Genomic DNA, 43,668 nt, shown 5'->3' on the forward strand with positions numbered 1-43,668 from the left:
ACAGCGCGGTGGTCCCACCTGATCCCATGCCGAACTCAGCAGTGAAACGCCGTAGCGCCGATGGTAGTGTGGGGTCTCCCCATGTGAGAGTAGGACACTGCCAGACATTCAATTAGTCAGAGAAGCCATCCGTCCCCGGATGGCTTTTTTGCGTTTAATTTTTTTATGATATTTGGTTATTTTTACGTGTATAAGCGGCCAATATCGCCCTTTCTGATAATTCCAGGTAATCTTTCATTGTCTTAGCTGCTTGTTCATTTTTCTCTGAATTGAGTAATTCCAGAATATGCGCGTTTTTATCGATATAAGGTGCATACAAAAGTTCAGGATCATTCAAAATACCAAAAGCCAAACGCAGTTCTGCGGAAATATTGTGATAGAAAGCGATTAACCTATCACTATCAGTTAATTCTACGATTGCGGCATGGAAGTGCATATTTTCTGTTCCGGCACCAATCCAATCTTGTTGTTTGCGACATTGTTGAGCGGCTTCAACGGCTTGTTTCATTTTGGCAACACTGGGATGCATTGGATAAGCCTGAGCAAGTGCCTGACATTCAATTAACTGCCGAACTCGATAGATATCAATAATAGATGCGATATCGGGAGTTGCAACAAACACGCCACGATTAGGTTCATGTTTCAGCAACCCTTCTTGCGTGAGAAGGCGGAACACTTCACGTAATGTATTTCGTGAAATTTCAAGCTGTTCACTCAACGCAGCTTCTGATAGTCGTTGTCCAGGTAATAACTCCCCAACAACCAGTTTATTTCTGATGGTTTCAGCGATTCTTTTGCTCAAAATTTGGGGAGAATGGTTTTTTTTCATAGTTATCCGTTAGATTTAATGGCTGATAACAAACACCTTCAAAGCGTATACGAAAGCGAATCTTCACATATTCCTCGATAACCAGCAAGTTACAACCATCGAACCTTTATAGGGCAATATCATTGCGTCTATTGCACTTAAATTGTGCATCCTGGCGATAAATCCAACGAAAAATGTTAATAAAGTGATCTCTATTGGATTTTGAAGATCGATAACACAAATTTGTTTGCTTATTTCCTCAGCAGATCTTATTTATTGTTCAACAATATATTCATTTTAATCAAACAATCTGCTTCTTTAGTTTCATAATGATACAGATATTTTTTAATAAACAATGAGTTATGTTTTGATGTGGCACATGAGTGCCATGTCTGACGGTTCAATTTTTGAGTTTTTGAAATCAGCTTAGGGAAATCATCATGATAAAAACGATCGATTTAAATAGTGATCTTGGTGAAAGTTTTGGTCAATGGCGGATGGGAAATGATGAAGAAATACTGGGTATCGTTAGTAGTGCTAACGTTGCCTGTGGTTTTCATGCGGGCGATCCTGTTGGAATTTTGCGAACATTGAAATCAGCGCAGAGAAATAATGTAGCAATAGGTGCCCATGTTTCTTATCCCGATTTGGTTGGCTTTGGGCGACGTAAAATGGATATAGCCAATCATGAACTTACCGCTGATGTTATATACCAGATTGGTGCCTTGCAAGGATTGGCTGCGGCGGCAGGTACTAAAGTGAGTTATGTTAAACCTCATGGCGCGCTTTATAACACGATCGCAAATGACGAATATCAGGCAATTGCTGTTATTGAAGGAATTCTGGCGATAGATCCTAACCTTGTGTTGGTCGGTCTGGCGGGATCAAACATTCTCAAATTAGCTCAGGAAAGCGGGTTGAGCACTATAGCAGAAGCGTTTGCTGATCGTGCTTATACCTTACAAGGAGAATTAGTTTCCCGTCGTGAAACGGGGTCTGTTTTGCATGATGCGGATCTCGTTGCTCAACGTATGTTGCGATTGGTGACAGAAGGGGGAGTTGAGTCAATTGATGGCAAATTTACCCCTATTCAGGCGGATTCAATTTGTGTACATGGTGATACTCCTGGCGCGGTAGCGATGGCAAAACAGGTTAAGACAGTTTTGCAGCAGGCAGGAATAACTATTCAGCCATTTATTCATTCATAAGTATGGATTGCATTGATATGGTTAATAATTTGTGGAGATAACCTTGCGTTTTTTACCTGTTAATAGTAATACCATCATGGTTGAATTGGGTGGATTAGCAGAAACATTGGCTCTGCTTGATTCACTGAATATGGCACCTATTTTGGGAATTGAAGAACTTATTCCGGCAGCGAGAACGCTGATGGTTTGTTTTCATCCGGCAAAAATATCAATCCAACAATTGGCGGCAGAAATCAGTAGCCGGGATTTGCAAGAGCGCAGTCATACAACGGGAAAAAGCATAGAAATTCCTGTGCATTACAACGGTGATGATCTCGCACTGGTTGCGGAAATATTGGGATGTACTGTCCAGGAGGTTATCCAGCAACATACCGAAAATGAATATACCGTCGCCTTCACTGGTTTTGCCCCTGGGTTTGCCTATATGGTATCGAATACCTCACAATGGAATATACCTCGCCGCAAAACCCCCCGAACGCGCATTCCGGCGGGTGCTGTTGCATTGGCAGGGGAATTCAGCAGCATTTATCCGCAGGTAAGCCCTGGAGGATGGCAGCTTATCGGTATTACGACCGAACGTATGTGGGATCTTTCCCGTCCATCTCCGGCCTTATTGCAACCGGGTTATCGTGTTAACTTTCGAGATGTTGGGCGTCACCCTGCAACAATCAGCTTACCTAAAACTGGTGCGACTGAAATTAATCAGCCTGAAATACCGGACAGTAACATGGCTCTAACTCCAGAGGCTTCCTGTCATCTGGAAATTTTGTCTGTGGGATTACTGACCTTATTGCAAGATCTGGGGCGGGTTGGACAGGCAAAATCGGGGATCTCAGCATCGGGTGCAATGGATAAAAGCGCCTTGCGCAGCGCAAACCGTATTGTTGGTAATCCCTCTGACTACGGTTGTCTGGAGATCGTTCAGGGCGGGTTTAAGGCGATCGCACATGGACAGATGCTGGGTGCAATTACGGGAGCACCATGTCCAATAGAGATCAAAACGCTATCGGGTGAAATATTCCAAGTGAATACTTACCAACCGATTGATTTAAACGATGGTGACGAAATTTACTTGGGTGTTCCTGTCGCTGGCATGCGTTCATATTTATCGGTACGTGGCGGCTTTACTGTTCCGGCCATTTTATCCAGTCATTCATTTGATACTCTGTCCAATATTGGGCCTGCTCCGTTGAGAATGAATGATAAATTAGTTGTCGGTGAAACATCTCACTGTGCAGCGATATCTATCTCTGAAACGCCGGCTTTTGACATGCCAAATAAAGATGAAATCGTCGTATTGGATATCTTATTTGGGCCTCGTACAGATTGGTTTACGCAAGAATCCATTGACTTATTGAGCAAGCAGATTTGGCAGGTAACACCTCAATCCAATCGGATTGGTTTGAGGCTAAATGGTGAATGCTCACTATCGCGAATTAAGTTACAAGAATTACCCAGCGAAGGAACATGTATGGGGGCGATACAAATTCCTGCCAGTGGGCAGCCGGTACTATTTTTGGCTGACCATCCATTGACCGGAGGATATCCAGTTATCGCTTCAGTCGCTGATTATCACCTCGATCTTGCTGGCCAGATCCCCGTTAATGCCAAAATTCGGTTCAATCCCATTAGCCAATTCCATGAAATTCAAGGGAGTAATGATTTGCTATGAACACCACTGTGAACCCTTTAAATAACAAAATTAATAAGAAAGTGCTGATTGCCAACCGTGGTGAAATTGCTGTTCGGATCATTCGAGCTTGCTGCGATTATGGAGTACAGACAGTCGCTGTCTATGCGGATGCCGATATCAACGCACAACACGTTCAACTGGCTGATGAGGCTTATTCTTTGGGAGGAAATAGCCCTACAGAAACTTACCTCAATATTCCTCGTTTGCTGGAGATAGCGAAGAGAGCTGGAGCAACCCTGGTGCATCCAGGTTACGGTTTTTTATCTGAGCGAGCGGAATTTGCCCGGGCAGTGATTGAGGCTGGCTTAACCTGGATTGGCCCTAACCCTGAAACGATTGATAAGCTGGGAGACAAGGTTAAGGCGCGTAAGATAGCCCAGAAAGTGGGAGCGCCGTTGGTGGTTGGGACATCCGAACCCGTTAAAAATGTACAGGAGGTTGTTGCTTTTGCGGAGCAACATGGCTTGCCGATTGCCATCAAAGCGGCTTTTGGTGGCGGTGGACGAGGCTTGAAAGTTGCCTGGCGCATGGATGAAGTGGCAGAACTTTATCACTCAGCGGTACGTGAGGCGACAGCGGCATTTGGCCGTGGTGAATGTTTTATTGAGCAATTTTTGGATAAACCACGCCATATAGAAGCACAGGTTATTGCCGATAAGCAGGGTAATGTTGTGGTACTTGGCACCCGTGACTGCTCTTTACAACGTCGTAACCAAAAATTAGTAGAAGAAGCACCCGCGCCATTTTTAACTCAGGAACAACGAGAACGTATTCATCAGTCAGCAAAAGCCATTTGTGAGGAAGCCAATTATGTGGGAGCGGGTACTGTCGAATTTTTACTGAGCACAGAGGGAACGCTTTCTTTCTTGGAAGTAAATACTCGCTTACAAGTGGAACATCCTGTGACAGAAGAGACAACAGGCATTGATCTGGTTATCGAGCAGTTGCGGGTAGCGGAAGGTCATCCATTAAGCATTCGGGAAACACCTATCCCAAGAGGGCACTCGTTTGAATTTCGTATTAATGCGGAAGATGCGGCGAAAGGTTTCCTGCCAACATCAGGCACAATCACCGAATTTATCTCGCCTGCTGGCCCTGGTATTCGTTTGGACTCTGGTGTGAATAATGGCTCTACAATTCCGGCCACCTTTGATTCACTAATGGCAAAATTAATTGTCACAGGTGCGACCCGAGAACAGGCTATTGTTCGGGCACGTCGGGCATTGAAAGAATTTAAGATCCGTGGCGTAGCCTCCGTTTTGCCTTTCCACCAAGCGGTAATGGCGCATCCTGATTTTATTTCTGGTGATAAATTCAATGTCCATACCCGCTGGATTGAAACAGATTTTGTGAATGAACTTGAGGCTTCATTACGTCAGTTTCCGCTTGAAGATAAAAATATTACCCGCACTTTTATTGAGATTGATGGCCGCAGGCATGAATTGGGATTGCCATTGGATTTATTGGCACATTTAGCCCCTGTGGGTGAACAGCAATTTTCGCCGTCTGTCATAAAGGAAAAACTGCCGGAAGATCTTCGTCAGGTAAAAGCCCCTATTTCCGGTATCCTGCATGCTTGGATGGTTAAAGAAGGTGAGCAAGTCAGTGAAGGTGATGTGATTGCAGTGATGGAAGCCATGAAAATGGAAGTACAAATCAATGCTCATCGTTCAGGAAAAATCACACTCTGTTCCCAGACAGGGAATTATCAGGATGCAGGAAGTGTTCTGGCTAACATAGGTGAGTAATTAATATACCTCATTCTCGTCTTTAAAGTTATTTACATTTCTCTTAGAAATGTAAATAATAATGCTTCTCAATAGTATTTTTGCCTGAAAATAAATGTCTAAAATTACCAAAATTTACGCTAGCCTGGCGAAAAGTGGCCTGTGTGTTCCTTTGATGTCCGCATCTATGCTGACAGTCGCTATCTCTACCAACGCATTTGCAAATGCTGAAAATACGACTAAGAAATCGACTAATACTAGCGATACATTGGTTGTTATTGCGGATAATAATGCCCAAGGTGCACCAGAAGATAGAAAAGTCAGCCGTAATGAAATCAGAGTTAAGCAAGCACAAAGTGTCGGTGAGATTTTAAAGAATGTACCGGGCGTACAAGCCGGTCACCCTAGCGCTTTAGGGCAACGCTTTAAAATCCGTGGCATGGATGATCAATTCATCAACGTGACGATTGATGGCGCAAGGCAAGAAGGATATCACTTCCACCATGCAGGAAATTACGGTATCGATCCTGAAATGTTGAAGCAAGTTGATATCAAGGTTGGTAGTAACAGTATTACCTACGATACCGGTGCTATTGGAGGTGCATTAAAATTTGAGACTGTTGATGCCGGTGATCTGTTAGAGCCAGGACAACTCTTTGGCGCTAAAGGAAAATTAAACTACTCAAGCAATGGTTCTGAATTCCAACAATCCTTGGCGACTTATGGCCGATTGGGTGCTGTTGATTTATTAGGTTACTTTACCCATCGCGATATGCACAACTCTAAATCTGGCAGGGATAGTAGCGGACGAGACTCAATTCCGACAGATGGAAAACTATACAATTACTTATTAAAAGCGAAATTTAATCTGACAGACGAGCAGTATATTAATGTATCAAAAGAAAATTATAAAAATGATGCAGCAACCAGCTTTAGATTAAATTTTGGACAGGATGTAAATAACGGGAAGAAAGCGAAGTATGCTATCGATCGCGACACCCATAATATCACTTATGGGTATACGCCAATCGATAATGACCTGATTGATTTAAAACTATCCGCTTACCATACTGAACAAACCTCTACCCATATGAAGCCTATAAATGGGGACGGGAATGGGTTCGACAGTATTGTTAGAACCCAAGGTATTAAGGTTCGTAATACCTCTAGTTTTGATACCCAGAAGTTAACTCATGCTTTAACCTATGGGTATGAATATTTTGATACCAGAATGAGGTTCACTGATGTAGATAAAAATATTCATAAAAAAGAAGTAGAAAAAGCAAACTCATCATCCGTTTACTTAGAGGATGACATTCAAATTGCCGATTTTCATGTTATACCGGGTATCAGGTGGGATCACTATAAATACCAGACGATTAATAAACAGCATGAATCGTTTGAGAAAACTTATACTCACTTCTCAAAAGCACTTGGCTTAAAATACGAGCTTGGCGCGTCCACAACATTATTTGCCAATTACACTGAACTCTTTAGGGGTCCATTGGGCAAAGAGTTGATGGGGATATCTAACCATAGCAATAACCTGAAAGCCACAACTGGTTATAACCTGGAAACAGGATTAGCAGGTACTTATCCTGGTGTTTTTGCTGACAATGATTCACTGGTTGTATTAGGTAAAGTGTTCCAAACAAACTTTAAAAACCTGTCTACAACTTTAGCCAAGAATGAGCTACATAATATCCCGAAAGCCAGACTGCAAGGGTTTGAATTAGCGACTGGCTATAAACTGGATAATTTGTCTTTAAAAGCCACTTATGCCAAAGTCAATAACAAAATTATTGAAGGTAATGGGCTGTTTGATAAGGCATTTACCAGAGGATTAGAGTTTGAGCCGTCAGTGGGTGACTCTATCACAGTAGGTGGTAGTTACCTATTTGACACAACTGACATTGAATTCGGCTGGAATACCCGCTTTGTTCTGTCAAAGAACTCAAAAGGTAAAGACACAAATGATAAGAAAGAAGTCATTATTGTCGATATACATAAACAGGGATATGGCGTAAGTAATATGTATGTCTCTTGGGCGCCAAAAACCGGAGCATTTAAAAATACCGAACTCCAGTTTGGTATTGATAATGTCTTCGACAAACGTCACAACGAACATTCTTATTATTTGAAGAGTTACCAAGGACAAGAAGAGAAAGGCCGCACATATAAAGCGACAATTTCTTATAAGTTCTAATCAACATATATTAAAGGTTTCAAATACCTTTCGTAACAAGTCTGCGGTTTATCCGCAGACTTTTTCCTAAGATTATTTTCCAATTCGCAATTACAGCGTAAAAATCCCAATTAAAGCGATAACAGTCAAAATCGCGGCTGCACCATAAAACACCCACTTACTGGCGGGAATAGGGATTTGTAGATCGTGCATACCATGATGCAAGCGGTGCAAACCGCACCATAAAGGCAGGCTAATCATCAACAGTAAAAAGATGCGGCCAATAAAGCTCTGGCAAAATGTCAGAATGCGTTCATAAGAAAGCGCTTCTGGTGCCAATCCCAGTGGCAGCAAGATACCCAGCAGCAGAATAATTGCTGGCCCAATAATAGCGCTCCACATACCGCCGGCACCAAACAGCCCCCAGAAAATCGGTTCATCGGAACGCTTAGGTACTTGATTCATCAGATCCTCCTTGGGGTTAGAAAAACAGGGCTACGCCGAGGATCACGACGGTAGCAATAATCGTAATTGCCCATAGCAACTTGATAATCGGCCCTGGTGGCATTTTCTCATTCTTAACGATAAGATTGAGTGCCTTGGGCGCCAGCTCAAACCAGGTTTTGGTATGCAGTAATGTAGCCAACAAGGTGATGATATTAATCAGCAACACCAAGGGATTTTGCAGAAAAGAGACAAACCCCGCCCAGCTTTCAGGGCCACCTTTCAGGGCAAACAGACCGTAAAGGACTAAGATACTGAACCAAACGGTGGGGATGGCTGTCCCTTCACGTAACATATAGAAGCGATAAAAACCCAGTTTACGCCACCAGTTAGATTCCATACCACGCACATAAGGCTTACGTTTTGTCGTCATTACTCTTTCCTCCCTTATTGTGGTTTCAGCATGGAGATAAGGAAATCTTTAGCACTTTCTGCTTTGCTCTGCTGAATCGCACCGGCTGGATCAACATGTTTCGGACATACTTCAGAGCAGTAACCGACAAAAGTACAAGACCAGACGCCATTATCGCTGTTGATTTGCGGCATACGTTCTTTCTTGCCGTGATCGCGGCTATCAAGGTTATAGCGATGTGCCAGCGTGACTGCGGCAGGCCCAATGAATTCAGGATTCAGGCCAAATTGAGGACAGGCGGCATAGCACAAGCCACAATTGATACAACCGGAAAATTGATGATATTTTGCCATCTGGGCAGGTGTTTGCACATTTGGGCCATCGGTGGGTCTGCGATCATTGCCAATGATATAAGGTTTGATAGCTTCCAGGCTCTCAATAAAGTGAGTCATATCCACAACCAGATCCCGCTCAATGGGGAAATTGCCTAGTGCTTCAACTTTCATCCCTTGAGCATAATCGCGCAGGAACGTTTTACAGGCCAGTTTTGGTACACGGTTTACCATCATGCCGCAGGAACCACAGATTGCCATGCGGCAGGACCAGCGGTAGGAGAGGTCAGGCGCCAGATTGTCCTTGATATAACCCAATGCATCCAGCAGTGAAGTTTGTTCATCGTAAGGCACTTCATAAGTGACGAAATAGGGTTCACTGTCAATTTCCGGGTTATAGCGCATGACTTCCATTTTCAGATTATTCATCTCAGCCATTCGCTTGCTCCTTCTGTTTTTTCTCTTGTGCAGCCGCTTCCCCCCCATAGACGCGTTTCGCTGGTTGAGATTTGGTGATCTTCACATCACTGTATTCCAGACGTGGGGCACCCTCTGGGTTATAGAACGCCAGTGTATGTTTCAGGAAGTTCTCATCATCACGTTCGGTACAGCCTTCATCAAGGCGCTGGTGGGCGCCGCGGGACTCTTTGCGATTTATGGCAGAATGCGCCATACATTCAGCAACATCCAAACTAAATCCTAATTCAATGGTGTAAAGCAGATCGGTATTGAAGACACTAGAACGGTCGCTAATTTCGATATGTTTGAAGCGTTCTTTCAGTTCGGCAATTTTGTCGATGGTTTTCTGCATTAGCTCTGGTGTACGATAAATTCCGCAGCCTTCTTCCATTGAAGTTCCCAGTTCATCGCGGATTTTTGCCCAGTTTTCGCCGCCTTTCTGATTCAGCAACTTCTTGTGTTTATCTTCAACATCACGAGATTGAGCATCTAATACGCTATTATTGGCGGGTTTCACTTCCTGGATATGTTTGACTGCTTCTTCACCGGCCAGGCGACCAAAGACAACTAATTCAGCCAGTGAGTTAGAGCCGAGACGGTTTGCACCATGCAAGCCAACAGAAGAGCATTCACCGATAGCGAACAATCCTTTGATGCGAGTTTCACCCTGTTGATTCGTTTCGATTCCACCCATAGTGTAATGTGCCGTTGGACGAACAGGGATTGGCTCTTTGACCGGATCAACGCCGACATAGGCTTTTGCCAGCTCACAGATAAATGGCAGGCGTTCGAGCAGCTTTTTCTCACCTAAATGACGCAGATCCAGATGCACGACATCGCCACGCGGCGTTGCGATGGTGCGGCCTGCTCGCCATTCATGCCAGAACGCCTGGGACACTTTGTCACGTGGGCCTAATTCCATATATTTGTTTTCGGGATGTCCAAGCGGCGTTTCTGGCCCTAAGCCATAATCCTGTAGATAACGATAACCCTCCTTGTTCACCAGAATCCCACCTTCACCACGGCAGCCTTCGGTCATCAAAATACCGGAACCGGGCAGGCCGGTGGGGTGATATTGCACAAATTCCATATCGCGCAATGGGATACCGTGACGGAACGCTATCCCCATGCCATCACCTGTGACAATACCGCCATTGGTGTTATAACGGTATACACGTCCGGCACCGCCAGTCGCCATAATGACTGCATTAGCGCGGAGCTGAACTTTTGTCCCTTCCATCATATTCAGCGCAATTAATCCGCGTGCTTGCCCTTCATCCACCAGAATATCGAGGACAAAATACTCATCAAAACGTTGGATTTGTGGGTATTTGAGTGAAGTCTGGAACAGCGTATGGAGCATATGGAAACCGGTCTTATCGGCGGCGAACCATGTGCGCTCAATTTTCATGCCGCCGAAACGACGCACGTTCACAGAGCCATCATCCTTGCGGCTCCACGGGCAGCCCCACTGCTCTAGTTGGATCATTTCTGTTGGGCAATGCTTGACGAAATACTCAACCACATCTTGTTCACACAGCCAGTCACCACCGGATACCGTATCATTGAAGTGAAAATCGTAGGAGTCGTGTGACTGAGTGACGGCGGCAGATCCGCCTTCTGCGGCCACAGTGTGGCTACGCATAGGATAAACTTTTGAGAGCAAGGCGATTTTGAGTTGAGGATTGGCTTCAGCAGCCGCGATGGCAGCCCGTAGCCCTGCACCACCGGCTCCGATAATCGCGAGGTCGACATTGAAGGTTTGCACTGCTCTTCTCCATTGTTCAAGTGAGAATCAATCTGCTACTTTTTATATGGCTTAATTATAGCGAAGAGTGTCGGAGGTAAATTTGATATGGATGTGGGTTTTGCGGGTTTTTGCCAGTAAAACGTGATCTAACGCATGTTTTTACTTATTTTAATGTTGCACGTTAATATAGGCTATAACTTCATTAATAGGGTTTATATATATGCGTTACCTTTCAAGTTGCTCATTATAAGACAACATAACTCTTTGTTTCTCCCCGCGAAGCGGGGAAAAACAATATGCATCTTGAAGTGAGATGGGTATAAAAGTAAATGATGAAATTAATGAGTTTGGATAACAAGATGGTTTTTATTGTAAATTTATAGAATGAACCCTTTTCATTGATGTGAAACATTAGGATTCAGATTTATCAGATAATAGACTAAAGATAATTTTAATTAATTTTTTATATTGATGTAATTGACCGATAATAGTGTTTTTTACTTTGTGATAACATTTGGTTTATACCAATCCAACTTCAAGATGCGTGTTATATTTCCCCGCGCAGCGGGGAAATATAAGGCCTCGCCTCGTCTTGCGGATTGCAATTTGAAATTTATTGAGTATAACCACAATTGACTATAGATGAACACTATATTCTAAATATAAATAAATGGATAACGAATATAGGTTAACAAGGTCGCAAATTAAAAAATTAAGTGTATAAAGAATAAGGGCATAAAAAAATTGAGGGTAATGAATTGTCTGGTAAGCTTGATGAAGGTAAACTGCACGTTTTGTTTTATTTTGGAGTCATAGAAATATGAACGAAAACGCGAATTGGCAGCCAAGTGCCCCTATCGCCAATTTATTGAAAAGGGCAAAGATCTTAGCAGAAATACGGCGCTTTTTCGCAGATCGTGGCGTGTTGGAAGTTGAAACGCCTGTCATGAGTCAGGCGACTGTCACCGACGTCCATCTGGTCCCTTTCCAGACACAGTTCGTGGGACCGGGAGTGGCAGATGGCTTGACTCTGTACCTGATGACTAGCCCTGAATACCACATGAAGCGTCTGTTGGCAGCCGGCAGTGGTTCCATTTATCAGATAGTGAAAAGTTTTCGCAATGAGGAAGCGGGTCGTCATCATAATCCAGAGTTCACCATGCTGGAATGGTATCGTCCGCACTACGACATGTATCGCTTAATGAATGAAGTGGATGATCTGTTGCAACAAATCCTGGATTGTGAAAGTGCTGAATCACTATCTTATCAACAGGCCTTCATACGATATCTGGATATTGATCCCCTTACCGCAAGCAAAGAAAAATTGCGTGAAGTTGCGGCGAAACTCGATCTCAGCAATATCGCTGATCAGGAAGAAGATCGGGATACCTTATTGCAGTTACTTTTTGTCATGGGGATAGAAACTCAGATCGGCATTGAAAAACCGACGTTTATCTATCACTTCCCGGCCTCCCAAGCGGCATTGGCAGAAATCAGCAAGGAAGATCACCGTGTGGCGGAGCGTTTTGAGGTCTATTTTAAAGGTATGGAGTTGGCGAACGGTTTTTGCGAACTGACCGATAGCAATGAACAACGTCTTCGTTTTGAACAAGATAACCGTAAGCGTGAAGAGATGGGGTTGTCGGTTCAGCCGATTGATGAATACCTGCTTGCTGCTCTTGCCCACGGAATGCCGGAATGTGCAGGCGTAGCATTAGGCATTGATCGCCTGATTATGCTGGCATTGGGTGCTGATCGGATTAGTGAGGTTATCGCTTTTCCTGTGGGGATCTCGTAGCACAATCATTTATGCCATTAACCAAGGTGCAGTCCAAGACTGCACCTTGGTTTTTCTACGTTATTTGCACTGATTATTTATGCTCGTGGTGTTGTCTCAGGAACTTCACTGCCAAATCAGGGAAATCTGTGAATGCCCCATCGACATTAGCCTTGTCGAAAACGATATCAAACAATTGGTTGCCGCTGGTGGCATATTTTGGCAATTGATCGATACGGATGGTATACGGGTGTACTGCCAGATGGCTGGCGTGAGCCTCTTTTACCATGCCAGTTAATTTAATGTGATTTGGCGTAGAGTCACTGGCGATAAGCATATGGTAATCAGGGCCAATTCCATCCGCATATTTTGCGATTTCCTTCATCGCGCCAGGTTTAAACATCCAGTCATAGCTATAATTCTGCCATGTACCATCTGCCTTCTGTTCGTAAGTTTCGTTCCAGTCAGTGTAAGCGATAAGCTGAATCAGTTTCAGATCCATCCCCAATTTTGGCTCTAGTTCATTTTTGATGCGTTTGAGTTCATTGGCATCAAAACATTGCAGATAAACTTTATCGCTCCTTTTGGTGTAACCATATTGTTTCAGAACTTCCAGCACCTTGCTGGTGATATCTTTGCCTTCCTGGCGATGGAACCACGGCGCCTTGATTTCAGGGTAGATGCCAATATCTTTCCCCGTGGATTTATTCAGGCCTTGAATAAACTCAAGCTCTTCCTGAAAGGTATGAATGTGGAAATCTGATTTACCCATCGGGAAACGTCCGGGATAGCTTTGGACTTTTTTGCCATCCTTGAGATCAAAACCTTCCGTAAATTTCAGTGACTTAATTTCTGGCAGGGTAAAATCGATGGCATAATAGCGACCGTCAGCACGGGCGCGGTTTGGAAAACGTTCTGCGACATCTGTTACGCGATCAAGATAGTGATCGTGTAGTACAATGAGCTGGTCATCTTTGGTCATAACCAGATCTTGCTCAAGATAATCCGCGCCTTGGGCATAGGCCATTGCTTTGGCGGGTAATGTGTGTTCAGGTAAATAACCACTAGCGCCACGATGGGCGATAACAATCTTATCTGCTGCATGTGCAATACCTGACATGGATGATGCTAACAGAATACCGGCCATAATCGCCTTAATAGGGGTCTGCATTGAGGTTCTCCATTTACTCTAATAAAAGTCTTAAACAAAAAATTAGATTACTTACTGTCTTACTGACTTTTCGTTAGCTGCCAAAAAATAGGATGATCATTCGAGCCGATTTTTATAGAAAATAACGACATAACACAATCCTGAATATTAGTTTTATCAGCAGTATGTCACAGTTTTATGACATAAAAATTTTCTCTAAGTTCTGTTTATATCCCGTTTTATTCTGGCTGTTATTAAATTAACAAAATTATAATATAGAATAGGTTTTTTTATTACCAATGAAGGGCTTAATGGAAAAGCATTGGCTTACACAATATGAGAATAAAACGTATGAAATATGGATTGCATAATGATATTAATATCCTGGTAATTCCTGCGATTAAGATTGAACATCTTGAAAGTGCTAAATCAAAAGACTGTTAAATGGGGTTTCATAATACTGAGAGTATCAGATGTTGGAGTTCCTTACCCCGCACGGCGCGCGGGGTAAGGAATACTCCTGCCATTTTGAAACGCTATTTAATACAGTATGGATATAAAAAAGATATTCATAAGTAAAAGTAAGCAATAGATTTGCCTATTTACAACATACTTCACTACCCTATAACTCATGAAATCGCAGTACAACTCTATTGTACTGCGATTGATATGGTTATTAATCAGTGTATTTCAGTTAATTCATTGACCTTGACGAGCAATTTCTTGCTTATGTTTGCTTTCGTTTAACATAACAAGCAACAGCAGAATAACCGAGAGGATGCTACCGCCGATCATGACCATAAAGCCGCCATCCCAACCGAAATAGTCAACGGTATAGCCAACAATGATACTGGCCGCAACTGAACCGCCCAGGTAGCCAAATAAACCGGTAAAGCCCGCGGCTGTTCCTGCCGCTTTTTTCGGCGCTAATTCCAGGGCATGCAGGCCGATTAGCATCACCGGGCCGTAAATCAAGAAGCCGATAACCAGCATACAGATCATATCGATATCAGGGTTACCTTCCGGGTTCAGCCAGAATACGATGGTGGCGATGGTGACAAGGGTCATGAAGAATACGCCCGTGGCACCACGGTTGCCTTTAAATACTTTATCCGACATCCAGCCACACAACAGCGTACCTGGAATACCCGCATACTCATACAGGAAGTAAGCCCAGGAAGATTTATCCATGGTAAAATCTTTCACTTCCTTCAAGTAAGTGGGTGACCAGTCAAGAATACCGTAGCGCAGTAAGTATACGAATACGTTGGCAACTGCGATCATCCACAGCAATTTGTTCGGCAAAACATATTGCATGAAAATTTCTTTTGCAGTCAGTTCCTTTTCGTTTTTTTCCGTATAGTCAGGTGGATAGTCGTTTTTATACTCTTCGATGGGGGGTAAGCCACAGGATTGTGGTGTATCGCGCATTAAAGCGAAAACGATTAATGCCACGATGATAGCCGCAAAGGCTGGCATGTAGAACGCAGCCTTCCAGTCATTGAACCAGGCCATCCCCAACATGAACAGTAATGGGGGGATGCCGCCGCCAACGTTATGCGCACAGTTCCAGACAGAAACAATTCCACCCCGCTCTTTCTGCGACCACCAGTGAACCATGGTACGTCCGCAAGGAGGCCAACCCATACCCTGGAACCAGCCGCAGAAGAACAGCAGGGTAAACATGATAGCAATGCTGGAAGTCGCCCATGGCACAAAGCCCATAATCAACATTACTACCGCCGCCAGTATCAAACCCGCAGGCAGGAAAACACGTGGATTCGAGCGGTCGGAAACGGAACCCATGATAAATTTTGAGAAGCCGTATGCAATTGAAATTCCTGACAATGCAAAGCCAAGATCACCCTTAGAAAAGCCTTGTTCGATCAAGGCAGGTATGGCGAGTGCAAAGTTTTTCCTTACCAGATAGTAGGCTGCATATCCGAAGAAGATCCCCATAAAAATTTGCCAGCGCAAGCGACGATAGAGAGGATCTATTTCCTGCGCAGGCAACCGAGCCTTATGAGGCGTCGGTTTGAAAATACTTAACATATTTTTTGTCTCCACGTGACTTTTGTATGAGCGAATCACCACCATCAAGCAGTGATGGCGTTAAACGAAAAATTTTAGCTATTTATTTTCTATATCGAAGCTAATATTAGCTGAAAACAACCTTATATGACTGTGAGGTATCGCTAACATATAGATATAATTTCGCAAAGTCGATAATTTTGAGTGATTTAGCGCTTTTTTTGAATACAATTTATTTATATTAGTGTGATGAACGTCACAATAAACGGACTTTTGGGCTATTTTTATTTTCGCACGTTTAAAGTTTGTATATTCTCGACCAAATAAAAGCTCATTATTATTAGGGAAATTTGTCTGATGTAGTAACTATAAAAAAGTCAGATAAATGTAACCCACACAAACGCTACTATTGTAAAAATTATTTAATAAATAACTGTTGGCGTTTTTCTGTCTGTTTTTTTAACAAGTGGTACTATTTTTCTGATGGTGTTACTTAATTAATATTCTCATTTTTCCATGTAATTTATTTTTATTTACATGCTTTGCGTTTTTTGTAACGCGGTTACAAATAAAATGTTTGAAATTAAAATCCAAAATAATGGATATTACTACAAATAGTTATTCATGTTGCAGATAGCAGTTTTCATGCAGGGTTGGATGACCATTTTATTATGTTAATTACAATAATATCAATAAGTTAATTGAAGTTGGTTACAGGTTGTATAGGCGTAATACACTCTGTTTTCCAAATAATAATGGGTTTTATATAAGTTGATTGTTTAATTAATAAAAGATTACAAATTAATACTAATTAATATATTTATTAAATTCGCAATAAATTTTTGAAATTTATTTTTTTGATCCAGTTAGCGTCAACATAAGGTATTTGAAAATACTGAATGTAGACAAAAATTGGGAGATAACGACTACCAGCATTGATGCCTCTACTCATCATGAAAAGTGATGAAATCAATGGGGCTCAGAATGAGAGCATCATTATGAATACTTACACACACAAGGCAATATTACACACAGCATTTACTACTGGGCAAAAAAATTATCCCGCTGTTGAGGCTGAATTTTATCGTAATATCAGTTACATGACAGCAGAGCTAGAACCGTGGTTTAAGAACGTTACTTCGGGGAGTCGTGATTTTTCCAGAATTCGAGTGCTTGCTACAGTATTACTGACGGGTGCGACCGGATATGTCCACCAAATATTACGCAATCTGATTGGTATTGGATTCTTACCGGCAACGCTTTCAAAAAGTTTCAATATGGAGGCTGTATCATGGAACGATTAGTCAGAAACGAAATCATGAATTGGATGATCGTTACCAATGGTAAACAACATTATTCGGTCTGGCCTGTTGAGTATGAAATACCGCAGGGATGGATGGTCATTGGCAGAACAGGGACGAAAGAAGAATGTTTGAGTTATATTGCTAAAATTTGGCAGGAGCCAACAAGATAGACATGGTTAACCGAGTTATGGGCATGTTCCTGCGGGTTCATGCCCGTTTTATTTCGCCAGTAAGTTTCGGTCAGTGAGTCAATTAAGTATGCTATTCGCCTCATTTTGTGAGGCGAATAGCGTTGTTATTTGCCTCATTCCATGAGTAGAATGATTAGACTATTGGCGTCATAAGGTGGAATTCAATGTGGATCTGGGAACAAAAAAATTGGCCTAATTTCCAATGGGATGAGCATGTACTGAATCCTATTTTGCGGGAAATTCACTTTAATCAGGGGGTGCTGTTAGGAAAATCTGACGTTGAAAGTACAGAGCAAGCAACACTGGATAATCTTCTTGCCAGTATCCTCTATTCCTGTGAAATAGAAGGTGAAAAGTTGAATGCAGCATCAGTACGCTCTTCATTGGCAAATCGATTCGGGATCAGTGAAGCTAAGCCTTATCCAACCAGTGGGCAGACCGATGGTATGGCAGAAATTGCCTTTGATGTGGTGGTGAGATATGACGAATCTCTGACGCTAAATCGCCTTTTGAAATGGCACGAATTGATGTTTCCCGTGGATTATACTTTGGTTAGTCCCATTAAAGGTGGCCAACTGCGGCACGGGGGGATGCAAGTCATCTCTGGTAGAATAGATAATCCTATTGTTCATTTTGAAGCGCCACCTGCCGAAAAATTGCAGGGAGAAATGACACAGTTTATTACCTGGTTTAATCAATCCCGTCATGAACTCTATCTTGATCCGATTTTGCGGGCAGCAATCGTACATTTATGGTTTGTCACGTTGCATCCAATGGAAGATGGTAATGGGCGCATTACCCGTTTTTTGACTGATTTAGTATTGGCGCAAGGTGAAAGCCGTTCGATTCGATTTTATGCCATGCCAGTAAGTATTTGTGAACGCCGTAAGCAATATTACGAAATACTGGGACAGACTCAGCGTGGTGATCTGGATATTACCGATTGGATGGTGTGGTTTCTGCAAACACTCAATAGCACTCTTATTGCTAAATTGAAGCAAATTGATGACCTAGTGAAAAAGACTCGATTCTGGCGTCGTGTTGATCAAAGCCAGCTCAGTCAGGAACAAATAAAAGTATTGAACAGAATGTTAGATGGTGATTTTCAACAAGGTATTAATAGCAGCCAATATCAAAAAGTGGCTAAAGTGAGTCGTGCAACCGCGACCCGACATTTAAATCATCTAACAGAACTCGGTTGTTTGGAAAAAACTGAGGCTGGGGGCCGTAGCACACGTTATATTATTCATCATATTTGAATCTATTTTGGTCAAACTCTTAGGGCGGGAATTCCCGCCCTAAGAGCAATCGAATTAATTTCGCAATCACTTAATACAACCAATCTTTACCCACTTGGTCTGCGGCCAAAATTGCGGCGTAAACGTGTTCTGGTGTCACAACAAATGGCATATTGTGAATGGTTTCACCCTCAGCACAACTTGCAATAGCGACTTGCATGATTTTTTGAGGCAGTTTCTCATTATCACGTAAGCCCAATTGCTCCAGTGTGACGGGTAGCCCGATCTGTACACAGAAATCGAGCACAGTTTCCAACTCCTCACTTGGGCTATTTTCTAAGATCAATTGTGTCAGAGTACCAAACGCAACTTTTTCGCCGTGATAGAGATGATGACACTCTTCCAGCACGGTAAAACCATTGTGGATGGCGTGAGCTGCTGCTAATCCTGCACTTTCAAAACCAATGCCACTCAAGTAGGTATTGGCTTCGACAATATTTTCAACGGCGGGTGTACTGACGCCTGCTTCTACCGCCAGTTTTGCTTTGTAACCTTCCGCCAGTAAGGTTTCATAACACAGTTTTGCCAATGCCAAACCTGTGGTAGATGTTGCACCGCCAGCCATGGTTGGTTTGTGGGCTGTACTGCTGGCGCGTGCCTCAAAATAGGTGGCGAGTGCATCCCCCATACCTGCGACAAGCAGGCGAACCGGTGCTTTAGCAATGATATTGGTATCCATTAGCACGATGTTTGGATTTTGTGGATAGAACAGGTAGCTGTCGAATTCACCGAGTTCAGTATAAAGAACAGAAAGGGCACTGGTCGGGGCATCTGTTGAAGCAAGAGTAGGAGAAATAATGACGGGTATTTTGGCTTCGTATGCAACCGCCTTGGCAGTATCAACCGTCTTTCCTCCCCCGATCCCGATGACAGCCTGACATTGTTGTTTCAACAAAATGGCAGATAAGCGATAGATCTCATTACGGCTGCACTCGCCATTGAAAAGTTCGAAATGGCTAGTCACTTCGTGTTCTTCTAGACTCTGGTTGGCGGTATCCCCAATAAGGCTCATCACGAAATTATCAGCAATCACGAAGACGTGGTCAGCAAGCATTTTGGTGTATCGACCAATATGAGATAACGCACCTGGCCCTTGGATATATTTGGATGGAGACTGGATCACTTTCAGCATAAGAAATATTCCTTCTTTACCGGAAACTAGGCATAGAGTGTCACAATACTGGCATAGGGCAAGTTACGAACTGCCCGTTCACACTATACGGCAAAATATGCAGAGAAGTTATGAGCAAAAGCAGGAAATGAGTGATGTGAGGAGAAACACTGGCGGAACGACTGTCCCCCTGATTGATTCAGGGGGGATGTTTTTAGTTGGCTTTGGCCAGGATTTTATCTTTCGTTTGCGCGAAAAAGTATTTCAGGATTAAGTTCAACAGAATGCCATAAGCGGGCAGGAAGAACAGCATGCAGATAAACAGCTTGAAGGCATAATCCACTAACGCAATTTCTACCCAGTGGGTTGCCATAAATGCATCCGTGCTGCGGTAAAACGCGATAAAGAAAAAGGCCAGTGTATCGAGCATATTACCGAAAAACATGGCGGCAGCTGGCGCTATCCACCAGCGGCTTTTTTGGCGAAGACGATTGAAAACCCCAACATCCAATATTTGGCCGAGTACATAGGCCATAAAGCTAGCTGCGGCAATGCGAGCGACAAACACGTTAAAGGTTCCCAATGTCCCGAATTCCTGCCAGGTTCCTTGAAAAAACAGAGCTGAAATTAGGTAAGAGATCAGCAACGCGGGTAGCATAACGGAAATAATGATCCGACGAGCCAATGGCGCACCATAAATACGCACAGTCAGGTCAGTCGCCAAAAAGATAAAGGGAAATGTAAATGCTCCCCAAGTGGTATGAAAACCAAAAATGGAGACGGGTAATTGCACCAGATAGTTACTGGAAGTAATGATCAAAATGTGAAAAAGCGACAGCCAGATCAATGCCGAAGCCCGCTGTTGCGCAGTTAATTGCAGCATATTGTACCTTTTTGGTGGATGGGGTGAGGGAACCCAACAAATTCAATCTACCTGAAGATCAGGCGGTGGGATCATACGTGTGTTGCGCAATAAAAGTAAAGTACGGCAGTTGACGATATTTTGTAATATAATCCACAGCCACACAGATTGTTTGAACCTACAGAGATTGTTATGTCCGATGTTTTTGCCAACCCTGACAAGACGCTTGATACGTTGGGATTACGTTGCCCGGAGCCAGTAATGATGGTGCGCAAAGCTGTCCGCCATATGATTGTCGGTCAGACGTTGTTGGTCATTGCGGATGATCCGGCAACAACCCGCGATATTCCGGGGTTCTGTCGCTTTATGGATCATGCGTTGATCGCCCAAGAGACAGAGCAAACTCCTTATCGATATCTGCTCAGAAAAAGCGAAAATTCTGTTTAATTGAGAAAAGTCCATATAATAACTGGCATAAAATAAGCACAAGTGCTAGGTTTTAAACATGGCATTTGGTCAACTATCACCTCGCTGGATGCCATATTTTCTTTTCCCTTAATAGCAACCTTTTGTAATTAATTATTTTGAAAAGGTGCATAGTAATAGTATTAACATGCACCTTTTCAATTTGTTATTTACCTTTGCCACTTTTCTATCCATCTGTTTGTGGCAATGTAGGTTGAATATTCCGTGTATTATTTCTGTGGTTTGCTCCTAAGTAGCCGAACAGCGTTTGCTGTTACCAAAGCCGTGGCTCCTGAATCGGCCAGAACGGCCATCCATAGTCCGGTAATACCCAATAGGCTCGTAATAAGAAATATCGCCTTTAATCCTAACGCAATGGTGATATTTTGACGGATGTTATAATGGGTTGTTCGGGACAAGGCGATAATTTCAGGTAAACCCGTCAACCGGTTATGTGTCAGGGCGGCATCAGCTGTTTCCAGTGCAACATCAGTACCGCTGCCCATAGCAACACCGATAGTGGCCGCTTTCATGGCTGGCGCATCGTTGATGCCATCACCAACCATCATGGTGCGGTGTTTTTGGTTCAATTCAATGACCGCTTTCACTTTATCTTCAGGCAACAACCCGGCGCGATAATCAATGCCCAGTCGATTCGCAATAGCTGCCGCGGCACGGGGATTATCTCCAGTCAGCATGACTGCATCGACACCTTGTTTTTTCAGAATACGGATAGTCTCTATGGCATCCTGACGCAAGGTGTCTTGCATTGCTATTAACCCCATAAGTTGCCCATTTTGAATGACAGCAACGGCTGTTTTTCCATCGTCTTCCAGCTCAGTGACTCTCTGTTTCCATTGTTCGGACAAGGTGTTTTCCGGCAATCTTCCGGGGGCTGCGACGAGAATTTTTTGCCCCGATAATTGCCCTTCAACCCCTATACCAGCCAGCGCCTTGCGCTGTTCTGCTTCAACAATTGCCACACCGCTGTTTTCTGCGGCATTCAGGATAGCTTTTGCCAGTGGGTGATGGGAGCCACTCTCTACAGCACCCGCCAGTGCCAGTAAGGTTTCTGCACTGATGTTTTCCACCGGTTCAATTTCAGTAACCTGGGGTTTGCCTTCGGTCAAGGTTCCGGTTTTATCCAGTGCGATGGTGCGCACTGAACCAAGTTGCTCCAAGGCCGCTCCACCTTTGATGAGGGAACCCCGACGGGTTGCTGCGGCCAGCGCGGAAGTAATGGCGGCGGGCGTCGAGATGACCAATGCGCAAGGGCAACCAATTAACAGCAGAGTCAGGCCTCGGTAGATCCAGGTTTCCCATGAGCCAGCAAAAAACAGGGGCGGGATTACTACCACCAGGGCTGAGAACAAGATAATCAGCGGGGTGTAGACACGACTGAAACGGTCGATAAAGCGCTCAATTGGCGCACGACGCTCTTCCGCTTCTTCAATCAGTTGCAGAATGCGGTCAATGGCGTTGTGACCAGGTTCAGAGATCACCTTCATCTGTACGGCACTATCAACAGAAAGGCAACCCGCGGCGACTTTTTCTCCTTGCTGCCGTTCAACCGGAACTGATTCACCGGTTAGGGCACTTTCATCGAAACTGGCAAAGGGACTGAGCAGTTCGGCATCGGTAGGTAAGCGCGCACCGGGGGCGATTTCGATGATATCCCCTGGACGCAGATCCGCCGCTGGCACGGTTTTCTTTTTTCCATCCTTAATAAGTAGGGCTTGTTCAGGAACTAATGCCATCAAGGCACTGACGCCACGACGTGCGCGTCCGGCGGCATAGGATTCCAGTATTTCCCCCAACTTGAACAGGAGAATAACCATTGCCGCTTCTGCGGTAGCATCAATAAACAAGGCACCGATGGCAGCGACACTCATCAACGTTTCAATGGCGAAAGGTGTGCCAGAACGGATCAGTTTGACGGCCTTAGTCGCTACCGGATATAACCCAATGAGTGTAGTGATGATGAAAGCAATCTGCCCTACGGGGGCATTCGCTTTTGATATTCCCCAACTGACGAACATCAAGGCGGCCAGAATCAAAATAGGGGAGAAAGTTTTCCAGTGACTGACTGCCGGAGGCAATTTAGATGCCGAATTTGCCTCTTTGATGGCAAAGCCGGCCTGTTTTACTGCTTGTTCAACGGCAGCACGGATATCAATATCAGCATCGACCACCAGTTTCTCTGTTGTAAACAGGACCTTGACCTGTCTGACTTCTGACAGTTTTTTGACCGCATTTTCGATCTTGCCTGCACAGCTTGGGCAATCCATGCCTTGGATAGTCCAATTAAAACGCTGTCTCGCGGTTAATTCGGCGAGAGCGTTATCCTGCATGGTATGTGCATGATCGTTTGAACAGTGTGCACCATTATGTTCATGGGAGTGCACTGCGCCAGTAGAACAAGAAGAAGAGTTATGGTTTGGCGTGGGAGAATGATGCAAATGTTCGTGGCTGTGATCGTGATGTGAATGCCCACTTACATTATTGGCGATATTCTGATGTTCATCTTTTTGCAAAGATAGAGAATTGTGCTGTGATTGCTTATGTTTTTTAGTCGTGGATAACATAGGCGACCTCTTAAATAGAGTTAATTTTAATCATTAGCATTAACTCTACACGTTGGAGTAAACTCCAGAGTCAAATCCAATAAGAGGAATTCTTTTGATGATTTGTGCTAATTAAAATAGGTTCTCACCATCAATGTCCTTCCTCTTGATGTTGTTAGCTTTTCGAACCCTTGGTTAGTAAGGGCAAACTATCATAGGTAGAGTGAACGAATAATCAAAAAATGCCCAATAAAACCACAGGTAGCAACCATCGCTTTTGACAATTTAAAAGGGAAGCGATACTGAGCAATGATATTGATACTGTGTGCGAGGAGTAGCAGGATAGCGCCAGCGACGACAGAAAATCGGCTATCATTGCTAAGCGAAAAATATTGTTCTCCGGCAATCCAAGCCATCAGTAGTGCCATAACGAAACTATCTACCACTCGCCAGCGCATATTATCCAGACGATTCCAGACTGTCAGCATGACCACAATACCAACGACTAGCAAGATCAAAGGCAGCGGGAAGAAGAGACTGAAATCCATATGTAAGGCAAAGCTGATGGTGTATAACAGGTAACTCAGGAACAGTGCGATGAATGAGAAGAGTAAATACTTACCAGGGAACATGCGAAGCGCATCAGAGAGCAAGGTAGTAAGAAGGCCCGCAATGATAAGGTAACCTGAAACCTCAAGATTGGGCGCCTGGCAGGCCCATAATAATAGAAGCAACATCGTGACGGGACGGAAAACCCATTGCTGCCAGTTGGTGCCACGATAGGCGGCATCAATATATAACCACCCGGAGAAAAACACAGCGAGAAATGGCCAACTCATATTTTTCCTTTCCTTAAAGTTCAACGCCTGTTTTGTCAGGCAATTTTATTTATGACGGGGTTGGTACGGAGAATATCTTGATTTATCGACATTGATTCGTTATTAACGAACGAGTAACGTTTTATTATCAAAAACAAAGAACGTCAATGAGTAATTACGCGAATTACTCATTGATGATATTTGCTTTGTTTCCAATCGGAAGAAAACAGGATGAACCACTGGATAGAGGAGGTTATTTTTTCTCCTGTTGTTTCTCTTTTAATTGTTTTTTCTGCCAGGCCAGTAATTCAAAGACGCCAAAAAAGAAGATCTTAGTCTGGAGAAAACTAGACAGCTTTTGATCTTTAGGCTGGGAGTTTTTCAGTAGCAGCAACTGAAAAGAGTGCATGATTACCGTAAATACCATTGCAATATCCATGAAATATCTCAATGGCTTAGGGAATGGGTGAAACAAATTGAAGATCATGATACCCCACACTAAGATCATGATCCCTCTTCCTAATTGAATAAACATCATTGACTCCAAAATCGTGTTTAGGGCGTGTTGACGTTTTGCGAGGGGTTATTAGACAGCATGATGATTTGGTATAATATTTTTGCCAAAAAACAACCAAGCTTCATCACCACACCGCGAACTATATTAACAGATCTCTACTGGAATAAGCTATCTGCATTAATGCTAATGCAACAGAGTCTTATTTTCTGCCAATTTGTCGGGCATCGTAGATAATCGACACTACCGATACTGTGACAATCGTGATTATCATCATAAATAACTTCGGACTAAACGGCGTACGCACATTAAACAGTTGGATCATAAACACGGCCAGCGGCGAAAGTGCCAGTACAGTGGAAACAGCCAATGGTGTTGCAAATTCAATTCCCTTTTGCAGAAAATAAATTGATGCACCCACACCTACCAATGCGATCAACAAGATTAAATAGATAATTTTGCTATTAACAACAACATTATTCTGTAGTAGCAATATTCCCAGACACACTATGATCAACAATGGAAAGCGTAGCGATAATAGTGCCGATGCGGGTACTTTGCTAACAGCGAAACGCTTAGAAATAATCACAGTAGCTGTAATGCTGATACTGCACAGAATGGCCATGGCAATTCCCATTATCATTTCACTGCGACTATAGAGTGTGTATACATCTCTGAACATCACTGTATACACGCACATGGCAGCTGCTGTTATAAAGATCATCAGATGACAGCAACGTGTAACAAGGCTGATGGATTGACGAGTCAACAACAGGTAAGCCGTCATGCTAACAGGACCTAATCCTTGTGTTAGCGTGACGGCGACAGAAGGTTCAAGGTACTTAACCGCCAGAAAATAAAACAGCCAATTGAACATCGAGACAATATTTAAGGCTATCAACATACGCCATTGCGAAAACAGCTCAGCATAAGCTTTCCGTTGACGGAAAAAGCCGATTGTGGCGAATAGCACAGTGACAACCATAAAACTCAGGCTAACGATCAAAAAGATATTAACGCCGAACAACCAGATGTTCAGTAAAACACTTTGTGTTGAGGCAATGAAAATATACAGTAATGTAAAAAATACACCGGATAAGTATCTACCTTGCTCTGTCATTCACTACTCCTGTCTATCAATAAACTGTTGGTGCCATTTTTCTAACATGTACATCGTCCACAATGCATAGCAGTTGTTGCCATCGAACTCTTTGACAAACTGACGCATCCGATCCGGATTAAAGTATCCACGTGATAATGCCTGCTCGCTGATCAGTGTATCGGCGATGGTTTTTTTCATTGACGATACCATCCATTGTTCAAGCGGTACTGCTAACTCCTGCTTTTTGCGATTAACAATATAATTGGGAAGATAGCGTTTCGCCAGACAGTGAAGAAGGTATTTTTCCTTGCCTAAATGGAGCTTAAAGCGTGTAGGCAAACGGCTAGCCAATGTCACCACTTGTTTGTCGAGGAAAGGAACTCGCACTTCAAGTGAATTGGCCATTGAAGCAATGTCAATCTTGACCAACTGCGCTTCCTGCATCCAATGGTTAAAGTCATACTCCATCGCTGCGGAGAGAGGATTTGCATGTCGTCTCAGCTCATCACCGTACCGATTGGCTTGTGCAGTACCGTTTTTTTCGAGCAAGTGTGACGCTATCTCATTACTGTATAGCTGCTGGCGCAGTTGACTGCTAACGCCATCAGTCAGTAGCGCCTGATAAAACTCAGGGAATGCCTCTTTCTGCCATACCTTGTTAAACAGATCGACCTTGCGGGGCAGATTGTACTCCGCCGGTAAGTTGGGGAAATTCGCTGCCAACGAATAACGGGCATACCCTCCGAACAGTTCATCCGCCCCATCGCCGCCCAGCACTACGGTTACATGACGACGCGCCATCTGATACATAAAGTGACTGGCAATCGAAGATGGAAAAGCAAAAGGCTCTCCGAAGTTTTTGTTCAGCGCGTGAGCTGCATCTAATGCAGCTTGTGGCGTAATAATGCAATCATGGTGATCTGTTCCAAGATCTTTAGCCAGACGCCGGGAGTAGTCCAACTCACTGAAAGCGGACTCATTGAAGCCGATAGCAAAAGTTTTCAGCGAGTGGTGTCCCTGTTTACATGCCATGGCAGTAATCAGGCTGGAATCCAGTCCGCCACTGAGCATCGTACCGATAGGAACTTCTGCCTTTAATCGTTTCTCGATAGCCTGATTCAGATACTCATCAATTTCATCAATCCACTGCTCCAGTGGTTTATCATCCTCTCTTGGCTGGTAGTCAACGTGCCAATAGTTTTTCCGGCTCTCCTTCCCTTGGATAAAGCTGACACTGCCACCAGGAGGCACTTTGCTGATACCCTGAAAAATACAACGATCGCGTGGCACGACCCGAAAGCGCAGATAATAATCCAACGCCTCAAGGTCAATACGACGTGGAATGGTATTGCTCTTCAACAGTGAATTCAATTCGGATGAAAAACTGATTGTGTTGTCGTTCAGGGTATAAAACAGCGGTTTTTTGCCGGCGGGATCGCGTGCCAATAACAGTGAGTCATTGACGCGGTCATAAATAGCCAAAGCAAACATACCATCCAAAGAGTGATAAAACTTCTCGCCGTCACGCTGGTACAGATTAACAATCACTTCTGCGTCGGAGTCGGTACTAAATTGAAATCCCTGTTTAATTAATTCCTGGCGCAATGAATGGTAGTTATAGACTTCACCGTTAAATACCAATACATATTGTCCGTTATTGCTGTAACAGGGTTGTGAACCGTTATCCAGTGCGATGATTTTTAACCGCCGCATACCAATACTGACATGCCCATGATGATAAATTCCCACCTGATCTGGCCCACGATGCTCCAGCGCGTTTAACATGGATGTTAATCGCTGAGGTTGTGCTGGTTGATTATTCAAGTGGATGACGCCTGCGATTCCACACATAAATTTCCTTTGTTTTCCCTGTGAATTAATAACGCCGTTTGCTGATATTGCGGGTGATTTGCTGTTCATCGATACGCTGGATACGAATATCCCCGACCAACCCGGAGGCAATCATTTGTGCGATGTCGGGGTTACGCGATAGCAGATCATGCTTAATAGCATCACTGACTTCCGCTGGGAGCGACGGTATCGCAATACGAATCACTAATCCGCCATCACGGTCATCAAGATCATATCGGTGATAAGGGAGGTGTTTTGCCATGGCGTCATTGATATCACTGAGGTTGATTTTTTCACCGTGTTTAAATTCGCTGGCAAAACGGCCGAGACAACGTTGATAGGTGTAAAGGGGTTTTCCCTGAACAATTTTCTTTTCAAAGCCTTCAATCAGATCGTGAGTGACAAAGCGTATTGCTGGAAAATATTCACGGGCAAACGAAGTGAGTAACAAAATACCGCCGGTTCCCCGATAATCGGAGTCAGGATAAATCTGTCGTACGGGCACCACCTCTGGTATTAGATAGGGATCAAACTGGTAATATCCCTGCGAGTGATTGTAGAAAGCAATGGAACCAATTTCAATGCTGCCTAATAGATCAAGTACCTGCGTTGGTTCGATGTGGAAATAATCCGCCACCTTTTTTTGCCAAGCCAAAGTCGCTACATCCCCCAGTACGATGATTTTTTTCGGCCGGAAGTCCAGTTTGCCGGTTGCAATCAGACAGTCCAGAATCATCGGCATAGTGAAAAAAATGTCTGGTTTGAATCGGTTTAGCACTTCAATATGTTGCTCAATCGGGCGGGTAAAATCGATCAGTTCAACTTCACATCCCATAGACTGAAAAATTTCACCCGCTGTAGCAGCCGCATGTCCGGTACCCAAATCGGCACAGGCACGGACATACCCTTCGCCACAGAAATCCTTGATGATGCCCATGCGCTGTTGCAGATAAATATGTTGATCATTATCGGAATAGATAATGCGCTTACGTTTGCCTGTTGTGGTACCAGAGGTTTGATAACTGTGGTAACGGTTAGGAAACGCATGTTCCGCATGGTAATAATGTTGCGTCAGTAACTCTTCAGTCATGAGAGGCAGAGATGCCAGCTGGTTAGCCTTCGCCTGTTTCTCTCTGAGTAATTGAGCATACCAAGGAAAGGTTTTGCTGATCTGTTTTATCCATAATTCCAAATTCATGTGGTTTCCTTTATTCAATTACCGTTAAGCCGCTATGATAAAAATCGCTTTCAGTGGAACGAATTTCAGCAATGACCTGATTGAGTGAGGATGAGTTGTTGCTGATGGCAATAACAACGCCCGGTGAACTGAGCAGATCATTAGTTTCTTGCTGAATTTCACCGGGGGAATAGTGGTAGTTGACGCTAATAACGCCTTCAATTTTGATAAACTGCTCTTCTGGTGATGTTTGCACTTTACCTTTAGTGGGCGAAATCATGTAAACATAAGCCGCATGCTTATGGCCCAGAAAGTCACGAGGTTGACGAATTTCCTGTTGGAATCTCACTGGATAAAGGACGGCCTGCACCAGTTTGCTGATCTGCGAATGCCCCAAGCACTCTTCGATAATATAAGGGTCGGCTCCACCTGCGACTCTGGCGCCAATTTCAATCAGTACCGGCCCGCGCGGCGTCATCATGATCTCCGCATGAAACGCGCCATTTTCAATGCCAAGCGCCTGACATACTTGTATGGTATAGCTGGTTAGTGTATTGAAGTCAGCATCGTGCTGATAATAAAGATATTGTGTTTCATAAACCGGAAAATTTTTGTACTGTTTCTTTTTCGATTGCCATAGGTCGGTAAAGAAATATTGCCCCTGACAGGCAATACCATTAACGACAAATTCCTCTCCTTCAAGGAATTCCTGACATAACACTTCGTGATTCTGATTTCCGAACAGATCATTCTTGCTCTTAATGGCAGTAAAAGCCTGCTCAGCCTGTTTGATATCGTGGCAAATAAAAACGCCATCCGTACCCGCGCTTTGTACCGGTTTTAACACTACTGGCCAGCGATTATGGTTTTTCAGCCAGCACAGTAGTTCATCGCGATACTTGATCAGGTTTTGCTTAATGGAGGCGACATGATGGCGTGCAAGTTGTTCTTGCATCAGAAACTTGTTGCGTCGGGCTGTTGAAAGTTCAATTGGATTGCTGAAGGGAAGCGCCAGCTCAGCGTTTAGTTGATCCACCAATGGAACAGCGCTCTCGCTGCCAGCCAGAATCGCCTTGATAGCATAAGATTGTAGCTCGTGGAGTAGCGCCTCTATGTCACCATCATAAACGATATGCCTGTCACTCCGGATGCTGGCCAGTTGGTTATCTCCAATAAAGGTTGCAGGCAAAAAGGCGGATTGAATATGCAGGCAAAAATATCCCAACGCCTGAAAAGCCGGAATCAGATATTTGCTTCCGGACCAAGCATCAATAATCACAATAACTTCTTTGTTGTTCAAAATCGGCATGGTTTTATTCCTGACCTTTGTTGATTTGGTGACTACCTGATTGTCTGACTATAGCTGAAATATCCGTCGCAACCTCACTTAGACAGTGATACCAGTAGAAATGATCGCCGGGATAGGTCTTGCTTCCTGCGAAAGCGCAGCTGTAATTTGCCCAATCCTGCATTTTTTGGTTACGTTCCTCTTCCTGCTCTCCCCATAGGGTATACAGAGGGAGAGTTAGCGGTAAGCGAATTGCTGGTTGATACTGATGATAAAGTCGATAATCTTGCCGAATTAAGGGCAAATAGGTTTCCATCAGAGTGGGTTGTTTAGCCAACTGCGATGTCATGCCCCCCGTCTCCACCAGATGTTGAATAAAATCCAGGTCGGATAATTCGTAATAACGTGGCATATTCGGATTCCGGCTGTGCGCTGGCAACGTGCTGGATACGATAATGCACCGCAGGTTCTCTGTGAATTGCTGCTCGGACATGAGACAAGCGATCTCATAGGCCAGCGCTCCTCCCATGCTGTGACCAAACAGAGCAAAAGGCCGTCCGTCAGCACGAATGATGATGTCATTGGCCAAATCATGAGCAGCCTGTTCAAACGTTGAGTAAACAGGTTCATTCATGCGAGAAAAATGCCCTGCATAATCAAGAGGAATCCACTTTATATCCGAATCAATATGTGCCGACCAACCCAGGTAGTGATGCGCTCCGCCCCCTGCGTGGGGCAAGCAAAAAATCAGATTCATCATTGCGCCTCTGTCTGCTCTGTGTACGAATTCAACCAGACAGCCATTTTACGAATAGTCGGATATTTGAAGATATCTGCCAGCCCTACTTTATGTGGCATCACTTTGTTCAATTCAATCAACAGAATCATTGCCGTCATTGAGTTGCCACCAACAGAGAAAAAGTGATCATTCAGACTCAGAGAATCACGCATCAGTATTCGCTGCCAAATACACAGAATCTGATGTTCAGTCGCAGAAACGGGATCTTCAGTAACGGTTTCGCTAGATTTATTCTGGTAGTTTTGCCAGTGGTTCAGCAGGAATTTATGGTCAAGCTTCAGATTGTCAGTCAGCGGCAATGTATCAAGCTGTTGCCAGTGTTCAGGCACCATATAAGCGGGTAATTTCTGGTTAAGCTGTTTTGCAAGATCGGCAAATGTCAGGTTGCCAGCATCGGTGTACCACACGACAGAAGCCAGAAGAGCATGCCCAGAAGATAATTTGATTGGTGTCACTGCGGCATATTGTACACCGGGCAATTGTGCCAGATGGTGCTGCACGTCAGACAGCTCAATGCGATATCCGTTGATTTTGACCTGATCATCAATGCGACCGAGGAACAGCAAGTTTTTCTGTTCATTTTGTCGTACCAAATCGCCGGTACGGTAGTAACGCTGTCCGTTGAGGGTAACAAAAGCCCGTGAAGTGAGTATTGGTGCATTGTAATACCCGAGCGAAAGGTGTGGCCCTGCGACCAATAATTCCCCCGCAGTTCCAAGTAAACAGGGCTGTTCATTCTCATCCAGAATCAGACATACCACGTTTTCAAACGGTTGACCGATATGGGGTATTTCACCTTTGATCTCACAAAATGTGGTATTAATGGTATTTTCAGTAGGGCCGTAAACGTTGATGTAAATTTTCTTGCTTGCAGCCAGTTCCTGCCAGAGTTCGGTGTTAATAGCCTCACCACCAACAATCACTAATTGCAGTGCATCACAGGTTTCATCCAGTCCCGCGTTTAATAGCACTTTTAAGTGTGAAGGTACTAAATCGATGTTAACAATATGGTGGTTATGCAGATAATTCACTAATTCAAAGGGGGATTTTCTGACCTGATCACTAACAACGTGCACACTGTAACCTAAGGCCACCAGAGCCAGCCGTTCAAGGGAACTGTCAAAGCAGAATGACGCATTGACGACGACATGTCCTTCAGTAACACCATGTGGCTGATAAATATTACGCTGATGGCTATCTACCAGATGTAACAGTGATTCATGGCTGACAACCACACCTTTGGGGGTTCCAGTTGTGCCGGAAGTATGGATGATATAGGCGGGTGTTCCGATTGCCGGTAGCTCTGTTCGTGGCTTTGGAGTGAGTGTAGTCAGGGTAATGCCATGTCCTGTATTTGATGCATGTATCAAGACTTGTACATGCGCTTGATGCAGAATCCCCTCAATGCGAGATTGGGGCCATTGATCGTCAAGCGGCAGATAAACGCCACCTGCCTGCCAAACGTGAGGTCACACCATTCATCGTTATAAACGGTATCAATGTAATTGCTGCCCATATCGGGTGAAATCGCTACCACAATGGCATCTTTGGGTATATCAGTCTGAAGACGTTTCACTGCGGCTAATACCGTACCCGTAGAAGCCCCCGCAAGATAACCAAAACGACGCGCAGCATCGCGGCAGCTCGCAACAGTTTCTGCTTCGGGGATCTGAATCAACATATCGACGCGGCTTTTGTCAAAAAAATGGGGCTGTACGCTAGAGCCAAGTCCCGGCAAATAACGTGGGCTACCGGGCGTACCAAAGGTAACGGAGCCGATGGAGTCAACGGCGATGAGTTGGGTTTTAGGGGAACAGCGGCGAAAGAAATTGGCACATCCCATCAATGTTCCCGTAGTACCCGCACCGATGAATAGGTAGTCAACTTTGCCGAACTCGGTCAAAATAGATTTTGCTGTCATTTCGGCGTGTACTGTTGGATTAGCCATATTTTGGTATTGGTTCAGCCAAATAAGATCGGGATCTTGTTTTATCGCAGAACGAATGTATGCCAAACGATTACCTAAATAACCGCCTTGTTCATCTTTTTTTTCAATAAGGATGATATCTGTCCCCAAAGCGCGCATCATTTTAATATTCTGCAAAGACGTATTTTTATCTACTACACAGGTAAAATGTAATCCTTTTGATGCGGCAATAATGCTCAATGATAGCCCAAGATTACCGGAGCTTGACTCAATAAATCGTTTTGTTTTGTCTAATCCTTTGTTGGTAATGGCATCGCTGATAAGTGCGATGGCCGTTTTCATTTTTATAGAACCCCCAGCATTCAATCCTTCCACTTTGACGAAGAGATCTGTATGACAGCAAAATTTATTGAATTTTATGAAAATATTATCGTTAACTATCTTATCTACTGAGCTAAACTGCATAATTCCTCTTTATTATAAATGTATAAATTTAACTTCTATACTTAGAGTGATTTATTCAGTAATGCATACTAATTTGCTAAACATACTTCCTAATACAACATAATATGTTGTCTGTTGTACAAAAAGCGTTTGCAGGCACACAGTGACACACATTCGTAATGTGCTACAACCGTTGGTTCTGTCGCATTAACAGAGGAAGCGCGTCAGAAGAGGGTGCGATTATTTTTATTCAGCCAGTTGATAGAAAAATGCGGCGGGTGAAATCGGACATTCCGGCTATTTTTTAAATCCCGGCATAGGCTCGGTTCGCTGTTTGATGCTGCGATGGTTATTTAAAAGTTGGCGGTTATCGTTAAATGGATTTTTGTCGAATGTCCACCACAACTTTTACCCATCGCCTCATCATTGTCTGATGCTGCTCCATTTGCCAAATTCTGGGGGTAAATCGCGCCTGGGCTTGCTGGTTCGCATTTGATAAAGAATATCTTCCAACGTCAAACGATGCTCAGGTTTGTTATATACCCACCCCGTGTGTTGCATTAATGCAGATAGCTTATTCCAGTAGAGATCTGTTAATATAGTTCGCGGCATGATGATGAGGCTTGGTTGTTTTTTGACGAAAGTAATTATACCAAATCATCATGTTGTCTAATAATTCCTCGCAAAACGTCAACACGCCCTAAGCCGTCTAGACACTGGATTATTGATGGCGAATATATAAACGATAAGCAACTTGTCCGGCCGTTTTTTGCCGATGAAGTTGCCAGTTTGGGGGAACTTCTGTTACAGATTCTGCTTCTGCCTCAACATAAATCCAGCTTTCTTCTGCCAGCCAGTTATTGGCTTCCAATAAATTGATTGTTTCAGTCAACATCCCCTTACGAAATGGTGGATCGAGGAAAACCACATCAAACGGTGTTCCGGTGTTGTTAAGGTATTGTAGTGCATTACCTTGCACCACATCGGCATTTTCAGCTTTCAGCAAGGCCAGGTTAGCCGATAGTTGTTTCGCCACATTACGATCATATTCAATTAAGGTCGTGTGGCTTGCATAACGAGACAAAGCTTCAAATCCAAGCGCTCCGCTACCTGAAAAACAATCCAGGCAACGAGCACCCTGAATCACTGGCATAAGCCAGTTAAAAAGTGTCTCGCGGACGCGATCTGTTGTTGGACGCAGGCCGTCACTATCAGGAACCGGCAATTTTCTTCCGCGCCATTTTCCGCCAATAATGCGGATTTGTCCCAAAGACAGACGCTGTGGTTTTTTAGTCATAATTTACATAACTTAAATATTTGCCATCCGCCGCGACTTAATAATATCTGGCGGAGACAAAAAGTGAGTGAAAACGAAGATATCCATTGATTAATTTACCACGAAATCCTCTATAGATATGTGTTGTGGTGTGATGAAAATGTTAGACTGGATTCATTACCGTTAGAACCTATCTCAGTGGATATAACAGCATATATCTAACTTAACCGCGAGGAGTGTAGTGGCCGATGGCAAAAGAGAAAAAAAGAGGTTTCTTCTCTTGGTTTGGACTTGGTCGTCAAGATAACAAACAGCAAGAAGAACAAGCTGAACAAGAAAGAGTCGCAGCGGAAGAAGTAGCCCGCTGTGCGGCAGAAGAGGCGGAGCAGCAGCGTTTAGCGGAAGAAGCCGCCCGTCGTGCAGCAGAAGAAGCAGAGCAGCAGCGTTTAGCGGAAGAAGCCGCCCGTCGTGCGGCAGAAGAGGCGGAGCAGCAGCGTTTAGCAGAAGAAGCGGCCCATCGCGCGGCAGAAGAGGCAGAACAGCAGCGTTTAGCGGAAGAAGCGGCCCGTCGTGCAGCAGAAGAAGCAGAGCAGCAACGTTTAGCGGAAAAAGCGGCCCATCGCGCGGCAGAAGAAGAGGCAGAGCAGCAGCGTTTAGCGGAAGAAGCCGCCCATCGCGCGGCAGAAGAGGCGGAGCAGCAGCGTTTAGCAGAAGAAGCGGCCCGTCGTGCGGCAGAAGAGGCAGAAGAACAGGCGGCCTTACCTAAGGAACAAGAACGGCCGACTAAAGAAGGATTTTTTGCTCGTCTGAAACGCAGTTTAGTTAAAACTCGTCAAAATCTTGGTTCTGGCTTCTTGGGACTATTTCGTGGCAAAAAAATTGATGATGATCTGTTTGAAGAGCTGGAAGAACAGTTATTGATTGCAGATGTGGGCGTTGAAACGACCCGTAAGATCATTACTAACTTGACAGACCATGCCAGCCGTAAAGAATTGAAAGATGCGGAAGCACTTTACTCTAAACTAAAAGAAGAGATGTCAACCATTCTGGCGAAAGTTGATAAACCGCTGGAGATAGAAGGCAAATCACCTTATGTCATTCTGATGGTGGGAGTAAATGGTGTTGGTAAAACGACCACGATTGGAAAGTTGGCGCGTCAATATCACTCCCAAGGTAAATCTGTCATGCTGGCGGCTGGAGATACCTTCCGCGCCGCCGCAGTAGAGCAGTTACAGGTTTGGGGGGAACGCAATAAAATTCCGGTGATATCCCAACATACGGGGGCAGATTCCGCCTCGGTGATTTTTGACGCCATCCAGTCAGCCAAGGCTAAAGGTATTGATGTCCTGATTGCAGATACCGCTGGGCGCTTGCAGAACAAATCCCATTTGATGGAAGAACTGAAAAAAATCGTTCGTGTGATGAAAAAACTGGACGAAGACGCACCTCATGAAATTATGCTGACTCTGGATGCCAGCACAGGTCAAAATGCAGTAAGTCAGGCTAAACTATTTCATGAAGCTGTGGGATTGACGGGTATTTCACTGACCAAACTGGATGGTACTGCGAAAGGGGGCGTTATCTTCGCTATTGCCGACCAATTTGAGATCCCAATCCGCTACATTGGTGTGGGTGAAGGCATTGAAGATCTCCGTCCATTTAAGGCAGACGATTTTATTGAGGCTCTTTTTGCCAGAGAGGATTAACTATCAATGATTCGCTTTGAACAGGTCAGTAAAGCCTATCTGGGAGGGCGGCAGGCGCTGCAAGGGGTGGATTTTCATCTACTTCCAGGAGAAATGGCATTTTTAACCGGTCACTCAGGGGCCGGTAAAAGTACACTTTTGAAACTTATCTGTGGTATTGAACGCCCTAGCGCAGGCCATATTTGGTTTTCTGGTCATGACATTAGCCGACTAAAATCCCGTGAGATCCCTTTTCTGCGCCGTCAGATCGGCATGATTTTTCAGGATCATCACCTGCTTTTGGACCGTACCGTATACGAGAATGTCGCTATGCCGCTGATTATCTCAGGGGCAAGTGCTGAAGACATTCGTCGACGGGTATCTGCGGCGTTGGATAAGGTCGGCTTACTGGACAAAGCGAAAAATTCCCCCATTCAGCTTTCCGGTGGAGAACAACAGCGTGTTGGTATCGCCCGCGCGGTGGTGAATAAGCCAACCGTATTGCTGGCAGATGAACCGACGGGAAATTTGGATGGAGCATTATCAGAGGGGATCATGCGTCTGTTTGAAGAATTTAACCGGGTTGGCGTGACGGTTCTGATGGCTACCCATGATACTGCTCTAATTGAACGAAGAAAATATCGTATTTTGACCCTGAATCAGGGACGTATGCAAGGAGGACATCATGGCTAAGTATGTCCGTCATTCAACGAAAAAAACACAGTCCCCAAAATCCAAATCACTAAAAGGGGGATGGCGTGTACAGTGGCGTTATGCGTGGAAAAGTACGCTGTCCGATATGTTCCGCCAACCGCTGGCAACGTTGCTGACTGTTATGGTGATAGCGATTTCCCTGACCTTGCCAAGTGTGTTTTATATTGTTTGGAAAAACGTCAATCAAGCAGTGATGCAGTGGTATCCCATCCCACAACTCACGGTCTATTTGGATAAGTCACTGAATGACAATAGTGTCAAGCAGGTGATTGATCAGTTGAAAGGCATGGATGGCGTGAAATCGGTCAATTACCTTTCCCGTGACGAAGCCGTAAACGAATTCCGTGCATGGTCAGGTTTTGCCAGCGCACTAGATTTGCTGGAAGAAAACCCTCTACCGGCAGTTGCCGTCGTCTCTCCTAAATTGAATTTCCAAGATTCTCAGGCGCTAACAACATTGCGTGATCAAGTTGCACAAATTAAAGGCATTGAAGAAGTCAGAATGGATGATAGCTGGTTTGCCCGCTTGACCGCGTTGGCTGACCTTGTTGGCAGAATTGCTGCCGTGATAGGTATCTTGATGGTGGTTGCGCTGCTCCTGGTCATTGGTAATAGTGTTCGGCTGAGTATCTTTAGCCGTCGTGAGACAATTAACGTCATGAAGCTGATTGGGGCAACGGATGGGTTTATTTTGCGTCCTTTCCTCAATGGTGGAGCCTTATTGGGGATTCTGGGGGCAATATTATCCTTGATCCTCTCCTCTCTGCTGGTGTGGAAACTTTCCAATGTGGTCACAGAAGTGGCGAGTGTTTTCGGTACCCGCTTTATACTGCATGGTTTGGAGTGGGATGAAGCACTCTTATTAGTGCTTATTTCGGGTATGATTGGTTGGATAGCTGCATGGTTTGCGACAATTCAGCATTTACGTCGTTTTAGGCCAGAATAAAGGTGTAGCAGGGCTTGCTGAACTGTTGGGCTTAATTGTTGTCAAAGTCACAATTATGGTTTTGTATTGATATTCACACAACCGAGACGATTTGAATATGATCTTTACGGTGGTAAAATAGGCATATCTTTGGCTTGAATAAACCTTACTGGTGAACTCAGGCAAACTTGAAGGCCATCAATTTGGATCTAATTTTGAGAGAATTTGAATGACAAAAGAAATGCAAACTTTGGCGTTAGTTCCACAAGGTAGTTTGGAAGGGTACATCCGTGCCTCCAATGCTTATCCTATGCTTTCTGCCGAGGAAGAGAAGGAACTGGCAGAAAGGCTGCATTACCAGGGAGATCTGGATGCAGCGAAAAAGCTGATTCTTTCTCACCTGCGCTTCGTTGTTCATGTTGCCCGCAGTTATGCCGGTTATGGTCTGCCGCAAGCGGATTTAATTCAGGAAGGTAATATTGGCCTGATGAAAGCGGTTCGTCGCTTTAATCCAGAAGTGGGCGTACGTCTGGTTTCTTTTGCTGTTCACTGGATTAAGGCAGAAATCCATGAATATGTATTGCGTAATTGGCGTATTGTGAAGGTCGCAACAACAAAAGCTCAGCGTAAGCTGTTCTTTAATTTGCGCAAGGCTAAACAACGTCTGGGGTGGTTCAATCAGGATGAAATTGAACTGGTTGCCAAAGAATTGGGCGTGACCAGCAAAGATGTCCGAGAGATGGAATCCCGTATGTCAGCGCAGGATATGGCATTTGATATGTCCTCTGATGATGACAGTCATGATAGCCATCCAGTGGCTCCGGTGCTGTATTTGCAAGATAAGGCTTCTGACTTTGCCGATGGCATTGAAGAAGATAACTGGGAAACTCACGCTGCGGATAAACTTTCTGTGGCGATGGAAGGGCTGGACGAACGTAGCCAGGACATCATTCGTTCTCGTTGGTTGGACGATGACAATAAAACCACCTTGCAAGAATTGGCCGATAAATATGGCGTATCTGCTGAACGTGTTCGGCAGCTAGAAAAAAATGCCATGAAGAAATTGCGACTGGCTATTGAAGCGTAATCTCTTAACTGCGAAAACTTGCTGGATTAAAAAGCGATAATTTGTTTATCGCTTTTTTTATGTGTGCAAGATAATCAGCAGTGAACAGCAAAATAACAATCAGTGTCAGAAAGCCGAGGAAATTCCATGATGAAAATTGTGATTGCTCCAGATTCATTTAAGGAAAGTTTGAGTGCCTTGCAGGTGGCGCAGGCAATAGAGCGGGGATTTAAAGAGATTTATCCACAAGCAGACTATATCAAGCTACCTATGGCGGATGGCGGCGAAGGGACCGTCGAATCACTGGTGGCTGCAACCGGAGGAAAACGTATCGTGTGTACTGTTACTGATCCTTTGGGACAACCTGTTGAGACATTCTTTGGTTTGCTTGGCGATGGAAAAACCGCAGTGATTGAAATGGCTGCCGCTTCTGGTTTGCACTTGGTGCCGATGAAACAGCGTAACCCACTGATAACGACGAGTTATGGAACAGGAGAATTGATTCTGGCTGCATTGGAACAGGGAATACACAAACTGATTTTAGGCATTGGCGGCAGTGCAACCAACGATGGTGGTGCAGGTATGATGCAGGCACTTGGTGCAAATTTATTGGATGGTGACAGTCGTATTCTGCCATTCGGTGGCGCGGCATTAACCCGGCTGGAAAGTATTGACTTAACAAACCTTGATCCACGTCTCAAGCAAATTGAATTTACTGTAGCTTGTGATGTGAATAACCCATTATGTGGTGAACAGGGAGCGTCAGCGGTATTTGGTCCACAAAAAGGCGCGACACCGGAGATGGTGAAATCATTAGATTCTGCATTGCGTCATTATGGCATGAAAATAGAATCCCTAATGGGAAAAAGCGTGATTGATACTGCTGGTGCTGGTGCTGGTGCGGCTGGAGGGATGGGCGCATCCTTATTGGGGTGTTTGGGAGCAAGATTACAGCCAGGTATTGAGATTGTTATCGAAACCCTGCAACTGGAAGAAGCGATTCAGGGTGCAGATCTGGTCATTACGGGAGAAGGTCGTCTGGATAGCCAGACCATATACGGTAAAACGCCCATTGGTGTTGCCCGTGTTGCGAAAAAGTTTGGTATTCCCACCATTGCGTTAGTTGGGGGAATGAGCCGAGACTACCATGTTGTGCATCAGCATGGACTGAATGCGGTCTTTTCCATCATACCGGAGGTTTGTTCCCTTGCTGATGCCCTTGCCAATGGTGCCGATAATTTGCGGATAACGGCACGGAATATTGCAGCGATTTGGGCTATTTCCCATTAAATGCTACTCGATGAGCACTATCGCCGTTTACTGTGCCGTTGAGTCATAATGGCAGTGAAACCGATAGATACAGCAAATAACAACGCTCCCATTAAAAATACCCATTCATAGTGGTTATTGAATAACAAGAAACTGCCAACCATTGGGCCAACAGCCATTCCCATATATCGAATAAAATTATAAAGCCCAATCACAGTTGCCCGTTCTTCCACAAATGTTGTTAACAGTAAAGCGGCGTGTGTAGGTGTCGATATCCCCAGAGTGAAACCGTATAAAGCGGTGACAATGATTAACGAGGGAATACCAAATCGATATGTGATGGAAAACAACAGGATTAAAGCCAGATTTAGCAAGCTGCTGACAATCAGGCCATTTATCTTAGATAACCGATGATGGAGTAAACGATAGCTATAGCTGCCAACAATCATTGCCAGTGATATGGGAATGTACATCCAACCGATATCGGCAGGGCTGAAATTATATTCATGGTCTAAGATGATGGGTAAAAAAGTCAAAAAACAGAAATAACAATAGAACAGCATAAAGCCAATACAGAAAACGGATTGCGCGATGCGATCTGACAAAATCTGGCCGAACTGCCAAAACACGCTTTTGGCACTTGCTGACTGTTTTGGCTTATTTTCTGGTCTGGTTTCGGGTTTCGTTTCTGGTAACCAAAGCAAGTTACTGATAAGTATTAGCCCACCGATAACAGCAATAAATTGGAAAATCGCAACATATCCGTTTAATTCGGCTAAATAGCCGCCGAGCAACGGTCCCAAAGCAGGAGTCAGCGTTAACAACATCTGATAAGTGCTGATGGCTTTGGCACGATGTTGTTCTTCGTACAGATCACCAATAATTGTGGCTGCAATAACAGGAATAGATGCAATCCCAATAGCTTGAACTATTCGAAAGGCAATCAGCCAATAAATATCGGAAGCCATTGCACAGCCAACAGATCCAATGACGGAAATAGTCAGAGCAGGAAGTAAAACGGCTTTACGGCCTTTACTGTCCGCTAATGGCCCATATACGATTTGCATAATAGCTAAAACAAATGTGAATGCTGATACAGTCAGGTTTACTAAAGGTAGTGGCGCATTGAATAGCGCCTGTATGACAGGAATAACGGGAACATAGATATTTTGTGCAAGAGATCCTAATAGGGCGCTGAAGCATACCAGGTAGAAAATCACGTTTACATTACGAATTGAGTTACATTTATTCATTTTTTTCTCCGTTTTGTTTCCATGGAAACAATATGAAGGTTAATAAATGGGGAGATTTTGTAAAGATCTTTTTTTGCTTTTTTTGTTATGATGCAAATAATATTTCCAAGGAAAATATTATTTTGGAAAAGTCGTAAATGAGTAACAGTATAGTTTACCAACGTGAGATCCTTGCCGCAGTTAATCACTTGATACATCTAAGAGACGGTATTAAGAGAGGGCATAATGAAGAGACACTCCGCGAATATGGACTCAGTGGCTATTCATTGTCTGAATTACATGTGATCCAGTGTATAGGAGAATCGGTATTATTAAATATCACAAGTATCAGCCAGACGCTGGGGATGACCAAGGGTGCTATCTCAAAGATCTGTGCAAAACTTCTTCAGCGCGCTATCGTTGAAAAACTGAAAATGGTAGATAACCAGAAAGAGATCTATTTCAGCCTCACTGACGAAGGAAAGCAGATATTTTCTGCGCATGAAAAACTGCATCGGCAAATAGAAGCCAGATGGTTGCAAATATTGGAAAACTATTCGCCGGAAGAATTGATGATCATTAGGCGATTTATTGCCGATATATCGGATATAGTGGGCCACTCTCGATAATGAAATGCCGCAATGTACCGTGGTATGACAAGAATCAGAAGCCTGAATGGGATAATTTAAATCAGTAAATAACAGGCTTCTGACGAAGTTATCTTGCCTCGTTCAACAACCATTCTTGCCTATAATTGTCTCGGCAATGGGGATATATTGATCTGTAATTTTATTAACAGTATTGTTCTCTTTCTTGACTGGTTTGCAATCTTCGAAAAACCATTGAATTGGTGTATTAAATATACCGGCAATAACAACGAGATGGGAGAGGTTGATCCGATTCACTCCCGTTTCGTAACGTGAAAGTTGCTGTTGACTGAGGCCAAGTTTATTTGCTAATGCTGTAGCAGTGATACCCAGCTCTTTCCTTTTGGTCTGAATACGTTTTCCGACTAATAGGTTTGCATCTTCCATATCTCATCCTTTTTTCATTAGTAAGTTATGGCGTCATCAAGGAGAATTGCCGAAGCTTAAAATGAGTTCGATTTTTGCCCCGCTGGTTGCTCGTAAAATAGAGCCTGCCTTGACGGATTATCGTTCACGGTATGCCTATTGTTACCACCTGATTCGCCGTTTTTGTTTTCTAACATGCGTTTTGTTTTTGTAGTCCTTGTCTTATGGCTACCTCTGTATATTTTTCGGTTAAGTTACCGATGCGGCTTAAACAGAGGTCCTATTCTCCTTGCATGAAAGATAACCAATATGTTCCTGATTTTTATTTTATGGGATTTTGTATATTTAAATAAATTTATTTTGTTGATTTTTAATGATTTTTAGTTAACTGATTAAGGTAAACATGCAAAAAACAGTAAATTTTTGTCTAACCTCATGTTTGTTGATATGTATCATTCTTGTTGATGATTTCCTTGAGGTTATAAACTGGACAAAATATACCAAACTGTAAACATAATCCTACATAATTTAACCTAAGTCAAATTTCATTACATACTACAAATCATTCCATTTAAGCAATTATAATATATGAATTTTTTTTGTTATTCACATATTTTGTTGCATCATCATAATATTGTTGGTGAAAAAATATTACTTGATGCCAGTCAAGTATTGCCAGATCATCCAGAATTAATGTTTTAAAAGCATTACATATCCAAAATTTAATTCTATTTATCGATAATCAGACGGATTATAAATCTAAACTAGACAGTTTGGTATATTTTGTCCAGTTTATA

The 43,668-nt window shown here is 43.8% G+C and carries 37 protein-coding genes, 1 rRNA gene and 1 pseudogene; 16 read left to right on the plus strand and 23 right to left on the minus strand.

Annotation, left to right across the window (positions count from 1 at the left end):
- Positions 1-106 (plus strand): 5S ribosomal RNA (rrf, locus tag IQ209_RS14590); the annotation flags it as partial.
- A gap of 57 nt (positions 107-163) precedes the next feature.
- Here the strand turns inward: rrf and IQ209_RS14595 are convergent.
- Complete coding sequence (locus IQ209_RS14595; RefSeq protein ID WP_193851976.1) at positions 164-829, minus strand: GntR family transcriptional regulator; 666 nt, start codon at positions 827-829, stop codon at positions 164-166.
- A gap of 419 nt (positions 830-1,248) precedes the next feature.
- On the opposite strand from IQ209_RS14595, the gene IQ209_RS14600 reads away from it, so the two are divergent.
- The 4 genes from IQ209_RS14600 to IQ209_RS14615 all read left to right on the plus strand — a co-directional run bounded on the left by IQ209_RS14600 (position 1,249) and on the right by IQ209_RS14615 (position 7,642).
- Positions 1,249-2,016: a LamB/YcsF family protein gene (locus IQ209_RS14600; RefSeq protein WP_193851977.1), complete on the plus strand. Its 768-nt coding sequence runs from the start codon at positions 1,249-1,251 to the stop codon at positions 2,014-2,016.
- Positions 2,017-2,059: 43 nt separating this feature from the next.
- The gene (locus tag IQ209_RS14605) at positions 2,060-3,688 is read left to right on the plus strand and encodes a 5-oxoprolinase/urea amidolyase family protein (protein ID WP_193851978.1); all 1,629 of its coding nucleotides are present in this window, start codon (positions 2,060-2,062) and stop codon (positions 3,686-3,688) included.
- Positions 3,685-5,457: a biotin carboxylase N-terminal domain-containing protein gene (locus IQ209_RS14610; RefSeq protein ID WP_193851979.1), complete on the plus strand. Its 1,773-nt coding sequence runs from the start codon at positions 3,685-3,687 to the stop codon at positions 5,455-5,457. Before IQ209_RS14605 ends, IQ209_RS14610 begins: the two co-directional genes overlap by 4 nt.
- Positions 5,458-5,551: 94 nt before the next feature.
- Positions 5,552-7,642: a TonB-dependent receptor domain-containing protein gene (locus IQ209_RS14615; protein WP_193851980.1), complete on the plus strand. Its 2,091-nt coding sequence runs from the start codon at positions 5,552-5,554 to the stop codon at positions 7,640-7,642.
- 90 nt (positions 7,643-7,732) lie between these two features.
- Here IQ209_RS14615 and frdD read toward each other — a convergent pair whose 3' ends face one another.
- The 4 genes from frdD to frdA are packed head-to-tail and all read right to left on the minus strand — an operon-like array spanning position 7,733 to position 11,036.
- Positions 7,733-8,089 carry a fumarate reductase subunit FrdD gene (gene frdD / locus IQ209_RS14620; protein WP_189759591.1) on the minus strand — a complete coding sequence of 119 codons (357 nt, stop codon included), beginning with the start codon at positions 8,087-8,089 and terminating at the stop codon, positions 7,733-7,735.
- A gap of 13 nt (positions 8,090-8,102) precedes the next feature.
- Positions 8,103-8,498: a fumarate reductase subunit FrdC gene (frdC, locus tag IQ209_RS14625; protein ID WP_193851981.1), complete on the minus strand. Its 396-nt coding sequence runs from the start codon at positions 8,496-8,498 to the stop codon at positions 8,103-8,105.
- Between the two features lie 14 nt (positions 8,499-8,512).
- Positions 8,513-9,247: a succinate dehydrogenase/fumarate reductase iron-sulfur subunit gene (locus IQ209_RS14630; protein WP_193851982.1), complete on the minus strand. Its 735-nt coding sequence runs from the start codon at positions 9,245-9,247 to the stop codon at positions 8,513-8,515.
- Positions 9,240-11,036, minus strand: coding sequence for a fumarate reductase (quinol) flavoprotein subunit (gene frdA, locus IQ209_RS14635; protein WP_193851983.1), 1,797 nt, complete (start codon positions 11,034-11,036; stop codon positions 9,240-9,242). The genes IQ209_RS14630 and frdA overlap by 8 nt, the downstream gene beginning before the upstream one ends.
- An 802-nt stretch (positions 11,037-11,838) precedes the next feature.
- On the opposite strand from frdA, the gene epmA reads away from it, so the two are divergent.
- A complete protein-coding gene (gene epmA / locus IQ209_RS14640; protein ID WP_193851984.1) occupies positions 11,839-12,816 on the plus strand; it encodes an elongation factor P--(R)-beta-lysine ligase in 978 nt (325 codons plus the stop codon).
- Between the two features lie 73 nt (positions 12,817-12,889).
- Here epmA and glpQ read toward each other — a convergent pair whose 3' ends face one another.
- A complete protein-coding gene (glpQ, locus tag IQ209_RS14645; RefSeq protein WP_193851985.1) occupies positions 12,890-13,966 on the minus strand; it encodes a glycerophosphodiester phosphodiesterase in 1,077 nt (358 codons plus the stop codon).
- Between the two features lie 678 nt (positions 13,967-14,644).
- Positions 14,645-15,997 carry a glycerol-3-phosphate transporter gene (gene glpT, locus IQ209_RS14650; protein WP_193851986.1) on the minus strand — a complete coding sequence of 451 codons (1,353 nt, stop codon included), beginning with the start codon at positions 15,995-15,997 and terminating at the stop codon, positions 14,645-14,647.
- Positions 15,998-16,974: 977 nt separating this feature from the next.
- On the opposite strand from glpT, the gene IQ209_RS14655 reads away from it, so the two are divergent.
- The 3 genes from IQ209_RS14655 (at position 16,975) to IQ209_RS14665 (ending at position 18,730) form a co-directional block, all read left to right on the plus strand.
- Complete coding sequence (locus IQ209_RS14655) at positions 16,975-17,280, plus strand: hypothetical protein (RefSeq protein WP_193851987.1); 306 nt, start codon at positions 16,975-16,977, stop codon at positions 17,278-17,280.
- Positions 17,268-17,450: an MbtH family NRPS accessory protein gene (locus IQ209_RS14660; RefSeq protein WP_193851988.1), complete on the plus strand. Its 183-nt coding sequence runs from the start codon at positions 17,268-17,270 to the stop codon at positions 17,448-17,450. Before IQ209_RS14655 ends, IQ209_RS14660 begins: the two co-directional genes overlap by 13 nt.
- Before the next feature lie 185 nt (positions 17,451-17,635).
- Positions 17,636-18,730, plus strand: coding sequence for a Fic family protein (locus IQ209_RS14665; protein ID WP_193851989.1), 1,095 nt, complete (start codon positions 17,636-17,638; stop codon positions 18,728-18,730).
- 70 nt (positions 18,731-18,800) lie between these two features.
- On the opposite strand, the gene IQ209_RS14670 is transcribed toward IQ209_RS14665, so the two are convergent.
- Positions 18,801-19,901, minus strand: coding sequence for a glycerol dehydrogenase (locus tag IQ209_RS14670; RefSeq protein ID WP_193851990.1), 1,101 nt, complete (start codon positions 19,899-19,901; stop codon positions 18,801-18,803).
- A 193-nt stretch (positions 19,902-20,094) separates the two neighbouring features.
- The gene (locus tag IQ209_RS14675) at positions 20,095-20,763 is read right to left on the minus strand and encodes a 7-cyano-7-deazaguanine/7-aminomethyl-7-deazaguanine transporter (RefSeq protein ID WP_193851991.1); all 669 of its coding nucleotides are present in this window, start codon (positions 20,761-20,763) and stop codon (positions 20,095-20,097) included.
- Between the two features lie 171 nt (positions 20,764-20,934).
- Between IQ209_RS14675 and tusA the strand changes: the two genes are divergently transcribed.
- Complete coding sequence (tusA, locus tag IQ209_RS14680) at positions 20,935-21,189, plus strand: sulfurtransferase TusA (protein WP_193851992.1); 255 nt, start codon at positions 20,935-20,937, stop codon at positions 21,187-21,189.
- Positions 21,190-21,437: 248 nt separating this feature from the next.
- Here tusA and IQ209_RS14685 read toward each other — a convergent pair whose 3' ends face one another.
- The 12 genes and pseudogenes from IQ209_RS14685 to rsmD all read right to left on the minus strand — a co-directional run bounded on the left by IQ209_RS14685 (position 21,438) and on the right by rsmD (position 34,988).
- Complete coding sequence (locus IQ209_RS14685) at positions 21,438-23,792, minus strand: zinc/cadmium/mercury/lead-transporting ATPase (RefSeq protein WP_193851993.1); 2,355 nt, start codon at positions 23,790-23,792, stop codon at positions 21,438-21,440.
- Between the two features lie 191 nt (positions 23,793-23,983).
- Positions 23,984-24,610, minus strand: a complete 627-nt coding sequence (locus IQ209_RS14690) for a lysoplasmalogenase (RefSeq protein ID WP_193851994.1) — start codon at positions 24,608-24,610, stop codon at positions 23,984-23,986.
- Positions 24,611-24,842: 232 nt separating this feature from the next.
- The gene (locus tag IQ209_RS14695) at positions 24,843-25,124 is read right to left on the minus strand and encodes a DUF1145 family protein (RefSeq protein ID WP_193851995.1); all 282 of its coding nucleotides are present in this window, start codon (positions 25,122-25,124) and stop codon (positions 24,843-24,845) included.
- A gap of 181 nt (positions 25,125-25,305) precedes the next feature.
- The gene (locus IQ209_RS14700) at positions 25,306-26,223 is read right to left on the minus strand and encodes an EamA/RhaT family transporter (protein ID WP_193851996.1); all 918 of its coding nucleotides are present in this window, start codon (positions 26,221-26,223) and stop codon (positions 25,306-25,308) included.
- A 3-nt stretch (positions 26,224-26,226) separates the two neighbouring features.
- Positions 26,227-28,056 (minus strand): asparagine synthase (glutamine-hydrolyzing), encoded by a 1,830-nt coding sequence (gene asnB, locus IQ209_RS14705; RefSeq protein ID WP_193851997.1) that lies wholly within the window; start codon positions 28,054-28,056, stop codon positions 26,227-26,229.
- Between the two features lie 25 nt (positions 28,057-28,081).
- Complete coding sequence (gene ddaG, locus IQ209_RS14710; protein WP_193851998.1) at positions 28,082-29,254, minus strand: fumarate--(S)-2,3-diaminopropanoate ligase; 1,173 nt, start codon at positions 29,252-29,254, stop codon at positions 28,082-28,084.
- A gap of 10 nt (positions 29,255-29,264) precedes the next feature.
- On the minus strand, positions 29,265-30,542 hold the full coding sequence (gene ddaF, locus IQ209_RS14715; RefSeq protein WP_193851999.1) for a dapdiamide A synthase: 1,278 nt from the start codon (positions 30,540-30,542) through the stop codon (positions 29,265-29,267).
- A gap of 4 nt (positions 30,543-30,546) precedes the next feature.
- On the minus strand, positions 30,547-31,281 hold the full coding sequence (locus IQ209_RS14720) for a thioesterase II family protein (protein ID WP_228005900.1): 735 nt from the start codon (positions 31,279-31,281) through the stop codon (positions 30,547-30,549).
- Entirely contained in the window at positions 31,278-32,759 is a 1,482-nt protein-coding gene (locus IQ209_RS14725) for a non-ribosomal peptide synthetase (RefSeq protein ID WP_193852010.1), read from the minus strand. Before IQ209_RS14725 ends, IQ209_RS14720 begins: the two co-directional genes overlap by 4 nt.
- The gene (gene sbnA, locus IQ209_RS14730; protein ID WP_193852000.1) at positions 32,687-33,712 is read right to left on the minus strand and encodes a 2,3-diaminopropionate biosynthesis protein SbnA; all 1,026 of its coding nucleotides are present in this window, start codon (positions 33,710-33,712) and stop codon (positions 32,687-32,689) included. Before sbnA ends, IQ209_RS14725 begins: the two co-directional genes overlap by 73 nt.
- A gap of 411 nt (positions 33,713-34,123) precedes the next feature.
- Positions 34,124-34,252, minus strand: a pseudogene (locus IQ209_RS14735) (IS5/IS1182 family transposase); the annotation flags it as partial.
- Between the two features lie 160 nt (positions 34,253-34,412).
- A complete protein-coding gene (gene rsmD / locus IQ209_RS14740; protein ID WP_193852001.1) occupies positions 34,413-34,988 on the minus strand; it encodes a 16S rRNA (guanine(966)-N(2))-methyltransferase in 576 nt (191 codons plus the stop codon).
- A gap of 227 nt (positions 34,989-35,215) precedes the next feature.
- Between rsmD and ftsY the strand changes: the two genes are divergently transcribed.
- The 5 genes from ftsY (at position 35,216) to IQ209_RS14765 (ending at position 40,647) form a co-directional block, all read left to right on the plus strand.
- Positions 35,216-36,673, plus strand: a complete 1,458-nt coding sequence (ftsY, locus tag IQ209_RS14745; RefSeq protein ID WP_193852002.1) for a signal recognition particle-docking protein FtsY — start codon at positions 35,216-35,218, stop codon at positions 36,671-36,673.
- 6 nt (positions 36,674-36,679) lie between these two features.
- On the plus strand, positions 36,680-37,345 hold the full coding sequence (ftsE, locus tag IQ209_RS14750) for a cell division ATP-binding protein FtsE (RefSeq protein WP_193852003.1): 666 nt from the start codon (positions 36,680-36,682) through the stop codon (positions 37,343-37,345).
- Complete coding sequence (gene ftsX, locus IQ209_RS14755; protein WP_193852004.1) at positions 37,338-38,312, plus strand: permease-like cell division protein FtsX; 975 nt, start codon at positions 37,338-37,340, stop codon at positions 38,310-38,312. The genes ftsE and ftsX overlap by 8 nt, the downstream gene beginning before the upstream one ends.
- 208 nt (positions 38,313-38,520) lie before the next feature.
- Positions 38,521-39,378 (plus strand): RNA polymerase sigma factor RpoH, encoded by an 858-nt coding sequence (rpoH, locus tag IQ209_RS14760; RefSeq protein WP_193852005.1) that lies wholly within the window; start codon positions 38,521-38,523, stop codon positions 39,376-39,378.
- A gap of 129 nt (positions 39,379-39,507) precedes the next feature.
- Positions 39,508-40,647, plus strand: coding sequence for a glycerate kinase (locus tag IQ209_RS14765; RefSeq protein WP_193852011.1), 1,140 nt, complete (start codon positions 39,508-39,510; stop codon positions 40,645-40,647).
- A 17-nt stretch (positions 40,648-40,664) separates the two neighbouring features.
- Here IQ209_RS14765 and IQ209_RS14770 read toward each other — a convergent pair whose 3' ends face one another.
- Positions 40,665-41,879, minus strand: coding sequence for an MFS transporter (locus IQ209_RS14770; RefSeq protein WP_193852006.1), 1,215 nt, complete (start codon positions 41,877-41,879; stop codon positions 40,665-40,667).
- A gap of 137 nt (positions 41,880-42,016) precedes the next feature.
- Here IQ209_RS14770 and IQ209_RS14775 point away from each other — a divergent pair, with 137 nt between their 5' ends.
- Entirely contained in the window at positions 42,017-42,487 is a 471-nt protein-coding gene (locus IQ209_RS14775) for a MarR family transcriptional regulator (protein WP_193852007.1), read from the plus strand.
- Between the two features lie 102 nt (positions 42,488-42,589).
- Here the strand turns inward: IQ209_RS14775 and IQ209_RS14780 are convergent, their stop codons facing one another.
- Complete coding sequence (locus tag IQ209_RS14780; protein WP_193852008.1) at positions 42,590-42,892, minus strand: helix-turn-helix domain-containing protein; 303 nt, start codon at positions 42,890-42,892, stop codon at positions 42,590-42,592.
- Between the last annotated feature and the right edge of the window lie 776 nt (positions 42,893-43,668).

Origin of the sequence: Xenorhabdus sp. BG5 (assembly GCF_015163665.1) — a bacterium.
Lineage (GTDB): Bacteria > Pseudomonadota > Gammaproteobacteria > Enterobacterales > Enterobacteriaceae > Xenorhabdus.

What these genes read in the sequence shown, in the direction of transcription:
- ddaG (WP_193851998.1), bottom strand. Translation starts at nt 29,254, where the DNA reads ATGAATTTGGAATTATGGATAAAACAGATCAGCAAAACCTTTCCTTGG.
- ftsX (WP_193852004.1), top strand. Translation starts at nt 37,338, where the DNA reads ATGGCTAAGTATGTCCGTCATTCAACGAAAAAAACACAGTCCCCAAAA.
- IQ209_RS14655 (WP_193851987.1), top strand. Translation starts at nt 16,975, where the DNA reads ATGAATACTTACACACACAAGGCAATATTACACACAGCATTTACTACT.
- IQ209_RS14670 (WP_193851990.1), bottom strand. Translation starts at nt 19,901, where the DNA reads ATGCTGAAAGTGATCCAGTCTCCATCCAAATATATCCAAGGGCCAGGT.
- IQ209_RS14690 (WP_193851994.1), bottom strand. Translation starts at nt 24,610, where the DNA reads ATGAGTTGGCCATTTCTCGCTGTGTTTTTCTCCGGGTGGTTATATATT.
- IQ209_RS14780 (WP_193852008.1), bottom strand. Translation starts at nt 42,892, where the DNA reads ATGGAAGATGCAAACCTATTAGTCGGAAAACGTATTCAGACCAAAAGG.
- frdC (WP_193851981.1), bottom strand. Translation starts at nt 8,498, where the DNA reads ATGACGACAAAACGTAAGCCTTATGTGCGTGGTATGGAATCTAACTGG.
- IQ209_RS14615 (WP_193851980.1), top strand. Translation starts at nt 5,552, where the DNA reads ATGTCTAAAATTACCAAAATTTACGCTAGCCTGGCGAAAAGTGGCCTG.
- IQ209_RS14595 (WP_193851976.1), bottom strand. Translation starts at nt 829, where the DNA reads ATGAAAAAAAACCATTCTCCCCAAATTTTGAGCAAAAGAATCGCTGAA.
- ddaF (WP_193851999.1), bottom strand. Translation starts at nt 30,542, where the DNA reads ATGCCGATTTTGAACAACAAAGAAGTTATTGTGATTATTGATGCTTGG.
- IQ209_RS14685 (WP_193851993.1), bottom strand. Translation starts at nt 23,792, where the DNA reads ATGTTATCCACGACTAAAAAACATAAGCAATCACAGCACAATTCTCTA.
- IQ209_RS14675 (WP_193851991.1), bottom strand. Translation starts at nt 20,763, where the DNA reads ATGCTGCAATTAACTGCGCAACAGCGGGCTTCGGCATTGATCTGGCTG.
- glpT (WP_193851986.1), bottom strand. Translation starts at nt 15,997, where the DNA reads ATGTTAAGTATTTTCAAACCGACGCCTCATAAGGCTCGGTTGCCTGCG.
- ftsE (WP_193852003.1), top strand. Translation starts at nt 36,680, where the DNA reads ATGATTCGCTTTGAACAGGTCAGTAAAGCCTATCTGGGAGGGCGGCAG.
- rpoH (WP_193852005.1), top strand. Translation starts at nt 38,521, where the DNA reads ATGACAAAAGAAATGCAAACTTTGGCGTTAGTTCCACAAGGTAGTTTG.
- sbnA (WP_193852000.1), bottom strand. Translation starts at nt 33,712, where the DNA reads ATGCAGTTTAGCTCAGTAGATAAGATAGTTAACGATAATATTTTCATA.
- IQ209_RS14600 (WP_193851977.1), top strand. Translation starts at nt 1,249, where the DNA reads ATGATAAAAACGATCGATTTAAATAGTGATCTTGGTGAAAGTTTTGGT.
- IQ209_RS14665 (WP_193851989.1), top strand. Translation starts at nt 17,636, where the DNA reads ATGTGGATCTGGGAACAAAAAAATTGGCCTAATTTCCAATGGGATGAG.
- IQ209_RS14770 (WP_193852006.1), bottom strand. Translation starts at nt 41,879, where the DNA reads ATGAATAAATGTAACTCAATTCGTAATGTAAACGTGATTTTCTACCTG.
- IQ209_RS14775 (WP_193852007.1), top strand. Translation starts at nt 42,017, where the DNA reads ATGAGTAACAGTATAGTTTACCAACGTGAGATCCTTGCCGCAGTTAAT.
- IQ209_RS14765 (WP_193852011.1), top strand. Translation starts at nt 39,508, where the DNA reads ATGAAAATTGTGATTGCTCCAGATTCATTTAAGGAAAGTTTGAGTGCC.
- asnB (WP_193851997.1), bottom strand. Translation starts at nt 28,056, where the DNA reads ATGTGTGGAATCGCAGGCGTCATCCACTTGAATAATCAACCAGCACAA.
- IQ209_RS14610 (WP_193851979.1), top strand. Translation starts at nt 3,685, where the DNA reads ATGAACACCACTGTGAACCCTTTAAATAACAAAATTAATAAGAAAGTG.
- IQ209_RS14695 (WP_193851995.1), bottom strand. Translation starts at nt 25,124, where the DNA reads ATGTTTATTCAATTAGGAAGAGGGATCATGATCTTAGTGTGGGGTATC.
- tusA (WP_193851992.1), top strand. Translation starts at nt 20,935, where the DNA reads ATGTCCGATGTTTTTGCCAACCCTGACAAGACGCTTGATACGTTGGGA.
- IQ209_RS14720 (WP_228005900.1), bottom strand. Translation starts at nt 31,281, where the DNA reads ATGATGAATCTGATTTTTTGCTTGCCCCACGCAGGGGGCGGAGCGCAT.
- epmA (WP_193851984.1), top strand. Translation starts at nt 11,839, where the DNA reads ATGAACGAAAACGCGAATTGGCAGCCAAGTGCCCCTATCGCCAATTTA.
- glpQ (WP_193851985.1), bottom strand. Translation starts at nt 13,966, where the DNA reads ATGCAGACCCCTATTAAGGCGATTATGGCCGGTATTCTGTTAGCATCA.
- ftsY (WP_193852002.1), top strand. Translation starts at nt 35,216, where the DNA reads ATGGCAAAAGAGAAAAAAAGAGGTTTCTTCTCTTGGTTTGGACTTGGT.
- IQ209_RS14630 (WP_193851982.1), bottom strand. Translation starts at nt 9,247, where the DNA reads ATGGCTGAGATGAATAATCTGAAAATGGAAGTCATGCGCTATAACCCG.
- IQ209_RS14660 (WP_193851988.1), top strand. Translation starts at nt 17,268, where the DNA reads ATGGAACGATTAGTCAGAAACGAAATCATGAATTGGATGATCGTTACC.
- rsmD (WP_193852001.1), bottom strand. Translation starts at nt 34,988, where the DNA reads ATGACTAAAAAACCACAGCGTCTGTCTTTGGGACAAATCCGCATTATT.
- IQ209_RS14700 (WP_193851996.1), bottom strand. Translation starts at nt 26,223, where the DNA reads ATGACAGAGCAAGGTAGATACTTATCCGGTGTATTTTTTACATTACTG.